Here is a 56,233-nt window from a genome sequence, read left to right as displayed (position 1 = left end):
CCTACGCCACGGCCACGAACGTCGTGAGCACCATGCCCACGACGTTCAATGCGTCGAGCCGGGCCGAGGTCCTGCAGCAGCAGGGATCCTCTGCTCTGACCGGCGTGCCGACGCGGGGCGCCGTTGACTACGACGACTACCGCGGAGGCTTCGGCCTGTGGAGTGGGACGTCCTTCGCGGCGCCTGCCATCGCCGGCCAGATCGCCGCTGCGGTCGGCGCGATGGGTGGCTCTGACGTCCCGAGCCGGGTCAAGAAGGCAGGTGGCGTCGTCGCGGACCTTCTCACCCAGACGACCCACGTCCTCGAGGAGGAGCGATGAATTCCCCCAAGGGCGAGAACACTGGCGCCCGATCCACGGGGCTCGCGGCGGCCGCAGCTCGGGCCTTTGCGCTCCATCGGGCCGGGGACTCCAGTGCGATGGAGGCGCTTGTCGACGACGTGACTCCCTTGTTGTGGCACACGGCCCGATCGCAGGGCGCCGATGCGGCAACCGCCGAGGACGTCGTGCAGACGACCTGGCTGCGGCTCGTCGAGCACAGCGATGCGATCACCGACCCGCAGGCCGTACTCCAGTGGCTGCTCACGACGACCAAGCGGGAAGCCTGGAGTGCAGTGCGTCGCAGCCGCCGAACCGTCCCCCAGGAACCATGGGACGAGCCACCGACCTCCGACCCCACGGGACCGGTGAAGTCGGCGGATCCCGCGATCGCCACCGAGGATGCGCACGCGGCCAGGGCCATGTGGCGCCATGTCGAGAGCCTGCCCGAGCGGTGCCAGCAGTTGCTTCGTCTGGTGGCTTTCGTCGATCGCCCCGACTATTCCGCGGTCAGCGCAGCCCTCGGCATCCCCGTCGGCAGCATCGGTCCGACCCGCGGCCGGTGCCTCGCGAAGCTCCGTGTCGCGCTCCTAGCTGACCCCAGCTGGGAGGTGACGGCATGACCCCCCACGAGAACCAGGAAGACGTCCTGGCAGAGCAAGCCCTCGACGCCGAGGACCTGAGAGCCCTGGGCCTGATCCGAAGCCACTTGAGCCTGGTCGACCCGGTTCCGTTCGGTCTCGGCGAGCGCGTCAAGTTCGCCATGACGGTGGCCAGCCTCGAGGCGGAGATCGCGCATCTCATGAGCGACAGCCTCACCGCCAGCGCCACCCGCGCAACCGAGTACGACCGCGCGACGACGGTGACCTTCGAGAGTACCGGGCTCAGCATCATGGTGACCCTCGAGCCGGTGGACCGCGACAAGGTCCGACTGCGTGGGTGGGTGACTGCCCCCGGGGCCGAAGTGGAACTGCGCGAGCGTTCGCGCAGCCAGGAGGCGATGGCCGACGACGAAGGGCGCTTCGTCTTCGAGCAGGTCGACCACGGCACCGTCCACCTCCTCATCCGTCGGCACGACGAACCCGGCACACGGCCGGTCATCACGCCGGGGATTGAGATCTGAGGGGAGCTCCGACGACACTCGAGTCAGCTCGCGAACTTCACGCCCGGGGCCGGTCGGAGAACACCGCCGGTCACTACCGGAAGGCCGACGCTGCCCTGGCGCGGGCTCTCCGTGCCCTCGAGTCCGTCGGGGAGGACGGTCAGCTCGGGGAGGCCGGGCAAGCCGAGGCCGTCGCCGGCGGGGAGTCGACGAGTGACGAGCGACTGCGTCTCCACGCCCGGATTCTCATCACCCGGGCGATGGCCCGGTTCGGCATCGATGGCCCCGAGGCGGGACTCGCGCTCCTCGATGAGGTGCACCGGATCGTCGACGGCTCCTCCGCTCCTCTGTTGGGTGCCATCGCCCACATCCAGGCCGGGGCGATCAATGTCATGTCGTCGAACTGGTCCGAAGCGCTGGCCGAGCTCGCCCAGGTGGAGCCGCACCTCGATGACCTCACGCCACCGGAGAGGTGCGCGACCCTGATCAATCGCGGCCTGGCCCACCTCTCACTCCAGCAGCTGACGGAGGGCCGAGCCGATCTGGAGGCAGCGCTCACGATCGCCGTGGACCACGACCTGCGGATGGAGGAGTTCAAGGCGCGGCACAACCTCGGGTGCGTGGCGTTCATCGCCGGGGACCTGCCCGCTGCGCTGCGGCTCATGGCCGAGGCCGCCGCTCTCGACGCAGGGGTGGGGCTCGCTCGGGCGCACCTGGATCACGCGAAGGTTCTGTTGGACGCCGGGCTCGTCGATGAGGCAGAGGTGGTGCTCGATCTCGGTCTCGACGCCGCCCACGAGGACCGTCAGCCGCTGGAACGCGGCGACATCCAGATCGATCTGGCCCGAGCCGCGCTGCTCCGAGGCGATCTTGCACAGGCCAGGACCTGGGCTGGCCGGGCGGCACGGACGTTCCGGACCCTGCACGCGACGGGTCGCGCGGACGAGGCGGAGCTCATCGGGGCTGCCATCGACGTCGGTATCGGGAGTCGGCTCGCCCGGGCGGGTGCCGTCGCCGACCGCTGGGACAGCCCGATCGCCACTCAACCCAATGAGCGACTGGCGACTCGGATCCGCGCCGAGGTGGCGCTGGGGCGGCACGACCTCGCGGTGGCCCAACAGGAATTGGATCGGCTCGACACGTCCGCCGTCGTGCCACTGGGCGCGTTCCTCCACGAGCGTCTGCTCGCGGCCCGGATCGCCGCCGCCGACGGTGACCCCGCCCGCTCCAAGGCGCTGATTGCGGGTGCCGCCGAAAGGTTGGCCCGCGACCAAGGCTCGGTCCACAGTCACGAAGTCCGGGCAGGGTTGGCCCTGCACGCAGCGCGGATCCGCGACGCGGACGTGGAGATGGCCACCGACTCGGGGTCCCTGTCCGAACTGTTCGACGCCACCGAGCGCTGGCGGGCGGCATCCCTGCGCGCGGCACCCATCAGCCCCCCGGACGATCCCGAGGTCGGCGCTCTGGTGGGTCGGCTCCGCCAGCTGCGCCGCGACAGTCAGCCCTCAGCAGCGGCAGTGACCGCGGATCGCGACCTGGAGGCAAGCCGACTGCAGGCGGAGATCACCGAGAGACTTCGCCGTACCGTCGGACCAACGGGGCCGCGAGGGCTCCGCGCCGCCACGCTCGACGAAGCCTCCGCGCTTGTGGGGAGCCGCAGGGCCACGGTCATCACGTTCCACGAGGTGCGGGGGACGGTCGTGCGTGTCGTCGTCGGCCCGGACACCACACAGAGCGTGATCGGCCCAGTGGCCGAGGTGGTGGCGGCGAGTTCCCGGGCCATCGCCGATGGGCGAGCTCTCGCCCTCGCCCGACCGACCATGACTCGGTTCCTCGCGCAGGCTCGCGCCTCATCGCTCCGCCGGGTCGACGAGCTTCTGCTGGGCGGCCTCTCTGCGACTGGCACCGTTGTCATCGTGCCCACGGTCGGGTTGGCCTCATTGCCCTGGCGGGCGCTCCCCTCCCTCGCCGGGCACCCTGTCGTCGCGTCACCGTCCGTGACGGCCTGGGCACAACGCAGCACCCCCGAGACTCACTTCCGCGGGGTTGTGGCACTCCCCGGGCCGGGCCTCCCCAGATCGCGCGAGGAGGCGCAGGCGGTCACGAAGGTGTGGGGCCGGCATACCGAATCGGCTTCTGCGACAACCCCATCCGCGTATGCCGTGTCGTCCGATGTGCGTGAGGCGCTGGCTTCCGCGTCGGTCGTCCATCTCGCCGCGCACGGCCATCACGTCGACCAGAGCCCACTCTTCTCGTCGCTCGACATGGCGGACGGACCGGTCTTCGCCCATGAACTCCGAGCGCCCCTGGCCGCCGAACTCGTGATCCTGTCCGCATGCGACGTCGGCAGGAGCCGCGGACGCGTCGGTGACGAACCGCTGGGTCTGGCCGCGGCCCTCCTCAGCCTCGGCGTGCAGTGCGCCGTCGCAGCGACGAACCCCGTCCACGACGACGTCGCAGCCGCGGCGATGATCGCCCTGCACAAACGCCTCGTCGACGGGGTCGATGTCGCAACAGCCCTGCGGGACACCGCAATTGAGGTGGAGGGCGCCGACGCGTTCTGCGCCTACGGCAACACCTGGTCCCGCCCCCAACTCGCCAATTCCTCCCCTCCGGGACGTTGAATCCTTGATGTCCCGGAGGGGAGGAATTGGCGAGTTGGGGACAGGGCGTGTGAGGGATCAGACGATCAGATGAAGAGGGCGGGTTCGCGGAAGAGGGCCTCGTAGGGGTCCTCGCCCGCGTGCTCCGGGTAGCGCACCTTCGCGGGCACGCCCGTTGCGATGGCACCGGACGGAATGTCCTTCACGACAACCGAATTGGCGCCGATCTGCACGTCGTCTCCGACCTCGATGGGCCCGAGGATCCGCGCGCCCGTGCCGATCGTGACCCGGTCGCCGACCGTTGGGTGACGCTTGACCTTGGCCATGGATCGGCCGCCCAACGTGACTCCGTGATAGAGCATCACGTCGTCTCCGACCTCGGCGGTCGCGCCGATGACGACGCCCATCCCGTGGTCGATGAAGAAGCGCTTCCCGATGGTCGCCGCTGGGTGGATCTCCACACCCGTCACAGCTCGGGTCGCCGTGGAGAGCAGGCGCGCCGCAGGCTTGAGATGCGGACGCTGCCACAACTTGTGCGCCACCCGGTAGGACCAAATCGCGTGCAGCCCAGGCGAATTCAGGACGAGGTCCGTGCGCGATGCCGCCGCCGGATCCCGCGCGATGGCGGAGTCGACGTCCTCGCGCACGCTCGCCACCGCTCGCTGGACGCGCGAGCGGAGGCGAGCGAACGGCATACCGGACTCGGGTGAGGTGAGCACGACGAAAGGTGACCTTTGGCTGGAAGGGGTCAGTCGACGAGACCCTCGAAGAGGATCGTCGAGAGGTAGCGCTCGCCGAAGCTCGGGATGACGACGACGATGGTCTTGCCCGCGTTCTCCGGACGGGTCGCGACGACGTTGGCGGCAGCGAGGGCCGCGCCGGACGAGATGCCGACGAGCAGGCCCTCCTGGGTGGCGGCCTTGCGGGCCCACTCCACGGCGGTGCCGGCGTTGATGTCGATGACCTCGTCATAGATCTCGGTGTTGAGGATCTCGGGGACGAAGTTGGCGCCCAGGCCCTGGATCTTGTGCGGACCCGGCTGGCCACCATTGAGGATCGCGGACTCCTCGGGCTCGACGGCGATGATCTGGACCTCGGGCTTGCGCTCCTTGAGGACCTCACCGACGCCGGTGATGGTGCCGCCCGTGCCGATGCCGGAGATGACGATGTCGACCTTGCCGTCGGTGTCGCGCCAGATCTCCTCGGCGGTGGTCTTGCGGTGGATCTCGGGGTTGGCCAGGTTGGCGAACTGCCGCGCGAGGACCGCGCCCTCACGTTCGGCGGCGATCTCCTCGGCCTTGGCGACCGCGCCCTTCATGCCCACCGCGGGGTCGGTGAGGACGAGCTCGGCGCCATAGGCACGCAGCAGCGCGCGGCGCTCCTTCGACATCGACTCAGGCATGGCGAGCACGACCTTGTAGCCGCGGGCCGAACCCACCATCGCCAGAGCAATGCCGGTGTTGCCCGACGTCGCCTCGACGATCGTGCCGCCGGCCGGGAGCTCACCGGACGCCTCGGCGGCGTCGATGATGGCCACGCCGATGCGGTCCTTGACCGAGCTCGCGGGGCTGTAGAACTCCAGCTTCGCCGCGACCGTCGTGCCCTCGGGGGCGTCGATGATCCGGTTGATGCGGACGAGGGGCGTGTTGCCGACGGCCTGGGTGACGTCGTCGAGGATGGGCATGGGATCTCCTGTGTTCACGTGGCGACGGATAGTTGAAGTTATGTCTAATCCAACACTGAGTTATCAAACTCCACAAGGCGTTCGATGATTCCGCGGCGGCTGTCACACTCGCGAGGTGAGCGGACAGTTCCCGGGTGACAGCCACCCACCCGAGGAGAACGCGTTGCCCACCTCACTCGACATCCTGCTCCGGCAGGCCGATCCCGGCCACCCCTCATGAGGCTCCATGCGGGGGCATGATGGAGGCATGCGCGGTCCTGTTGCTGTGGGCGTCGGTGCCCTCCTCGTGCTCGTCGGCCTGCTCTGGTTCCTTCAGGGCATCGGCGTCGTCGGCGGGAGCGCCATGACCGGCTCGACGACGTGGGCCATCATCGGCCCCCTCGTCGCACTGCTCGGAGCGGCGCTCGTGGTCCGCGGCCGGTCGGGCGGGAGCCGGTCCTGAGCCGCCGCTCGGCGTGATCTCCGGCGGCGGGAGCCACCCGTGCCGATCCGTGAGTCCCAACACAAAGGCCGTGAGCGTGCTCTCTGAGCACTATGCGAGCGCTTAGCGCTCAGTAGACTCGCGGGCATGTCCGCGCTCCAGATCGTCGCCTCCGCCATCTGTTTCCCGCTGATGCTGATCGGTTGGGCCCTGCTCTTCCGCCAGATCAGCCGGTTCGTGGCCCTCTACAAGGTCGGCCAGCCCGACCCGCGCCGCACGAACGAGCCGGTGGCGCGCACGTGGACGCTGCTCAAGGAGTTCCTCGGACACACGCGCATGTCGCGGCTGCCGGTCGTCGCGATCGCGCACTGGTTCACGGCGCTGTCGTTCCTCCTGCTCTTCGGGACGCTCGTCAACGCCTTCGGCCAGCTCATCAAGCCGGAGTGGGTGCTGCCGATCATCGGCCACTTCCCGCCGTACGAGTGGATCCTGGAGGTCTTCGCGTGGACCGGCCTCGTCGGCATCGTCATCCTCATGGCGATCCGCCAGGCCAAGCACCCCCGCTCGGCCGAGGGCAAGGACGGACGCCGCTCGCGCTTCTTCGGGTCGACCTGGTGGCAGGCCTACTACGTCGAGTTCACGATCCTCGGCGTCACGCTGTGCATCCTCGCGCTGCGCCTCCTCGAGGCCGCACTGACGAAGATCGAGCACCCGGACGAGTCCATCGGCCTGCACTTCCCGCTCACCGGGTGGCTGTCGGGCATCTTCGGCGGCCTGTCCGTCGACGGCATCAAGACCGCGATCGTCATCGTCGCCACGATCAAGATCATCATCTCGTTCGCGTGGATGATCACCATCTCGCTCACGCCCACGATGGGTGTCGCGTGGCACCGCTTCCTCGCCTTCCCCAACATCTGGTTCAAGCGCGAGTCCTCTGGCCGCACCGCCCTCGGCAACCTCAAGCCGATGACGATGGGTGACGGCACCCCCTTCTCGATGGAAGCCATGGAGGCCGCCTCCGAAGACTCGGAGGATGCCACCGAGTCTGATTCTGAGCCGATCCTCGGTGTCGGCAAGGTCGAGGACTTCACGTGGAAGGGCCTGCTCGACTTCTCCACCTGCACCGAGTGCGGTCGCTGCCAGTCGCAGTGCCCCGCGTGGAACACGGACAAGCCGCTCTCCCCCAAGCTGCTCATGATGACCCTGCGTGACCACGCCAACGCGAAGTCGCCGTGGATCCAGGCCTCCGAGGAGGCCCGGGCCGAGATGCCGTCGGCGCTGACGCAGTTCGCCGACATGCCGCTCATCGGAGCGACGGGTTACGACATCGACAGCCCCCTCTCGGCCTACAACCCGCACGGCCCCGACGCCGTCATCGACGAGGACGTCCTCTGGTCCTGCACGACCTGCGGCGCCTGCGTCGAGCAGTGCCCCGTCGACATCGAGCACGTCGACCACATCGTCGACATGCGCCGCTACCAGACGCTCATCGAGTCGGCGTTCCCCTCCGAGCTCGGCGGCCTCTTCAAGAACCTCGAGTCCAAGGGCAACCCGTGGGGCATGGGTGCGCGCGCCCGCCTCGACTGGGCCAAGGACCTCCCCTTCGACGTCAAGGTCCTCGGCAAGGATCTCGAGTCCGCCGAGGAGGTCGACTACCTCTTCTGGGTCGGCTGCGCCGGCGCCTACGAGGACCGCGCCAAGAAGACCTCCCGCGCCGTGGCCGAACTCCTCGACACCGCGGGTGTGTCGTTCGCCGTCCTCGGCGACGGCGAGACCTGCACCGGCGACTCGGCCCGCCGCGCCGGCAACGAGATCCTCTTCTCGATGCTCGCCCAGCAGAACATCGAGACCATGGGTGAGCTCGGCGTCCAGAAGATCGTCGTCACCTGCGCCCACTGCTTCAACACGATCAAGAACGAGTACCCCGACCTCGGCGGCACGTTCGAGGTCGTCCACCACACGCAGCTCCTCAACCGCCTCGTGCGCGACAAGAAGCTCGTCCCCGTGGCCCGTCCGGCCGACGCCCCCGGCATGTCGTCCGCGAAGAACGCCGCGTCCACGGCGCCGACCGTGACGTACCACGACCCGTGCTACCTCGGTCGCCACAACAACGTCTACGCCCCGCCCCGCGAACTCATCGGCGCCCTCCCCGGCGTCGAGCTGCGCGAGATGGAGCGCTCGAAGGAGAAGTCGTTCTGCTGTGGCGCCGGTGGTGCCCGCATGTGGATGGAGGAGAAGCTCGGCGGTCGCATCAACATGAACCGCACCGAGGAGGCACTCGCCACCGGTGCCGAGCGCATCGCCATCGGCTGCCCGTTCTGCCGCGTCATGATCTCGGACGGCCTCACGGCCAAGCAGTCCGAGGGCGTCGGTGAGGATGTCGAGGTCGTCGACGTCGCCCAGATGCTGCTCGCCGCGGTGCGCCGCGGCCAGGAGGACGGCGCTGCTGACGAGGCTGTCGTGGACGAGTCGGCTGCGGCTTCGGTCGCCTCCGAGGCGTCCTCGTATGCCGGCCAGTCGGCTCCCGCGGCCGCCGCCGGTGCTGCCGTGGTCGCCGAGGCCGTTGCTGACGATGCCGGGCAGCAGGGCTCGTCGGGTACCGGTGAGGGGAGTGCCTTTGCTCCCGCTGGTGACGCAAAGCCGGTAGAGACCGCGTCGGCTGAGGCGGACCCGTGGGACGAGCCCGCCGCCGCTGCTCCGGCTGCAACTCCCGCACCGGCTCCGTCCGCCGAAGCCGACCCGTGGGACGAGCCCGCTGCTCCCGCAGCCGCAGCCCCCGCACCGGCCGCTTCCGCCGAAGCCGACCCGTGGGACGAGCCCGCTGCTCCCGCAGCCGCAGCCCCCGCACCGGCCGCTTCCGCCGAAGCCGACCCGTGGGACGAGCCCGCCACCTCGGCGGCTCAGACCGAGGCACCCGCCGAAGCCGAGCCGAAGCCCGAGGCACCTGTCGCACCGGTCTCCACCGACGACGTCGACCCCTGGGACGAGCCCGCCACCCCGGCCGCCCCCGCCGAGGCCAAGACCGAGGCATCCGCCGCACCGGTCGCCACCGACGACGTTGACCCGTGGGACGAGCCCGCCACCTCGGCGGCTCAGACCGAGGCACCCGCCGAAGCCGAGCCGAAGCCCGAGGCACCTGTCGCACCGGTCTCCACCGACGACGTCGACCCCTGGGACGAGCCCGCCACCCCGGCCGCCCCCGCCGAGGCCAAGACCGAGGCATCCGCCGCACCGGTCGCCACCGACGACGTTGACCCGTGGGACGAGCCCGCCACCTCGGCGGCTCAGACCGAGGCACCCGCCGAAGCCGAGCCGAAGCCCGAGGCACCTGTCGCACCGGTCTCCACCGACGACGTCGACCCGTGGGACGAGCCCGCCACCCCGACGGCTCAGACCAAGGCACCCGCCGAAGCCGAGCCGGAGACCGAGGCAGCCGCCGAGGATGAGGTTGAGGAGCCCGCAGCCGAAACGTCCGCTGCTCCGACGACGTCCGCGGCTCCGGCTGCGCCCGTCCAGGACGACCTCTTCTCGGCCCCGGACCCGTGGGACGAGCCGTCAACGCCGGCCGCCTCCGCACCCGCCGAGACGCCAGCACCCGAGGCCGAGGCCGAGGCCGAGGAGCCGGCGGTCGAGGCTCCGGCAGAGGTGCCCTCAACTGAGGAGCCCGCTGACGAGGCTCCCGCCGAAGAGCCCGCAGCCGAGGCAAGCCAGGCAGAGGAAGACGAGCAGAAGCCCGCACCGGCCACCTCCACCGAGGCACCGGTCGCCAACGCGGACGACCTGCTCAACGCGCCCGACCCGTGGGACTGATCCAGCACCGCGCATGAGTGGCCCCGCCGACACCCGTCGGCGGGGCCACTCTTGTTCTGGCGAGCACGGCGCGCGGCAAACGACCGTCTGCCTGTGCCGACGAGCCACATCACCGCACAGCCGAACGCAGCCCCTCTCCCGATTGCCGCACGCCGTGCCCGCCCCCACCTCCCGGATTCAGCCGCCGGGACCCGAGTTCAGCTGCGCGTGCCGTCCCACGTGGCGAGGCACTCGCACACGAGCCCCTCGGCGTCCGTCGCCTCCATGACCTCGCGCACCATGGCCACCCCCGCCACGCCGGTGGTGGCGAGGTCGGCGACGTCGCCCCTGCGGACGTCGCCGATCGCCACCACCGGGAGTGACGTCGCCGCCACCAGATCGCGGTACCCCGCGAGCCCAACCGGCGGCCGTCCGACGTCCTTGGTCGGGGTCGGCCGAAACGGTCCGGCACCGAGGTAGTCCGGCCGCCCCGCGCCCACCCGACTCTCGGCCTCGCGCGCGAAGTCGAGCGTCCCCGCCGTGAGTCCGACAAGGGCACCCTCCCCGAGCAGCCACCGTGCCTCGTCCACCGGAAAGTCCGCCTGGCCAAGGTGAACGCCATGCACACGCGCCCCACGACGCCGCGCAGCAACGGCGACGTCGACGCGGTCGTTGACCGTGACCAGCGACGACGGCGCGGCGGCCGCGACGGCGTCGGCCACCCGGCATACGAGCTCGAGCAGTTCACCACCGAGCAGCTCCTTGGCACGCACCTGGACGATCCCGGCACCTCCGCGCGCGGCGGCGACCGCGGCCGCGACCGTGCGGTCGCCGCTGCCGGACGTGACGAACTGCAGCCTCCAGTCGGGCGTCACTCGCATCGCAGGTCCACCGCCTCCGCAACCTCGTCGGGCCCGATCTCCGCCAGCGCGTCGAGCAGCTCGATCCGGAACGACCCAGGTCCCGCTGCAGACGTTCGATCGGCCGCACAGGTGAGGAGTGCCGTCGCCGCGACCACCGCACCGAGCACCGATGACGCCCCCACCACGGACGCCGCGGTCAGCGCTCCGAGCAGGCACCCCGTGCCGGACACCCTGGTCAGCAGCGAGCGGCCGTTCGCCACGCGCACGACCTGCACCCCATCGGTCACGACATCGACCGGCCCGGACACCGCGACGACGCACCCGTGGGCCCGGGCCAACGCCTTCGCGGACTCGATCGCAGCGTCCGGTGAGGCGGTGCTGTCCGGGCCGCGGACGGCATACCGAGAGTCTGTCTCCCACAGCGCGAGGATCTCGGAAGCGTTGCCGCGCACAGCAATTGGGCGTCGTGCCACGAGTTCGCGCGCGAGGGGTGTGCGGATCGGCGCCACTCCGATGGCGGTTGGATCGAGAACCCACGGTATGCCGTCCGCCCGAGCCTGTTGAACCGTCGGGACTGCCGCTTCGCGTGCGTCGGTGGAGAGCGAACCGAGGTTGACGAGAAGAGAATTCGCGCCGCGGACAAGTGTGGGTGCCTCGGCGAGGGTCGACGTGAGCATCGGCCTGGCACCCGCCGCGAGCAGCCCATCGGCGACGAGGCCCTGCGTCGCGCTGCCGGTGATCGCGTGGACGAGCGGTGCGCGATCCCGCAGCCGGGAGATGGCCAGGGCCACCTCCCGGCGCAGGTCGGTCGGGTCAGTCATCAGCCGACGGGCGGTGTGCCACAACCTCAACGGGACGGTCGAGGTCGGCCGGCGCGAGGCGCGGACCGAGCGAGCCCCATCCGGCGACAAGGAGTCCGCCGACGGCGAGGACGACGAGGACCGCGCCGTCGTGCCCGAGCACGCCCTCGAGATGGGGCATCCAGAACGGCCACAGGGCAGGGGCGATGATCGACAGCGAGTACGCCGTGCCGTAGCCCGTCGAGCGGACGCCGGCGGGGAAGCGCTCGCAGAGGTAGGCGCCCACGGGTCCGTAGCCACAGACGGTGAGGATCTGGAGCAGGCCGACACCAAGTGCTGGGGCGAGCGCCCCGGTTGTCATGGTGGCGTACCAGAGCGCCGGTCCCGCGGCGGCAGCCATGAGGCCCCACATCACGAAGAAGCGACGCCGGCCGAGCAAGCTCGACAGGTGCCCGGTGCACGCCATGACGACGGCCTGGCAGAGAGCGGCCACTCCCATGACCGTGGCGACGCGGTCCCCCGTGAGCCCGAGGTCCTTGGCGAGGCGGCCGGTGAGGTTGATGACGACCATGTTCGTCATGAGCCACAGGCCGGTCATGAGCCCGAACATCTGCCAGAAGGCGCCCGCGTGTGGTCCGCCGAGCACGGTGCGGAGTTCACGAGCCAGCGAGAACTTCCGGGCCGGTCGAGTGGAACGCGCCGCGACGGTGTCGGGAGCGTCGACGACGTTGGCGGAGTAGTACGCGAGGAGGGCGAGGCTCGCCGTGCCACCGATGACGAACACGATGCGCCACCCCCAGGCTGCGTAGTCGGCCATCCCCAGCGCGGCGATGAGACCGACGGTCGCGAAGGCGATGCTCGCCTGCGCCAGCGGGGCCATCGACATGATCAGTCCTGAGAACAGACCGCGGCGGCGCGGGCGCGACCACTCCATGGCGAGCGGGATCGCCGACGTGTACTCGCCGGCGAGGAAGGCTCCGCCGATGAAGCGGAGCGCGATGATCACCGTGATCGCCCACGCTCCGATGACCGAGTGGGCGGGAACCGCGGCAATGGCGAGACTGCACGCGGCCGTGCCTGCAATGGCGATCTTCGTCGTGCGGGTTCGGCCGATGCGGTCCGCTATCTGCCCGAACACCATCGAGCCCACCGGTCGGCCCAGGAGCGTGGCGACGATGACGAGTGCGCCGGCCGTGACGGCGGCGTGGGGGCCAGCGACCGTCGCGAGCGCCGGGGCGAGCGCGACGACGGGAAGGAAGATGTTGAACTGGTCGACGTAGTTGCCGACGACGCCGGCGCGGACCGCGGCACGGGCTTTGGGTCCGCCCGCGTCGGCACCGCTGGGCGTGGGATCAGGTGTCTGGCTGGGAACGGCGAGGGTCTCGACGATGCTCATCGGACCACCTCGACAACCTCGACCGCGTCGACAGCCTCGTCGCTGACGTAGACCGACGAGCCCAACTCGACGAACTGCCGCGACTTCTCGGCGAACCCCGCCTCGACGACGGCCCTTTGCTCGGCCGCCGAGCCGTAGGCGTCACGGATGTCCTGGCTGATCCGCATCGAGCAGAACTTGGGGCCGCACATCGAGCAGAAGTGCGCGGTCTTCGCCGGCTCTGCGGGCAGGGTCTCGTCGTGGAAGGCCATCGCCGTCTCGGGGTCGAGCGACAGTGCAAACTGGTCGTGCCACCGGAACTCGAACCGGGCCTTGCTCAGGGCGTCGTCGCGCACCCGCGCACCGGGATGCCCCTTCGCGAGGTCGGCGGCGTGGGCGGCGATCTTGTAGGTGATGACGCCGGTCTTGACGTCATCACGGTTGGGCAGCCCGAGGTGTTCCTTGGGCGTGACGTAGCAGAGCATCGCCGTCCCGAACTGCGCGATCGTCGCGGCGCCGATGGCCGACGTGATGTGGTCGTAGCCGGGCGCGATGTCGGTGACGAGCGGCCCGAGCGTGTAGAACGGCGCGCCGTGGCACCAATCCTGCTCGAGCTCGACGTTCTCGCGGACGAGGTGCAGGGGGACGTGCCCGGGGCCTTCGACCATGACCTGCACGTCGTGCTCCCACGCCCGCTGGGTCAGCTCCCCGAGAGTCCGCAGCTCAGCGAGCTGGGCCTCGTCGTTGGCGTCGGCGATCGACCCGGGGCGCAGCCCGTCACCGAGCGAGAACGCGACGTCGTAGCGCGCGAAGATCTCGCACAGCTCGTCGAAGTGCGTGTAGAGGAACGACTCCTCGTGGTGCGCGAGGCACCAGCCAGCCATGATCGACCCGCCGCGCGACACGATGCCGGTGACCCGCTCGGCCGTGAGCGGCACATAGGCCAGCCGCACACCCGCGTGGATCGTCATGTAGTCGACCCCCTGCTCGCACTGCTCGATCACGGTGTCCCGGAACACGTCCCACGTCAGGGCAGCCGCGTCACCGTCGACCTTCTCGAGGGCCTGATAGATCGGCACGGTCCCGATCGGCACGGGGCTGTTGCGCAGGATCCACTCGCGGGTCGTGTGGATGTCGTCGCCGGTCGACAGGTCCATGACGGTGTCAGCGCCCCACCGCGTGGCCCAGGTGAGCTTCTCCACCTCCTCGGCGATGGAGCTCGTCACGGCGGAGTTGCCGATGTTGGCGTTGATCTTGGTGAGGAACGCGCGGCCGATGATCATCGGCTCGGACTCGGGGTGGTTGACGTTGGCGGGGATGATCGCCCTACCGGCGGCGACCTCCTGGCGGACGAGCTCGGCGCTGCATCCCTCGCGCAACGCGACGTAGCGCATCTCCGCCGTGATCTCGCCGCGCCGCGCGTAGTGCAGCTGCGTCACCGTGCGCCCGTCGAGCCCACGCACGGGGTCGCGACGTCCACCGCGCCACGCGCGGCTCGCTTCTCCTCGCCGGACGGCGGATCGGCCGTCGTCGGACAGCGTTCGGGGGCGGCCGGCATACGTCCCGATGTCGCCGCGTGACGCGATCCACTCCGCGCGGGTGGGCGGCAGGCCGACCTCGGGCTCACTTCCCGGGCCGGCGGTGCGATAGACGAGGACGTCGTCGTTCGGCGTCCCGTCAGGGCTGTCGGACAGGCTGATCGCGGTCACCGGGACCTCGATGTCTCCGTCGCTGATGGTCGCGAGTCGGTGTTGCGGATGGACTTCGGGCAGGGCATGGCTGCGCACGGTGGCGTCTCCTCTTCCTTCGCCGGCATGATCCGGACAGGTTCAGACGGTCCGGACGGCAACAGTCCGATCTCAGCCCGTGCCCGGGCTCCCGTGGGGTGTGGCCACCGTAGCGCCACCGCTACCTTGTCGGCATGGCACCCCCCAGCGTGGTCACCGGTCCCGATCCTGTGTATGCCGTGAGTTCCGTTGCGGGACAGGCGAACCCATCGCAGGTGGTTGCGTTGTCGATCGCGGGGAGCGACCCGTCAGGTGGTGCGGGCATCCAGGCGGACCTCAAGACGTTCGCCGCTCTCGGCGCCTTCGGCACGACGGTCATCACCGCTCTCACGGCTCAGGCGACGACGGGCGTGACGGGCGTCCACACCGTCCCGCCTGCCTTCGTCGCGGAGCAGCTCGAGACCCTGCTGGCCGACGTCGCCGTCGACGCAGTGAAGATCGGGATGCTGGCCGGTGCCGACGTCATCGAGGTCGTCGCTGCCGCGCTGCGGGGGTTCGAGTCCTTGCGTGGCATATCCGTCGTGCTCGACCCCGTCATGGTGTCGACGTCCGGCTCACGCCTCCTCGACGAGGCGGCCCTCGAGGCGATGCGCGCGTTGCTGCCGCTGTGCTCTGTCGTCACCCCGAACGTCCCCGAGGCCGCAGCCCTGTTGGGCCGCGCCGAGGCCCGTGACGTCGCCGAACTGCACGGCCAGGCCGAGGCACTGCTCGATGCGGGCGCGCCTCGGGTCCTCCTCAAGGGCGGGCACCTCGAAGGACCGTCCGCCGTCGATGTCTGGGCCGACGCTGCGGGCACGCACGAACTGAGTGCGCCGCGCGTGGCAACGACGAACACCCACGGCACCGGCTGCACCTTGAGCTCGGCCATCGCCGCCCTCCGGCCCCGGCACGAGGAGTGGCTGCCCGCGGTGCAGGCGGCCAAGGACTACCTGACGGGGGCACTCCGTCACGCCGACGATCTCACCATCGGCTCCGGCCCCGGCCCCGTCCACCACGCTTGGCAGTCCCGCTGGCCGACCAGACCGTCCGACGAGGGCGCAGAGCCGAAGTCGACCGATCAGCTTCGCGCACAAGGCCGGGCAGTGAGCCCGACCGCAGACGTTCGCGGATCGTGAATAGTGCCGTGCACGCGTTTGCGACGAAGGAGCAACTGAGCGTGCGCGGCACTATTCACGATCCGCGCCAGCAAGTCAGCCGAGGTTGTTGGCCTTGAGGAACTCGGCGGCGACGTCCTTGGCGTCCTTCTTGTCCGTCACGGTCTGCTTGAGCAGCCCCGAGATGACCTCGGTGGTCAGCGCGGCCGACACGGCGTTGAGGGCGGGCGCCAACTCCTCGGCGCGGTCCTTGGCGACGAGAGGGACGATGTTCTGCGAGCCGAACAGCTTCTGGGTGTCCTCGAGCGAGACGAAGCCGTTTTCCGCGATCGACGGGTCGGTCGTGAAGATGTTGGCTGCGTCGACCTGTCCGTTCTTCAGGGCCTGGACAAGCGCCTGACCCGTGAGCGGACGGAACGACTTGAACGTCACGCCATAGGTCGCCGTCAGACCCGGGATTCCCTGCGGACGCTTCTCGAACTCCGGGGGTGCGCCAAGCGTCATCTCACCGGCGGAGGCCTTGAGGTCGGCGATGGTCTTGAGGGACTTGGAATCGGCAGTCGCCTTGGTCACGACGATCGAGTCGTTGTCCTCGGCAGCGGACTTCTCGAGCATCGCGAAGTTCGCGGGCAGGAGGCCCTCGACGGCCGAGTAGACCTTGTCGGGGTCGGTCTCCTTGAAGTTCTTGTCATAGAAGAACCCGAGGGCTCCGGTGTACTCCGGGATGGCCTGGATCGACCCGTCCTCAAGCGCCTTGAGGTAGATCTCGCGCGAACCGATGCGCGGCTTCGTGGAGGCGTTGATGCCCTTGGCCTTGAGCGCGCCGGCATAGATCTCGGCGAGGAGCTCGGACTCGGGGAAGTCGGCGGAGCCGATGACAACTGCGCCGCCGGACGAGGACGACCCGCTGGCAGCCGGGGTGTCCGAGGAGAGCGGGTCGCCGCCACCGCCACAGGCCGACAGTCCGAGGATCGCTGCAGTGGTGAGTGCCAGGACGGAGGTCATGCGCTTCATGAGGAGATCCTTCGGTTGGTTTCGGGCAGCGGGGAGCCGCCGTCGCTTGATGCAACTTCAGCACTGACCGCCGACATTCCACGTCGACGGGTCAACGAGGCCTTGCCGGTCAGACCCGGCGAGACGACGAGACGTTGGATGAGGGCCAGAACCCCGTCGACGGCGAGCGCCAGCAACGACACGACGAGCGCTCCACCGGCCGTGGAGACGTAGTCGCCGGTCTTGAGTCCGTCGATGAGATAGCGGCCGAGGCCGCCCAGACCGACGTATGCCGCGACCGTCGCCGTCGCGATGACCTGGAGGAACGCCGACCGCAGGCCGGACAGCATGAGCGGCAGCGCATTGGGGATCTCGACCTGACGGACGACTTCGGCCCCGGTCATCCCCATTCCGCGCGCAGCGTCACGGGCGGCGGGATCGACAGCCTCGACACCGGCATACACGCCGGAAAGGATGGGCGGGATGACGAGGACGACGAGGACGACCACGCTGGGAATGAGGAAGGCGAGGTCGGACGTGAATTTCGGGCCGAGCCACAACGCCACTGCGAAGAGCAGGCCGAGCGTCGGCACGGCACGCAGGGAGTTGGCCAGAGTCACGAGCCACCGCGCGCGTCCGGTGTGACCGACCCACAGCCCCAACGGGATGGCGATGACGGCGGCGATCACGACGGCGAGGAGGGAGTACCAGAGGTGCTGCACCAATCGGGCTCCGAGACCGGAGTCCCCCGACCACGTGTCCGCCGAGGTGAGCCACTCGAGGATGCTGCCGATCATGACCGCGCCCCCTGTGCGCGCAGCCACGGTGTCAGCAGCCGCTGCCCGAGCAGGATGAGTCCGTCGAAGATCAGGGCCAGCACGACGCAGGCGACGATGCCGGCGAGGATCTCCTCGGTGATGAAGCGGTCGTATCCGTCGGTGAGCAGGTTGCCGAGCTGGGAGACGCCGATGAGGGAGGCGACCGAGACGATGCTGACGTTGGAGACGGCCGCAACCCGCAGCCCGGCCGCGATGACCGGCACGGCCAGTGGCAGTTCGACCCCGAAGAACCGGCGGAACCCGCGATAGCCCATGGCCCGGGCGGCCTGGAGCACGTCGTCGGGCACGGAGCCCAGCCCGTCGGCGACCGTGCGCACGAGCAGGGCGACGGTGTAGATCGTCATCGCCACGACGACGTTGATCGGGTCGAGCACCTTCGTCCCGATGATGAGCGGCATCATCACGAAGAGCGCGAGGGACGGAATCGTGTAGAGCAGCCCGGACGTCGAGATGAGCACGGGATAGACCCGGGTCCACCGCCGCGCCGCCCAACCCAGAGGCAGGGCGATGAGCAGCCCCAGGATCAGCGGCAGCCCCGCGAGCCACACGTGGCTGCGTGCCAACGTGAAGATCTCGTCCCAGTGGTCGTTGACCCAGGTCATGACCTCAGGAGCCTTCCTCTGCGAGTGCGCTGGCTCGATCCTCGTCGGGACGGTCGGCGGCCTCGATCAGGGACAGCACCTCGTGCGCGCGCACCGTGCCCACGAGCTCACCGGAGTCGTCGACGATGACGCCGCGACGCGATGGCGAGGACAACGCCGCATCGAGAGCCCCGCGCAACGAACCGGATGCCCGCGCGACCGTGCCACCGCGGTGCAGGTGCTCCGTTCGGACCTCCGCGTCGATCCGCGAGGGTTCGACCCAGCCCAGCGGCCGGTGGGCGTCATCGACGACGAGCACCCACGGCACCGACAGGTCAGCGACCGACTCCCCGAGCACCACCGTGCGCTCGTTCGCCAACGGCAGCCGCGGAGTCGGCTGGAACTGCAGCGACCGATAGCCACGGTCGCGCCCCACGAAGTCCGCGACGAAGTCGTCGACCGGGTGCGCCAGCAGATAGGCGGGGTCGGAGATCTGCGCGAGCTTGCCGCCGACGCGCAGCACCGCCACCTGGTCACCCAGCTTGATCGCCTCGTCGATGTCGTGGGTGACGAAGATGATCGTCTTGCCCAATTCACCCTGGAGGTCCAGGAATACGTCCTGAAGTTGCTCTCGCACAACGGGATCCACCGCGCTGAAGGGCTCATCCATGAGCATGACCGGCGGGTCCGCCGCGAGCGCCCGGGCCACTCCGACGCGTTGCTGCTGGCCACCGGACAACTGTGACGGATAGCGATCGGCGAGCTCGGGGGCCAACCCCACGCGGGCCAGCAACTCGCGCGATCGTTCGCGGGTCTCCTTCTTGTCCCACCCGAGGAGTCGCGGCACGGTCCCCACGTTGTCGAGGACGGTGCGGTGCGGGAAGAGCCCCGCGTGCTGGATGACGTAGCCGATCCCGCGCCGCAGCTCGGCCTCGTTCATCGTGGCCGTGTCCTGGCCGTCGAGGCTGATCGTCCCGGTCGTCGGCTCGATCATCCGGTTGATCATCCGCAGCGACGTCGTCTTGCCACATCCGGACGGCCCGACGAACACCGTGATCCGACCGGTCGGCGCGGTGAGACTGAGGTCGTCGACGGCGACCGTCCCTCCGGGATACTGCTTCGTCACGTTGTCGAACCGGATCATGCGCATCCCTCACGTTCGCTGTCGGTCGAGCACCTGCTTTCCCGTATGCCGTGTGGCCCGGGTCCGCAGCCTCCAACGTAACGGGAGCGGACGGCATACGCGCAGATCAGGGGGCCGAGGATTCGGGACGGAACTTTCCGCCCAAAGGCGTCGTCAGATGGACAGAAAGTGAACAAACCGGCCTAGCATGGCGCCTCGTGGCACCCCAACGACGAGGACAGACCCGTGAGTAGCCCCGTGGCGAGCACCGTCGGTGCGGAGGGGCGGCGCGAACGGTGGATCGCGATCGGCTATCTGCTGCCCGCGCTCATCGTGTTCGGGCTCTTCATCTTCTGGCCGCTGGTGAAGTCGATCCTGTTGTCGGTCCAGGGCACGGACATCCTCGGCAACCCGAGCGGCTTCGTGGGGGCGGTGAACTACACGCGGCTCTTCAGTGATCCGGACTTCCTCCAGGTGCTGTGGGTGACGTTCGCGTTCACGGTTCTCACGGTCATCCCGAGCATCGCCATCGCCCTGCTCATTGCGCTGCTGCTCCAGGGGCGGATTCGCGGAGTTCGGTTCTTCCGCACCGCTTTTGCGCTCCCGTTCGCGTTCTCCGTGGCGACGGCGTCGGTGATCTTCGGCGTCCTGTTCAACCCTGCGAGCGGTGTCCTCAACGGCATCCTCAGCCACCTCGGCATCGACAAGGTGCAGTGGCTGACCAACCCCGACCTCGCCCTGTGGTCGGTGTCCGGCGCCACTGTGTGGATGCAAATCGGCTACAACCTGCTCGTCCTGTCGGCGGGGCTCGGCGCACTGCCCGAGGACATCCTCGAGGCCGCGCGGCTCGACGGCGCGAGCGGACTGCGACTCCAGCGCAGCATCGTCATGCCACTGCTCACCCCGCAGCTCTTCTTCCTCGTCGTCGTCGGCACGATCCACTCGCTGCAGAGCTTCGGCCAGATCAAGATCCTCACCGTCGGTGGACCCGAGGACCGGACGACGACCCTCGTCTACTCGATCTACGAGCAGGCGTTCGCCAACAACAACAGCAACTACGGCTACGCGTCGGCGCAGGCGATGGTGCTGCTCGTCATCGTCCTCATCATCACGGCCCTGCAATTCGGAGTGCTCGAGAGGAAGGTGTTCTACCGGTGAAGTCACGCAGGTTCGCCAACCTCGGCAGCTACCTCATCCTCGGGGTGCTGTTCCTCGTCGTCCTCTTCCCCGTCTACTACGGACTCGTCGGCTCCCTCATGGGCGAGCGCGACACCAACAGCTTCCCGCCAGCGCTGTGGCCCAAGAACGGGATTCACCCCGAGAACTACTCCAAGGCGCTCGACATCATTCCGCTGGGCAACCAGTACCTCACGAGCGTCCTCCAGACCCTCGGCATCACGCTCGGCCAGATGGTGACGAGTGCGCTCGCGGCCTACGCGTTCGTCTTCCTCAACCTGCGCTGGCGGGCGTTCTGGTTCGGCGTCTTCCTGTCGACGATGATGATCCCGTTCGAGTCGATCATCATCCCGAACTACCTGCTCATCTCGCAGTGGGGCCTCAAGGACACGATCGCCGGGCTGACGCTGCCGTTCCTTGCGACGGGCTTCGGGACGTTCCTGCTGCGGCAGTCGTTCCTGTCGTTCCCGATGGAGCTGCGGGACGCGGCGCGAGTGGATGGTGCGGGGCACTTCCGCTTCCTCTTCTCGATCCTGCTGCCGTTGTCGCGGCCGAGCCTTGCGGCGCTCGGGATCTGGTCGGCCCTGTCGGCCTGGAACATGTACTTCTGGCCGCTCCTCGCCACCGAGGACCCGAAGCACCAGACGATCCAGATCGGCATCAGCCAACTGCAGAGCTCGGACTCCGACTCCCCCGGCATGGTCCTCGCCGGCGTGATGCTCGCGCTCTTCCCCACGCTTCTGCTCGTCATCTTCGGGCAGCGCTTCATCGTCCGCGGGCTCACCGCGGGCGCCGTCAAGTGAACAAAGGAGTTCTCGTGATCAGCACGACTTCCAGCCCCTCGAGGGGCAGTCGGCTCCGGTATGCCGTGCCAGCCGTTGCGCTGTCGGCAAGCCTCGTGCTCGCCGCCTGTGGCGGTGGCTCCGGATCCGACGGGGACAGCGACGGGGGCGGCACGGGGGCTCCCGCGGCCGACGTCCTCGACAAGGCCAGCGGTGTCACCACGGTGGCGTTCTGGCACGCCATGGACGGCACGAACGCCGAGGCGCTCGACAAGCTCGTCGCGGAGTTCAATGCGGCGAACACCGGCAAGATCGAGGTCAAGTCGACCTATGCCGGCAAGTACGACGACGCCATCACGAAGTACAAGGCGGCGATCCAGAGCAAGTCGACCCCGGACGTCATCCAGATCTATGACATCGGCACCCGCTTCATGATCGACGCGAAGCAGACCATCCCGATGCAGGCGTTCATCGACCGCGACAAGCTCGACGTGTCGGACCTCCAGCCCAACATCACGGGCTACTACAGCATCGACGACAAGCTGAACTCGATGCCGTTCAACACCTCGATGCCGGTTCTGTACTTCAACAAGACCCTCTTCAAGAAGGCCGGCCTCGACCCGGAGAACCCGCCGCAGGACCTCGCTGGCATCCGTGCCGCCGCCGAGAAGCTGTCCAAGAAGGGCGGCGGCCCTGCGGACTACGGTTTCGGTGCCGCAATCTATGGCTGGCTGCTCGAGCAGTTCATCGCCACGGACGGCAAGGAGTACTGCGACCAGGGCAACGGTCGTGACGGCAAGGCGACCAAGGTGCTGTTCGACAGCCCGGAGAGCGTCGAGGTCGTGAAGTGGTGGCAGACCATGGTGAAGGACGGCCTGGCCGCCAACACCGGTCGTGACACCAAGGCCGCCCAGGCCGCGTTCAAGTCGGGGCAGCTCGCGATCACGCTCGAGTCGACCGGTCAGCTCGGCGGCTTCAGCAAGGCTGCCAAGGAGGGCGGCTGGGAGCTCGGTGCGGCGAACTACCCGCACATCAAGGCCGGCACCGAGGGCGGCCCGATCATCGGTGGCGCCTCGCTGTGGATCAACGGCGCCAACCACGAGGACGTGCAGAAGGAAGCCGCCTGGCGGTTCGTGAAGTTCCTCGCGGACAAGAAGAGCCAGGCGCAGTGGCACACCGGCACGGGCTACTTCCCGATCAGCAAGGGCGCGCTCAACGAGCCCGAGGACGTCGCCTACCGCCAGGCCAACCCGCTCTTCGACGTCGCCGTCAAGCAGCTCGAGGGCACGAAGCTGAGCAAGGCCACGCAGGGCTGCCTCCTCGGTGTCATGCCGCAGGCTCGCAAGGCCTCCGAGGACGGGCTGGAGTCCGCCCTCAACGGCACCGACGCGCAGCAGGCCATGACCAAGGCCGCCGAGTCCCTCTCGGGTCAGATCAGCCAGTACAACAGCTCGGTCCAGTAACCCGCGGACCGAACCCGTCAGCCCGCGAGGCTGGCGAAGGGTGACGCCTCCTCGAGATCGAAGGCGATCTCGAGGAGGCGTCGCTCTTCCCCGCGCCGCGCCGACAGCATGATCCCGACCGGGCGACCGTCATCGGTCTGCCCCAGCGGCAAGGAGATCGCCGGAGCACCGGTGGCGTTGGCGAGTGGCGTGAACGCGGCGTAGCGCACCAGCTTCTCGAAGTGCTCCTCGAACGACTGGTCCGCGCCGAGGTAGCCGATCCGGGGCGCGTTGTGCACGAGCACTGGCGACAGGACGAGGTCGACGTCGCCAAAACGCTTCTGCTGCACCGCTCCTGACGCGGCGAGCCGGGCGATGAAGAGCGGTGTCCGGTGGGCCCGGCGGCGGAACCGCTTGGCCAGTCCGAGCGTGAGTGGGTCGAGCTGAGCGGCATCGAAGCCCGAGCCGAACATTCCTCCGCGATTGGACGACACGGCATACGCAAGCAGTGACCAGTAGTCCTCGAAGTCCGCCTTGAAGAACGTCGGGATGGGCGGGACGTAGTCAACAACGCTGTGCCCCAACGATTCCAGCAGGGTGGCGGTCCGTTCGACGGCGGCACGAGCGTCGGCGTCCGAGGGCGGCGCGACGGGCGAGTCGAACATCATCCCGACGCGCAGCGGCCGGGCCGGACCGTCCTCGACGTGACCGATCGGCTGGAGCCTGGTGTTGCGGTAGCTCCGTTCGGCCGCCTCGAAGAAGCGCGCGGTGTCACGGACCGAACGGGTCAGGACGCCGTCGACGACGACCCTGACCGGCATCGTCGCGTTGCCCTCGTCGAGTCGCAGCCGACCCCGCGTCGCCTTGAGCCCGACGAGTCCGCACACGGCTGCCGGGATGCGGATCGAGCCACCGCCGTCGTTGCCGTGCGCGAAGGGCAGCGCGCCGCTCGCGACGAGGGCGGCCGAGCCGCCGGATGAACCACCGCTGCTGTATGCCGTGTCCCACGGGTTGCGGGTCACGTCACCTCCGACGCGTTCGGTCGTCGCGGTCCAGCCGAACTCGGGCATCGTCGTCGAACAGACGGGGATGACGCCGGTGTCGAAGAACTGCTTGGTGAAGGCGCCGTCGAGGTCTCCCGGCACCTTCGGGACGGCACGCGAACCCATGCCGGCCGGCATACCTGCGACGTGGATGTTCTCCTTCGTGGCGGTGGGGACGCCCGCGAAGGCGCCCCGAGTGCGACCCTGCGCGACGCGCGCTGCGCGGGCCCGGGCGCGATCGTGGTCGGTGGAGGCGACGGCATTGAGGTCCGCGTTGACAGCCTCGACGCGAGCGATCGCTGCGTCGACGGCCTCGCTGGCCGAGATCTCACCTCGAGCGATGCGTTCGGCGACTCCGGTCGCGTCGTCGGTGCCCAGCGCATCATCGGTGAACGCGCTGACACGCGTCGTTGCAGCAGTCATGCACCATTCCTACCCGACGGTAGGTGGTGAGAATGGGCCGTGTGACCGACTACCTTGCCCGCGACACGGCGCGAGGTCGCGCCACCCTCACCGCCGTGACGCTCGGGTCGGGCATCGCGATCCTCGACGGATCCGTCGTCAACGTCGCGCTGCGCACGATCGGCACCGAACTCGACGCATCGCTCGAACAACTGCAATGGGTCATCAACGGCTACATGCTGGCGTTGGCGTCGCTCGTCCTCGTCGGCGGCGCGCTCGGCGACCGGTTGGGGCGGCGGCGGGTCTATCTCGTCGGCATGGGCTGGTTCCTCGTCGCCAGCGCGCTGTGCGCCGTGGCCCAGACGCCGGGGCAGCTCGTCGCGATGCGGGTGCTTCAGGGCGTGGGCGCTGCACTGTTGACGCCGGGTGGGCTGGCGATCATCCAGTCGGCGTTCCGACCCGAGGACCGCGCCGGGGCGATCGGCACGTGGGCCGGGATGTCCGGCATCGCTGCAGCGATCGGGCCGTTCGTCGGCGGGTGGCTGGTCGACAACGGCGGCTGGCGCTGGATCTTCGGCATCAACGTGCCCCTGTGCCTCGTCGTCATCGCCATGACGGTGTGGGCGGCCCCCGAGACGCGGGACTCGGAAGCGTCGGGGCGCCGGTTCGACCTGCCGGGGGCCGCGCTCACGGTGGTGGCGTTGGGTGCCCTCACCTATGCACTCACGGGATCCTCGACGATGGGGCGGGGCCTCCTCGTCGGGCTGCTGGTGGCCGCTGCCCTCGCGGCTGTGGGGTTCGTCGTCGTCGAACGCCGTTCTCGCACACCGTTGGTGCAGCTCTCGCTGTTCGGAGATCGGATCTTCTCCGCCGCCAACGCGATGACGCTCGTGGTCTATGGCGCGCTGGGCGTCGTCTTCTTCATCCTCGTCCTGCACCTTCAGGTCTCCGCCGGCTGGTCCGCCCTGTCTGCCGGGCTCACCGGGCTGCCCGTGACGATCGCGCTCATGTTCCTGTCCTCGCGGGCGGCGCAGCTGTCTGCTCGAATCGGGCCTCGCGTCCCCATGTCTCTCGGGCCGGTCGTGTGCGCTGTGGGTGCGCTGATGCTGCTCCCCGCGGGAGCCGGTGCGACGTGGTGGACGGTGCTGCCAGGTCTGGTCGTCTTTGCCCTCGGACTGGCACTGCTCGTCTCACCACTCACGTCGACCGTGTTGGCAGCGGCGCCGGACCGGTTCGCCGGTGTCGCGAGCGGGGTGAACAACGCTGTGGCCCGAGCGGGTTCTCTGCTCGCGGTGGCGGCCCTGCCGGCACTGGTGGGGCTGTCGGGCGACGACTATCAGGACCCTTCAGCGATGACGTCGGGCTTCCGGGCTTCAATGGTCATCTGCGCCGTGCTGCTCACCGTCGGCGGCGTCGTGAGCTGGTTCGGTCTCGCCGGCACCCACGGCACCACCCCCACCCCCGAACACGACTCGCCAATCTCCCGTCCCTGACCCCGAGCACCGCCCCTAACTCCCCAATTGGGTGACTTCGGGACATCAACGCCCCCCGAGTCCCCGTCCCTAACTCCCCAATTGGGTGACTTCGGGACGCGGGAGGAGGGCGGTGGTGACGAAGTCGGCGACCTCGCGGTGCCACGTCGCGGCATGCCTGAGCATGGCGTGGCCCTCCCCTTCGACCGGCCGCCACGTGACATCGGCGCCACGCGCCCGCAGTTCCTCCCCGAGCACTTGCGTCCGACGCGGGTCCGTCGTTCGATCGAGCAGACCGTGCATGAGCAGGACGTCCAACCCCGGTCGGCCGGGACGAGGATCGCCCGGCTCGACCCACGGCGCGAGCGCCGCGATGGCCCGGACGCCCGGTTCACCGGCCAGGTGGGTGACGACGCGACCACCCATGGAGTGGCCGATCAGCGCGAGGGGCAGGCCGGCATACCGGCTGCGAATGCGCTCCAACGCCCAACGGGCGTCGACGAGCGGGGTCTGTTCGTCCCCGTTCCACCCGTGATAGCGGTTCTTGAGGCGGACGACTGCCAGCCGATCGCCGGCGGCTCGCTCGATCGCCCGGGCGAACGGCCACATACGCAGCACCGGCCCTTCCCACCAGGGCATCGGGCCGTAGCCCTTCTCGCCTCCGCCGTGGATGACGAGCGCCACGCCCTCCGGTGAGGCCGGCATCGTGCCACGCAGGTCGTGCGTGACGAGCCGACCCAGGGGGTCCTTCACCCGGCGCCGATCTCGGCGACGAGCCACGCGGCATACGCGGCACTGGCCTCGACGATCGGCACCGCGATGATCTCGGGCGTCTCGTACGGATGGATCTCGCCCACCCGCTCGAGGATCGCGTCGAAGCGGGAGCGGTGCGTCTTGGCGAGCACCAGCTGCTCCTCCGCGGTGGTCACGGCACCGTCCCAGCGGAACGTCGAGGTCACACCGGGCAGCACCTGCGTGCACGCCGCGAGCCGCTCCTCGACCAGCACCGAGGCGATGCGCGGCGCATCAGTCGCCGGAGCCGCGATGCGCACCTCGAGCAGACCGTTGCCGCTGCCGACCCCTGGCATCCCCGCGACGCCGGTCATGCTCACACCTGCGTGCGGTGGAAGTTCTTGAACGAGCGGCTCGCCGTCGGGCCGCGCTGGCCCTGGTAGTGCGAGCCGTACTTCGCCGAGCCATACGGGTTCTCGACCGGGCTCGACACGCGGAAGAAGCAGAGTTGACCGACCTTCATGCCGGGCCAGAGCTTGATCGGCAACGTCGCAACATTCGACAGCTCGAGCGTCACGTGCCCCGAGAAGCCCGGGTCGACGAAGCCGGCAGTCGCGTGGGTCAGGAGCCCGAGACGGCCGAGACTCGACTTGCCCTCGACGCGCGCGGCCACGTCGTCGGGCAGCGTCACCGTCTCGTAGATCGAGCCCAGGACGAACTCGCCGGGGTGGAGCACGAACGGTTCGTCCGGCTCCACCTCGACGAGTCGCGTCAGGTCCGGCTGGTCCTCGGCCGGGTCGATGTAGGGGTACTTGTGGTTGTCGAAGAGCCTGAAGAATCGGTCCAGGCGCACGTCGATGCTGCTCGGTTGGATCATCTCCGGATCCCACGGGTCGAGGATGACCCGTCCGTTGTCGATCTCGGCCTTGATGTCACGGTCGCTCAGCAGCACCCGGCCAATTTAGCCGTGATCGGCGAACCTGTGGGCGTCGGCCGGAATGAGGCGGGTCGCCATCGCGACGACGCCCAGGAGCGCGATCGCGACGAGAAGGACGATGACGTATGCCGGCCGCAACAGTTCCAGCGGCAGCTGCCCCTCCTGCCGTGCGGCCACTTCGAAGAAGAGCGTCCCCAGGGCGGCGGCTCCGACGGCGTTCGCGAGCTGCGTCGTCGTGTTGAACAGACCCGACGCGGAGCCGGCGTGGCGTCCGTCGACCTTGGCCAGACCGAGAGGTGCGATCGACGACACCATGAAGCCGAACCCGAGACCCACGACGCCGAACACAGGGACGAAGGCCCAGAAGGACGCCGTCGTGGTCGCGTCACCGGCGACGATGGCGAGGAATCCGACTCCCGCAGCCATGATCACCGCGCCGATGAGCAGGACCTGGCGACCGATCCTGGGCATGAGCACGGCAGCACCGGAGCCTGCGCCGATCGTGGCCGTGATCGCGAACGGGATGTTGACGAGCCCGGCCTTGAGCACCGACCAGCCGAGAGCGACCTGGAGGAAGAGCGTGGTCGACAGGAAGTAGCCGGCACACACGATGAAGAGAACCGAGCCGACGATCGTGGCGCCGCGGAATCCGCGACCCGAGCGACCGGCATACAGGGACGTCGTGACGAGCGGGTCTCCACCGCGGGACTCATCGCTGCGCTGGGACCGGAGGAAGGCGATCAGGCCGACGATGCCAGCACCCATGAGCGCGAAGGACCACGTCGGCCAGCCGAGTTCGTGACCCATCGTGAGCGGGTACAGGATCGCGAGCAGGCCTGCGGCGAGGGCGAATACGGAGCGCGCGTTGATGCGGACGGGGTGCTCGGAGCGTGATTCGGGGATGAAGCGGATGGCGGCGACCAGCGCGATGACGCCGACCGGGATGTTGACGAGGAAGACAGCGCGCCAGCTGCTGGCCTCCGTGAGCACCGCTCCGAGGATCGGGCCCATGACACTCGCGAGGCCGGCCAGACCGGAGAAGATGCCCATCGCGGTGCCGCGCTCGTGGGGTGCGTACATGACCTGGATGCTCGTCAGGACCTGCGGCACCATCGCTGCCGCGGCGATGCCCTGAAGCGCCCGGAAGGCCACGAGGAGTTCGACGTTGGGCGCCCAGCCGCACGCCGCGGAGGCGATCGTGAAGCCGACGAGGCCGAGGAGGAAGAGGCGCTTGCGGCCGAAGCGGTCGCCGAGTCGGGCGCCAGTGATGAGGGCGATGCCGAACGCGAGCGGGTATGCGGCGACGACCCACTGGAGCATCGACGCGCTCGCGTTGAGCGAGGCCTCGATCGTCGGGAGGGCGACGTTGACGATCGTGACGTCGATCAGCTCCATCATAGAGGCGAGGAGGAGGCTGACGAGGGCAAGAGTGCGGGCGCGGCCGCAAATGGGTGTGCGGTGGGCGCTGGTCGGAGCCTGGACTTCTGGAGCTGTCGTTGTGGTCATGATTCGACGCTAGAAGGCATTCCGGTCACTTTCTGACCGCTGTGTTTGGGAGTCTTGAGTCATGGCAAACACGAGTTCCCGGACGCTGCGGTTGTTGTCGTTGCTCCAGACGCACCGGTTCTGGCCGGGTGGTGAGTTGGCCTCGCGACTCGAGGTGTCGGAGCGGACGCTGCGCCGTGACGTCGAGCGGTTGCGCGAGCTGGGCTATCCGGTGTCGTCGTCACGCGGGGTCGATGGTGGGTATCAGTTGGGCGCCGGCGGGTCGATGCCTCCGCTCGTCGTCGACGAGGACGAGGCGATCGCGATGGTCGTGGCCCTGGGGCAGACGGCGTCGGCGCAGTCAGGTGCTCTGGCGGACTCGACGCTGTCCGCGCTGTCGAAGGTCGTGCAGGTGCTGCCGACCCGGCTCCGGCGTCGGGCCGAGTCGCTGCGCGCTGTCACGGTGGACTCGCCGTTTGCCACGGCACCCGAGGTCGAGGCGTCGGTGCTCGGTGCGATCGCGCAGGCGATCCGGGACTCGGAGCGAATTCGGTTCTCCTACACCGCTCGTGGCGGATCGGGTGCAGGTGCAGAGGTGCGCCGCCACGTCGAACCCCACCAGCTGGTGACTGTTGGGCGGCGTTGGTACCTGCTGGCGTTCGACCTCGAGCGCGCGGACTGGCGATCCTTCCGCCTCGACCGACTGACCGAGCCACTCGGAACGAAGTCCCTCTTCCGGAGACGAGCGATCCCGGGAGGCGACGCCGCGGCATACGTGAAAGCCGGCCTGCAAGGCCGCAACGATGCGCACCGACTCGTCACTGTCGTGCACGCGCCGGTGGCCGACGTCGAGAAGCGGATCGGGCGATGGACGACCGTCGAGGATCTGGGGGATGGGCGCTGCCGTGTGTCAGCGGAGTCGCGTGATGTCGGGTTCCTGCTGCTCGGGATGGGGCTCGTCGAGGCACCGTTCACGATCGAGGACGCGAGCCCGGGTGTGCGCGAGACGATGGCGTCGTGGGCCGAGCGGTTCGACGCGGCGGCGACCGGTGCGGCTGGAGGTGCAGGCTCCGACACGGGCGGGGCGGTGGGTTAAACTCACGTCCGCGCCTCTCTCGTGGGGGCGCTTGCCGGTGTAGCTCAATGGTAGAGCGCCAGCTTCCCAAGCTGGACACGCGGGTTCGATTCCCGTCACCGGCTCCACCACGTTTCCGCAGGTCACAGGCTTAACCCGCCGCGCTAGGGGACGATGCGCAACCTCCTACACGCTTGGCCGTGCAACAGGCGTGCAATAGGGCCTTTGGCGGGGCTGACCGACTACCACTTGCCCATCAAACACTTGCTGATGCGGACAAGCCTGGCACTCCACCGCGATACGCCCGTCGATGGCGCCTCGCAGTACAGCGAGCACGCATGGCGATTGCTCGCGCCGACGACAATGGACGGCGGACCCATGCTCAACGTTGAGTACCTGGCGACTTTCGAGGTGCACAGCGACTTCGTGCGTCGCCGACTCGCGTATGTCGACAACGTTGCCGACGGCGCGACCAGCCTTCTCGAAGGTGACACCCTTAAGCGGAAACTCATTTGCTCCCGTTACACCGAAGGCCTCCCCGCCGTCGCCCCCGAGCGCCTGGCTGACCTTCGAGACGCCATGACGGAGTATGCATCCGCCGTACGCACGTCATCAGCAGGTCGGAGAACTGGCCTACTGCCGAATTGACCTCTGTTAGATCAAGGCGCCGACTGCGTCGGCGCCCGGCCTGCGGTCGGCGCTTGCCGCGCCGTCCTCGGCCTCACTGGCTTCTAGAGTCCTACAAGCTCGCGGGTGAGCATATTTCGTCGATACAGGCGCGCATCTTGCGCTCGAGGCGCTCTGCGAGAACCCAAATCGTTCGCGCATAATTCTCGACATCCTGCGTGGTTGGCTTCCGCTCCCGATCGCCGTGCGCGATCGCGTTTCTGCAACCAACCACATCAGTTAAAAAGTTCTCGATACTGACTGTACTGATCTCTTCTTCATCACCGGGAACGTCCAAGTCGCCAGCGCAGACACTTCGAGGATCACCCATATGGGCGAAAAGATCGTCGATTACGTGCGCCTTTGCATTTGTCACCAGACGACTAAGGCGATCGCTTTTCAGCGTTCCCGCCGGGGGCTTAGCGCGGTCATTCCAAAGGGAAGCCTGCACATCCAACTTTCTGAGCAGAGCCTTGCGCTGTGCCTCGTCCTGCGATGACACTACTTCCTGCAAGGCGGGCAGCGTGTGCAGTTCACGAAGCTTGATAGGCAGAAGCCGTGACTCTATTGCACCAGTGCTTATGGAGTCGACGAATTCTCGCGCCAATCCCTGAAGATACCCTTCAAAGTGACTGACGAGCAAGACCACAGCGGCTCGATTCAGTGCGTTGACCTGACCAGGGGTTGCACTCTCACCTTGCAAGTGAATTAGAAGTCTACACTCATCAATTCCCGCATCAAGTTCCGACAGAGAATCAGTCCGTGCCGGCATGGCCGACCTCATCCCCACTCTCAGAATCAGCAACGATCGCGATCGGCAGAGTTAGTTCCACGTCGACTGCCTCAAGCATCGCGGCCACAGAACGGATGCGCCCGTACATCCGTTGCTTGTCGGCGGTTGCACGCCCGATAGAAGAAGAAAATGCGTCGTCCACGAGCAGAGCGCTAAGGTAAGATGACATTTCCACCTCGCGCAGTTGATCAGGGTCTTTGACAAAAGCCAGCGGAAGCATGATGGCGTCAAACAGGGCCTTGTTGACAGGGTTCTTGGAGCTGGGACTCCGGAAGGGCGTACCGCCAAACGCCTCGTTGGCAAGGTGCAGGATCCCCCTGAACTTCTGGACCTCATCTGGCGTGAGAGCCTTGTTTCGCCGGGTCCGCATGTATGTGTTCAGGAATTGCCTAAGCGGTGGTGCATAGTCTGGCAAACCATCCACCAGCGCGAAAAACCGCAAGGCGATCTCTTCGACAAGCATTCGAGTATTGCGTGAGACCCCCAAGGCGGAACGGATGTCATTGTCCTTCGCCAATTCCTTAAGCGAGTCGTTGAACGCGCCCCGATAAACGGAGTTGCGCAATTCCTGAGCATTAAGGACCGCGGCGCCAGTATTGAGACGTTCGAAAACATCGAACTTGATATCCGGGTCGCTTTCTTCAGTGATAACTATACAGCGAATAGTCCTATTCTGAAGGCGCCTCTGGTCACGGGCGTCGAGCTCCTTGAAATTCTTCCCATTAAGTTCCGACAGAACTGACAAGTTGGACAGACGGCTCTCATTCTCTAGGAATCTCTTGATTGCGGTAAGTCGCTGGAGACCGTCAATTACCTCATAGCCGCCGTCCTCAACTTCTGCGAAGTAGCAGACTGGGATGGGAACGTTGAGGAGGAGTGATTCGATAAGCCGACTGGCCTTCCCCGCATCCCAGACATACTGGCGCTGATACTCGATCGACAGGGCAATACGACCAGATTCGATGTCCGAGCTAAGGCTGTGGACCGGGAAGTCGTATGGCTGTGTGACCAGCTTTCGATCGCTTTTCGAGAGATCGAGCGGCTCGGCCTGCTCCGCCGTCGGATCATCGTCCAACTGGTCGTCCTCAACGTCAGTGATGCCCTCAGTCACTTCGCCCCTCCTAGGTCCAAAATCAACTCTCCTGTTGTGACGTCACGTTACGCGAGGCGACGCCTTTATGCCTGGCGATGAAGGCCCATCCATCCCCTTCTTCGCTTGGAGGGCGAGGTTGCCCCCGTGCCGGACGGCGACCGCCTTAGCGAGGTGGCACTTCTGCTTCCATCGCTACCGATGTCTCCCCTAGGTGATCGCGCACGCGACATCCTCGAGCTCCTGTCGCTGTCTGTGACACCCGGATGCGAGAGCGTAGTGATCGGTCAGAGTGTGAGAACCATTGGCCCACTCGCCGAGCGGTTGAATGGACGGCGGTGCCAGGTTCAGGCGCTCTAGCCGTATGAGGTTGTGGCCGAGGTAACAGCCAAGGGACGCTGCGATCCGCGAGTCATCGCCAGGCCCTCCTCGACGCAAGGGTGCTGCTCGCATGGTGCCAGTGGGCCACTAGCGGACCATGAGTGGCGGTACGTGGGGGTCTGTCAGGGGCAGTGGCGGGCAGCCGATTGTGCTCGGCAAGCGTGTTCGTGCGGGGGTTCGTGAGATTCCCAAGCTGGACACGCGGGTTCGATTCCCGTCACCGGCTCCACAGCCTGATGATTGACCACACGAGTTCCGCGGCAGTGGGATTGAATGCAGTGGGGCGTCGCAGAAGGCGATGCGCATTCAGGAGGGCGGGCGACTGATGCGTCGCAACGACACGTTTGTCGCAGTCGGAGCTGCCGTGGCCATTCTGATTACCGGATGTTCGGGTGGGGCCATCGAGGACGCAGAGGACTCCGTCGCTGCAGTCCGCGGCACTGCCCTGGCCGACGGGTCGACGCTGGACTCCTGCCTGGGCAAGGCCGGCTACGACATCACTGACGCCGAAGCCCTCGCGGCAGATGTCGACGAGCGCTCCTTCGGCAACGGCGACCGTTTCCACGTCGTCACCGTGGGCTCGGCCGATCACGAGATCCGGTTCACGGTCATCCCTGAACGAGGCTTCGTCTTCCCCTACGACGACGCCTCGGCCGCCTTGCTGGCAGCAGCTGGCTGCGCGGTGGACGGCAAGCCTCTCAACGAGAAGACGACCTGACCGGCGGACTATCAGCTCGGCTGGCTAGCGACCGCATCACACGGGCGATGGCCCATCACAGAGGCGAGCTGATCGTTCCGCGGTAGGCGAACAGCCACCCACAGCCCGGTCATCGTCGCCACGAAGCCCCCAGGAGACAGCGGCTCAGCCGCCAGGGACCATCCAGCGCAGGATCTGCACGAGCCCGACGATCGCGCACACCACGACGAACGCGGCGATGATCCACGCGATGAGCTGAGCCGCGTCGAACCCACCTGACGACGAAGAACCCGCCGCCGAACCCGACGCCGCGACGACCGCCGCACCAGACCCAGCCTTCGACGCCGCCGCATCCGACGCATCGCGCGCCTCGAGTGCCTTGGCCCGCAGCGCCTCGACCTTCTTGGAGCGCGGCTCCTGACGAACCGACCGCGGCAACGAACGCCACATCGCACCGAAGTCATCCGCGTGCGCGGCCCGCCAGGCCTCCACCGCCGCCTCGACCTCCGGCCCCTTCACGCCGGCACCGAACCACGCGGCGCCCGCCGCCGGCAGGTCGCCCATCCCGTGGTGCACCTCGCCGAGCAGACGCAACGCCTCGACGTCCCGCTCCTCACGCACGTGGGCGGCCAGGACGTCACGGGCGACCCAGAGTTGCTGGTTGTCGATGGCAGTGGTCGCCTCGGCGACGGGGGTGCTCTCGGGGGACTGCTCAGGCATGAAATCCAGCGAACCACACGTGTGCACCGGTCCCGGGGACCGGCACACACGGCATACACAGGCATTTTCGTTCGTATGCCGTCCGCCCGCCGAGCGTGACCGGCGCCACTAAGCGTGCGCTTAGTCACAAAACCCCCGGACCGCCTTGCCCGGCCCTACTCGCCGGTAGCACCATGGTCGAAGGACCTCTGGGCTTCACCCTGCCCAGCCCCGCAACCTGAGGAGCAACCGGCCATGGGCCACTACAAGAGCAACCTGCGCGACATCGAGTTCAACCTCTTCGAGGTGCTCGGCCGCAACGACGTCCTGGGCCAGGGCCCCTACGCGGACGTCGACTCCGACACCGCGCGCGAAATGCTCAAGGAGATGGCGCGTCTCGCCGAGAACGAGATCGCCGAGTCCTTCCAGGACGCCGACCGCAACCCGCCGAAGTACGACCCGGAGACCCAGGTCGTCACGATGCCGGACTCGTTCAAGAAGTCCTTCGCGGCCTACCGCGAGAGCGGCTTCTGGAACATCGACGTCCCGCGCGAGCTCGACGGCACGGTCTCCCCGCCCAGCCTCAAGTGGGCCATGAACGAGCTCGTCCTCGGCGCCAACCCGGCCCTGGCGATGTTCAACGCCTCCTACTCCTTCGCCCGGCTCCTCCACATCCTCGGCACCGAGGACCAGAAGAAGCTCGCGCGCTGGATCATCGAGAAGGACTGGCACTGCACCATGGTCCTCACCGAGCCCGACGCGGGTTCGGACGTCGGCGCCGGCCGCACCAAGGCGACGCAGAACGAAGACGGCACCTGGGACATCACCGGCGTGAAGCGCTTCATCACGAGCGCCGAGTCCGACATGGTCGACAACGTCGTCCACTTCGTCCTCGCCCGCCCCGAGGGCGCTGGCCCCGGCACCAAGGGCCTGTCGCTCTTCATCCTCACGAAGTACGACGTCGACCTCGAGACCGGTGAGCTCGGTGAGCGCAACGGCGTCTACGTCACCAACGTCGAGAAGAAGATGGGCCTCAAGGTCTCGACGACCTGCGAGCTCACCTTCGGTGGCGAGAAGCCCGCCACGGGAACGCTTTTCGGCGACGTGCACGACGGCATCGCCCAGATGTTCCGCGTCATCGAGAACGCCCGCATGCTTGTCGGCACCAAGGCCATCGCGACCCTCTCGACCGGCTACCTCAACGCGCTCGAGTACGCCAAGGAGCGCGTCCAGGGCGCCGACCTCACGCAGCAGACCGACAAGGCCGCGCCGCGCGTGACGATCACGCACCACCCCGACGTGCGCCGCAGCCTCATGCTGCAGAAGGCCTACGCCGAGGGTCTGCGTTCGCTCGTCCTCTACACCGCCTCGCAGCAGGACGTCGTCGACGCTGCCCAGCTCGAGTCCGGCAAGGAGGAGCTCGAGCAGGGTTCGCCCGCCGAACTCGCGAACCGCGTCAACGACCTGCTCCTCCCGATCGTCAAGGGCCTCGGCTCCGAGCGCGCCTGGGTGCTCCTCGGCACCGAGTCGCTCCAGACGTTCGGTGGCTCGGGCTTCCTCCAGGACTACCCGATCGAGCAGTACGTCCGTGACGCCAAGATCGACACCCTCTACGAGGGCACGACCGCGATCCAGGGCCTCGACTTCTTCTTCCGCAAGATCATCAAGGACAAGGCCCAGGCCCTGACCACGATCGCCATGCAGATCCAGGAGTTCGCCAAGGACCTCGGCGCGCACGAGGGCAAGATCGACCGCGAGCGCGAGCTCCTCGGCGAGGCCCTCGAGAACGTCCAGGGCATCCTCGGCTACATGGTCGGCGAGCTCATGAAGTCCGACCCGCGCCAGGGTGGGGACGTCACCAACCTCTACAAGGTTGGCCAGAACACGACCCGCCTCCTCCTCGGCGCCGGTGACCTCGTCGTCGGCTGGCTGCTCCTGCGCCAGGCCGACATCGCCCTCACCGCCCTCGAGGGTTCGGTGTCGGAGAAGGACAAGGACTTCTACACCGGCAAGGTCGCGGCGGCGCAGTTCTACGCCCGCCAGGTCCTCCCCCGTCTCGCCGCCGAGCGCGCGATGGCCGAGGCCACGGACAACGAGCTCATGGACGTGCCCGAGTCCGCGTTCTGACCTCACCGGCGGGATTGAGTCCCGTCACGAACGATCCGGTATGCCGGCCACGCACCTTGCGCGGCCGGCATACCGGCGTCTGGGGCGAGTGTGTCGAGCAACTGGACCGGGTGTGCTGCAGGACGCGCAGCATGTCGCGCGTCCTGCAGCACGGGCCGGAAGAGGTTCGCCCGGCCCGGCGTCAGTGGTGGCCGGTGCCGACGCCACTCGGGCGCAGGACACGGGGGACGAGGCCGAGGCTGACGACTCCGCCGACGACGGCGATGGCGGCCCCGACCGTGAAGGTCGATGTGAAGTCGCCTGCCGAGGGTCGGGCGGCCACGAGGACAGCACCGGCGACCGACGAGAGGACGGCGACGCCGGCCGCGCCTCCGAGCTCGTGGAACGTGTTGACGACCGCCGACCGAAGACCGGACTCGTGCTCGGTGGCGTCCCCGAGCGAGGCGGTGAACGCCGTGACGAAGAGCATCCCCAACCCAGCCGCGGCAACGCCGAGTCCGGCCACGAGGAAGGCGAGGCGGTCCGAGAGGACGGGGCCGGCATACCCGATGGCCGCGAGGCCGAAGCCCACCGGAGCGACGACGCGAGCGCTGACCCGCTCAAGGACGTGGCCGGCGAGGTGCGCGCCGACGATGGTGCCGATTGCCGTGGGCAGGAAGGCGAGACCCGTTGCGAGGGCACCCAGGCCGTGGGCGTGCTGCATCGCGAAGCTGCCGACGAAGAACGCGCCGACGAGGAGCCCTGTTGCCACGAGCATGAGGAAGGCACCTGCGAGGACCGGTCGGCGGGTGAACATCCGCGCGTCGAGGAGGGGCTCGGAGGTGCGGCGCTCGACGATGACGAAGAGCCCGGCCAGGACGGCCGCCGCGGCGAGAGCCAGTCCGGTGGCGAGCGAGAGCCAGCCGTCAGTGCCGGCGACGGTGAGGCCATAGATGGCCGATGCGGTGGTCGCGGTGATGAGAAGAGCTCCGGGGAGGTCGATGCGCCGGCTGGCGGAGGTCTCGGTCGGGGAGGCCGGGTCGACGGGGCGTGAAGCCGCAGCCGGGATCCTCAGCAGGATGGTCGCGAGCAGGGCGAGGCCGATCGGCACGTTGATGCCGAAGATCCAGCGCCACGAGGTCTGGGCGACGACGACGCCTCCGAGGATGACGCCGAGCGCGGCGCCGGTGCCGGCGAGAGCAGCCCAGACGGACATGGCCCGCGCGCGCAACTGGCCAGGGTGGAAAGCCAGAGCCGCGGCGAGCGCTGCCGGGGAGAGGAAGGCAGCGGCCACGCCCTGGAGCGCGCGGCCGAGGAGGAGCGTCGTGGTGCCGGTGGCGAGCCCGGCGAGGGCCGACGCGGCGATGAAGCCGACGAGACCGACGAGTGCGACCCGACGTGCTCCGAAGCGATCGGCAACGCGTCCGCCGGCGAGCATCAGTCCGCCGAAGCACAGCGTGTAGATCGTCATGACCCACGGCAACACCGCTCGGCCGATACCGAGGTCGGTGCCGATGTGCGGCAGGGCGACGTTCACGACGGTGACGTCAAGGACGAGCATGAGCTGGGCCGTGGCGAAGACGGCGAGGGCGAGACCGGCGAGGGGGCCGGGTCGGTTCACGGTCGGCGCGGCGGCCGGGTTCTCGGGAGGTGGGCCGGGGGCGTGGCCCGGGCGGCTTGGTGGGGTGTGGGCGGTGGTCGACATGGTGCGCTCTCCTAACTCGAACATGCTTGTACGGTTTTTGAGACGGTAACATAACCCGTACACCCCTGTACATGTTCTTTCGGAGGCCCTGCGTGACCGCTCATCGCTCCACGCCGACACCGGCCAAGCCGACGCATTCAAAGCCGTCGCAAGCCAAGCAGCCACGCGCCGACGCCCGCCGGAGCATCGCCGCGATCCTCGACGCCGCGATCGCGTGCCTGCGCGACGATCCGAGCGCGAGCCTCGGCGAGATCGCGAAGGCTGCGGGAGTCGGGCGCGTGACCGTCTACAGTCACTTCAGCAACCGGGCCGAACTCCTCCAGGCCGTCCTCGACGAGACCATGCGCCGCTCGCACGAGTCACTCGAGGACGTCGACCTCTCCGGCGCTCCCACCGAGGCCCTCACATCACTCGTCGGCGCATCCTGGACGATCGTCGACGAGTTCCGGGCCGTGCTCCACGCCGCGCAGCGCGAGCTTCCAGCGGACGCGGTCCATGACGCCCACGGCCAGGTCATGGAGCGGCTGCGGGGTGTCGTCGAGCGCGGTCGGAGCAGCGGCGATTTCCGCACCGACGTCCCCACGGACTGGCTCGTCACGACCGTGGTCACTCTCGTGCACGGCGCTGCCGACGAGGTGCGGGCGGGACGGTTCGGCATGGACGAGGCGGCTGGCTACCTCACCTCGACAGTGCTTTCGGCGTTGGCCCCGCGGAGCCACTGACCCCCGCACCGCTGGGCCGAGCGCTCAGCCCAGCCATCGAGCCTGGCGTGCGCCCAGTCATCAGATCAATCGGACGGGACCTTCGGGGGCCGGAGCGCAGATAACGCAAGGTCGCTTCATGGCCGCCCGCGCGAGCGTGCTGCACAAGGCGCGGCATAGCGCGCGTCCTGCAGCACACCCGGGCGCGGTCAGGTCTGCCAGACGGGCGCGACCTCTCGGTGATAGTTGCGGCCGAACGCCTTGCTGAGGATGAACCTCACCGGCGCCGGGACCGTGCCGTTGAGCGAGGAGCGGACCTCGGCCGACGCGCCGTCCTGGATCCACGCGAAGAGCTCGCCGGCCATGGCCGGGCTGCCCTTGCGGAGCTGGCGTTCGACGGCCTTCCACTCTGGGGTCTGCTCGCGCTCGATGATGATCGGCATGACCTCGCGTTCCTCGTGGTCGAGGTGATTGACGGTCGCGCGGGTCGTCTCGGCCACAGCATCGGCAGCAGCCGTGGCGCGGGCGGTCGTGGGCTCGTCGATGAGGTCGTCGAGGGAGCTGGACACGGCACCCAGACCCGCAGCCATGGCCTGGTGTTCGCTCTCCATGGCATCGAGGAGCGTCGGGTCGACAACGTTGAGCGACCGGACGTACGGCCAGACGAACGCGTCCTCCATCTCGTGGTGATGGTGCAGCTGCCGGTCCACCGTGGCCCACGCTCGACGCAGCTGACGCGCCCGCGCTCCGTCACCCTCGGGGAAGCCCCGCAGAGCGGACTCGAAGCGGGCCAAGTCGCGGCGCACCGCGGCGTGGATGATCTCGTTCATGTTCATCTGGGCCACTCATCGACCGTAGACCTCGCCACCCACAGGCCGGTACCCCTCGAGCGGACCACCACCCGGGCACGGGCAGACGAGGAGGGGCGGAGTGCCTGCTCGCCCCTCCCAGAGCAGGCACTCCGCACCGCGTCCGGCGTTCCCCTGGCCGGATCCGGCGGATCCCCCGATCCGCGCTGGTGCCAACACTTGCAGCCCGCGGCCGGGGTGTCGATGGGGAGGACTCCCCCGCGCGACAGACGCGACGAAGCCCCGGTGGCCGTGTGGTCGCCGGGGCTTCGTCGGTATGCCGGGTGGTCGCCTCAGTAGCGCGAGTCCGGGTCGATGCGGGTCTCCTCGACACGCGTGCCCGTGGCCGGGTCGACCTGCGACGAGCGGGTGGAGGTGTAGCCGGTGGGGCGGGTACGTCCGCGCATGGCGAAGGACAGCAGGATTGCGAGGACGCCGGCGGCGATGAGGATCCAGCCGAGGGCGCCGTCGTCCATGCCGGGGATGTCCACCTGCAGGACGAACTTGAGGATCGCACCGAGGACGATGAGGACGATTCCGAGTCCGATGTACATGGTCACTCCTTGTGGCCGGGGTCCGGGTCAGGGTCGCCCGGATCGCTCATCGACACTATCGTCTGCGAGCCCCTGACCTGCGGATTCACCCTCGACTTCTTGCGCTCTTGGGACGGCGAGCGCCAGCGAGTTGTCCCAAGAGCGCAAGAAGTCGAGGGCGGGATCGGACGGCGAGCGCCAGCGAGTTGTCCCAAGAGCGCAAGAAGTCGAGAGCGGGATCGAAACGGCGAGCGCCAGCGAGTTGTCCCACGAGAGCAAGAAGTGGGTCAGGGGCGGGCGGCAAGGACCGATCCGGGGTTGAGGATGCCCTGCGGGTCGAGTGCATCCTTGACGCGCTGGTTGAGCTCCATGATGTCGGGGCCGAGCATCGCGGGCAGGGCGTCTCGCTTGAGCCGTCCGACGCCGTGCTCACCGGTGATCGTCCCGCCGAGCTCGATCGCCGCCGTGAGGATGTCGTCGAAGGCCGCGCGTGCCCGTTGCGTCGAGTCCGGGTCGGCGGCGTCGTACATGACGATCGGGTGGGTGTTGCCGTCACCGGCGTGGGCGACGCAGACGACGTCGACGCCGCGCTCGACGCCGATCTGCTCGACGCGGGCGACGAGGTCGGGCAGCAGCGGGACCGGCACGCCGACGTCCTCGAGCAGCAGCGACCCCGCCGCCTCCGCCGCTGGGAACGCGAGCCTCCGAGCCTGGACGAACTGTGCACCCTCGGCGGCATCGTGCGTGACGAACACATCGACGGATCCGGCGTCGCGACAGGCCATTTCGATGATCGCCATCTCCTGCTCGCGGGCGCCTTCGGGAGCATCCGACTGGACGATGAGGAGCGCGCGGTCGCGGTCGAGTCCCATAGGCGCGAAGTCCTCGACCTGGTTGACGGTCGGCTTGTCCATGAGCTCGACCATCGATGCGCGAACGACCCGACCCATCGCCACGACTGCATCCGCCGCCGCGCGCACCGAGTCGAACGTCGCGACGAGCGTGGACGGCGCCAGCTGGGCAGGGATGAGCCGCAACGTCGCTCGCGTGACGATGCCGAGCGTCCCCTCGCTGCCGACGAACAGCTTGAGCAGTGAGAGTCCCGCGACGTCCTTGATTCGCTTGCCGCCCAACGTGATCAGCCGACCATCGGCCAGCACGACGTCGAGCCCGAGGACGTAGTCCGTCGTCACGCCGTACTTCACGCAGCACAGACCACCGGCGTTCGTTGCGACGTTGCCGCCGATGGAGCAGATCTCGAAGCTCGACGGGTCCGGCGGGTACCAGAGGCCGTGCTCCGCGGCGGCCTTCTTGACGTCGGCGTTGAACGTGCCCGGCTCGACGACGGCGCACCGCGCGGCCGGGTCGATCTCGATCGCGGTCATGCGTTCGAGGCTGATTACGAGTCCGCCCTCGACCGCTGACGCTCCACCGCTCAGTCCGCTTCCCGCTCCGCGGGGGACGACGGGTATGCCGTGACTCGCCGCCCAGCGCACCGCCACCTGGACGTGGTCGGGAGATTCGGCGCGAACGCACGCACACGGCATACCGGCGTCTGGGTCCTTGGCCCAGTCCTGCCGGTACTTCTCGAGCGCTTCGGGTGTTGTCGCGACCACCCCCGCAGGGAGGGACGAGACGAGTTCGGCGACGGCAACGCTGCGATCGGTCACATCGTCCATCCTAGGAACGTGACCCGAATCCTCAGTGTGCTGCTGCTCGTCGCGTTCGGATGGATGACGTCCGCGTGCACCTCAACGGAGCGTTCCGCACGGTCCGGCGACGCCGATTCCGAGCTGCTCGTCGCGGCACGAGACGGTGACACCGGCGGGGTGGCCCAGGCGCTCGAGGCAGGTGCCGATGTGGAAGCCCGTGACGAGCAGCAGCGCACACCACTGCTGCTCGCCGTGACCGGCGATCACGTCGAGGTCGCCCAGCTGCTCCTGACGCAGGGCGCTTCGCCGGACGCTCTCGACGGCCGGCACGACACCCCGTGGCTCGTCACCGGGGTCACCGGCAGCGTCGCCATGGTCGAGGTGCTGCTCCCCGCGAAGCCGGATCTGACCATCAAGAACCGCTACGGCGGGGTGTCGATCATTCCGGCGAGCGAGCGGGGACACGTCGACTACGTGCGCCGCGTCGTCCGGACCGACATCGACGTCAACCACGTCAACGACCTCGGGTGGACCGCTCTGCTCGAAGCCGTCATCCTCGGCGACGGCGGCGAGCGTCACCAGGAGATCGTGCGGATCCTGCTCGACGCGGGAGCGGACCGGTCCATCGCCGACAAGGACGACGTGACGGCTCTGGAACACGCCCGCATCAAGGGTTTTGACGAGATCGCGGCTCTACTCGACGACTGACCCGGCGGTGGCTTCGCGACTGGTTCGCGCCAAGCGTGCCGTGATGCGGAGGCCTCCTCCCTCGCGCGGGGCGAGGGCGAGCGTGCCGTCGTGCGCCTCGGTGATGGCCTTGGCGATGGCGAGGCCGAGTCCCACACCCCCGTGGTCGGTGCGGGTGCGACCGGCGCCGCGCTGGAAGGGTTCGACGAGGGTCGCGAGCTGCGAGCCGCTGACGACGGGGCCAGTGTTCTCGACGACCAGCTCGCACCGCCGCTGGCCGGCGGCAGTGGACACCCAGACGCGCCCTTCCTCGGCGAGGTTGTGGACGACCGCGTTGTGCACGAGGTTCGTGACGAGCTGCAGCAGGAGCGCGGGCGAGCCATCGGTGGGCGCCGCATCCCCGTCGACCTCGAGGGTGACGCCACGGGACTCGGCGAGCGGGAGGAAGGTCTCGGCAGCGTCCTCGGCGAGCAGCGACAGGTCCACGGGCTCTCGGGTGAACGCGCGACGATCTGCCCGGCTCAGCAGGAGCAGTGCCTCCGTGAGGTCGATGGCGCGAACGTTGACGGCGTGCAGCCGGTCGAGCAGGTCGTCGGACTCGCGTGCCGGGTCGTTGCGGGCCACGTCGAGCAGGGTCTGGGTGATCGCCAGTGGTGTGCGGAGTTCGTGAGAAGCGTTGGCCGCGAAGCGTTTCTGCTCCTCGACGTGCGCCTCCAGTCGATCGAGCATCGTGTCGAACGCGTCGGACAGCTCCCGGAACTCGTCGCGGGGACCCTCCAGGCGGATGCGCTGCGACAGCGACCCGTCCGCCACGAGTCGGGTCGTGCGCGTGATGCGGTTGAGCGGGGCGAGCATCCAGCCGGAGAGCAGCCATCCGCCAACCAGCCCGAAGACGACGATGAAGAACATGGCCCAGGCGGCCTTGGGGACGAACGCGCGCTGCAGGTCGCCGCGGTTCGGGGTCCCCGGCCCGCGCGCGATGATGACGTCCGGGACGTAGCGCAGCAACCAGAGCCACACGACGGCCAGGAGGATCGCGCCGGCCACGATGAGGAAGGCGGCGTAGCTCAGCGTGAGCTTGAGCCGCACGCTCATGCCCTGCGGACGGACCGTCACCGCTGCGTCAGGTGGTGTGGCCATGCCCGCCCTCGGCAGCGATGCGGTAGCCGACGCCCTGGACCGTGGTGATGACCCACGGTTCACCGAGGCGCTTGCGCAGCGCCGATACCGTGATCCGGACGGCGTTGGTGAAGGGGTCGGCGTTCTCGTCCCACGCCCGTTCGAGGAGTTCCTCCGCACTGACGACGCCACCCTCGGCAGCGACCAACACTTCGAGGACGGCGAACTGCTTGCGCGTCAGCGCGACGTAGCGACCATCGCGGAAGACCTCCCGCCGGAACGGGTCGAGCCGCAGCCCGGCGATCTCCCGGACCGGCGGACGGTTGTGGGCGCGACGGCGATCCAGGGCCCTCAGGCGGAGGACGAGCTCGCGCAGCTCGAACGGCTTCGTCAGGTAGTCGTCCGCGCCGAGTTCGAACCCGCTCGCCTTGTCGTCGAGGCGGTCGGCAGCCGTGAGCATGAGGATCGGGGTGCCGGCGCCGGACGACACGATGCTCCGCGCGACCTCGTCACCCGACGGCCCGGGGATGTCGCGATCGAGGACGGCGATGTCGTAGTCGTTGAGGTCGAGCAGCTCGAGGGCCGTGTCGCCGTCGCCGGCAATGTCGGCAGCGATGGCCTCGAGACGCAAGCCATCGCGGATGGCCTCGGCCAGCAGGGGCTCGTCCTCGACGATCAACACGCGCATGTCACTGTCGATGCTACGAGCCGGGAGGTATCGCGGACGTATGCAAAACGGCATACGGGCTCGCAACGGGCTCCTCCCTTGACTGGATCACATGATCCAGTCACCGACGCCGCCGCCGCGGCTCCGCTACCCACTCCTCACCCTGCTCACGTCGGCCGTCCTCGCGTCCGCCACCCTCGTGGCCCTCACGATCTGGTGGCCGCTGCACGGTAACGACGGGGCTGCCGCCCAGACCCACACCTCGCCTCCCATCACGGTCGACAGCAGGCCGCCGACCGTGGCCAACCCCGTCAAGCGGGCAACGCGCCTCCAGGCGCCACCGGCGAAACCCGGCTCGTCACAGGGGAATTCGTCCACGGCCTCGGGCGTCCTCGGTGACGATCCCTCCGTGACGAACCTCGACCCGGATCTCCTCGCCGCCCTGCGCGCCGCCGCCGAGGACGCGGAGGCCGACGGTGTGCGCATCGTCATCAACAGCGGCTGGCGCAGCCCGGAGTACCAGGCGAAGCTGCTCCGCGAGGCCGTGGCGAAGTACGGCTCCGAGGAGGAGGCCGCCCGCTGGGTCGCGCCACCCGAGAAGTCCGAGCACGTCTCCGGCGACGCCGTCGACGTCGGGCCCACCAAGGCGACCCAATGGCTCGCCGAGCACGGGCCGGCATACGGGCTCTGTCAGATCTATCGCAACGAACCGTGGCACTACGAACTCCGGCCGCAGGCAACGAGCCAGGGATGCCCGGACATGTACGCCAACCCGACCGCCGACCCGAGAATGCGTTAGCGGGCTGTCGGAGCCGACCGGCAGGATGGTGCCCATGGCGACGACCGTGTTCTTGCATGCCCACCCTGACGACGAGGCCTCCGGCACCAGCGGCACGATGACCCGCCTCTCCCGCGAGGGCCACCGCGTCGTCGTGGTCTATGGCACCGGCGGCGAGCACGGCACGGCACCCGACGACCTGCCCGAGGGCATGACGCTCGCCGACTTCCGGCGCGGCGAGGCCGAGGCGTCGGCGCGCGTGACGGGGACGGAGCGCATCGAGTGGCTCGGCTACACCGACTCGGGCATGGAGGGGTGGGAGCAGAACGAGCACGAGAACTCGTTCCACGCCGCCGACCTCGACGAGGCGGCCGGGCGACTGGTCGAGATCCTTGACGAGGAGGATGCCGACGTCCTCGTCACCTATGACTGGCACGGCGGCTATGGCCACCCCGACCACGTCAAGGTCCACCAGGTCGCCTATCGCGCGGCCGACCTCGCGGCCCAGCGACCGCGCATGCTCGAGACGACGATGAATCGCGACGAGATGCGCCGCGGCTACCAGGAGGCCGTCGCGGCGGGGCAGGCCGATCAGGCGTTCGACCCCGACGAGCCGATCAACGGCGGTGAGCCCCTCGGCACGCCCGAGGCCCAGCTCCACTGGCGCGTCGACGTCTCCGCCGACATCGCGTCCAAACGGGCTTCACTGGCCTGCCACGCCAGCCAGACCAGCGACGTCGGGATGATGCTCCAGATGCCGGAGGACATCTTCCTCGTATGGTTCGGCACCGAGTACTACAGCGAGCCGGGCCGACCTGACGGGATGGTCGAGGGCTGGCCCTTCGCCGACCTCGACGCCGGCTGAACCACTCGGCCTTCCCTGACTCGTCAGAGCCATTGTCGGCCTGACGTGGATTGCCGATGACTGGTCACTGCGCCTTCATCGAAGTTCCGGGTCAACCGGTCGGGCCGCTCCTGGTCGCCATCGCGACTTCCAGGAGTGGGAGGTGGTTATCGAGGATGTCCACGATGAGATCGGGATTGACTCGGAAGTATTCATGCACGACGACATTGCGTAGCCCAGCGATTGACGCCCAGGGTATTTCGTCGTGTGAGGCCTTGAAGTCGTCAGCGAGCGATTTCACCGCCTCACCGATGACCGCAAGGTTTCTGAGCACCGCGTCATACGCCATCGCGCCCATCTCGGGCGAGTCAAGGAAAGGGCGATAGCGCCTGCATCGTTCAATCGCAGCTTGGATGTCCGCAAAGCGCTGCTCTTGCGCGCGGCTCACACAGCCACCGCATCCGCGAGCGCCGTCACTGACACTTCTTCGCGCAGCAGCGAAGCGGTGACGACGTCGACGCGAGTGTGCAGCAGGCTGGACAGCTCCTCCGAGAGCCCGGCAACCCGCAGGAGGTCGTTGCCCCCATCCGGCGTCAACTCGACCAGAAGATCCACGTCGCTGTGCTCACCAGCGTCCCCCCTCGCGACGGAGCCGAAAAGCCGTGGGTTCGTCGCACCGTAGCGATCAAGCAGGTCACCAACCAGCTCCGCGTGCGCCACCAAGGCACCGCGGAGTCGCACGGAGGCGCTGCTCGGCTCGCTCATGCCTCAAGCGTAGCGACAGTCAGCTCAGAGACGGCGGTCGCTGAGGACGGGGAAGCTCGCTCGCGTGCGCTCGACGAGGCCCGGGTCGAGGTCGACCACGAGCACCTCCTCGTCCGCGCCGGCCTCGGCGAGCACCTCGCCCGTCGGCGCGATGACCTGGCTGTGCCCGCCCATATCGGTGCGGGCATGCGTCCCCGCGGTGTTGCACTGCACGACGAACACCTGGTCCTCGACCGCCCGCGCCCGCCCCAACAGGGTCCAGTGGGCCACCCGGGCAGCGGGCCACGCTGCCGGCACGACGAAGATCTCCGCACCTGCGTCGACCTGCTGGCGATAGAGCTCGGGGAAGCGGAGGTCGTAGCACGTGGACAGGCCCACGGTCACGGATTCGTCTGTGCCAGAGGGGATTTCGGCCGTGACGACTTCGGCGCCAGCCTCGAGGAGCTTGGGCTCACCGGAGCCGAATCCGAACCGGTGAATCTTCCGGTATGCCGTCCGCCCACCTTCCGCGGTCACGAGGACGGACGTGTTGGCCAGGGTGCGCGCATCGGGCCCGGTCTCGGCGAGGCGCTCGATGAACGAGCCGGCATGGAGGGTCACTCCGGTCTCGGCGGCGAGCGCCGTCATGGCCGTGACCCAGGGGCCGTCGATCGGTTCGGCCAGGTCGTCCCAGCGCCGGTAGTCGAACCCCGTCGGGCCCCAGAGTTCGGGGAGGACGACGAGGTCGGGCTCGTGCTCGTCGACGGTGGCGCGGACGAGGGTGGCAACCCGCTCGACGCGCTCCGGCATCGTCTCGGCGTCGTCGTAGCCGAGCTGGACCAGGGCGATGCGCATCAGTCCACCTCCTTGGCCTCGTCGCCGAGTCGCTGGAGCCGCGCGTTGTAGGCGCGCAGTGCCGCGTCTTCGTCGCGGTCGGCCTGCCGGTCGAGTCGCACCGTCTCCTGACGGTCGCGACGGAACCATTGTCGCGCCACGAGGATGGCGAGGATCATCGTCGGGGCCTCTCCGAAGCCCCAGGCGATCTCACCGGCCTTCTCCTGGTCCGCCAAGAGCTGCGGACCCCACGGCAGATTGATCTGCTCGAAGAAACCGGGTGCGAGGACGAACTTCGTCCCGGTCAGGGCGACCCCGAAGAACGCGTGGAACGAAATCGTCGCGAAGAGGATGAGCAGCAGCATCGCGGGAGACCACTTCGGCGGACCGGGGTCGATGCCGATGAGCACCCACGTGAACAGGTATCCGGTGAGGAGGAAGTGCGCCAGCATCAGGAGGTGCCCGCTGTGCGTCGTCAGGGCGAGCTCGAACAACGGCGACCAATAGAAGGCGGCGAGGCTGCCGAAGAAGAGCACCGCGGCAACGACCGGGTTGGCCAGCACCTGCATCGCCCGCGAGTGGACGACCTGGAGGATGAGCTCGCGCGGACCCCACGTGCGGTCCTTGCGCGCGGTGAGCGCCCGCAGCGCGAGCGTCAATGGTGCCGCCGGGACGAGGAGCAGCGGCACGATCATCGCCACGACCATGTGCATGACCATGTGCACCGAGAAGAGCACCCGCCCCCAGATGTCGGGCGCTCCGCTCGTCGCCCAGACGAAGCCGACCCAACCCAGGGTCCACAGGATCGTGCGGTGGACCGGCCACGCGTCGCCGCGACGGTCGAGACGGACGACTCCCGCGGCATACAGGCCCACCGCGACGACCGCGATGGTGACCATGAGCCAGTTCGGCCGCCAGGCCGTGAACCAGTCCGCCGCGGCCATCGGTCCGGGGTCGGGGAAGCCGGTCAGCGACAGCACGGTGCTCGGGTCCAACTCCTCCTCCGGGACGGGCGGAGGCGTGCGGCCGAGGACGGCACCGAGACCGAAGGCCGCGGCCATGAGACCCAGTTCGACAAGGACGAGGCGGGCGAAGCCGCTGTCCGAGGTCTCGATCGAGGCGATGACGCGGCGTCGCTGCTGCCAGCCGATGAGGCCGAGCGCCACGAGGATCGCGGTCTTGGCGACGAGCATCGCGCCGTAGGCCGAGTTGATCCCCGAGAACGAACCCAGCCGGATGACGGCCTGCTGGAGACCGGTGAGGGCGACCGCGGCATACGCCCATCCGGCGAGCACCGAATAGCGGGACACGGTCGCGCCGAGGTCGCGCCCGATGCGGGGGCGCATGAGCGCGATGGCGAGCAATCCGCCGACCCACACGGTGACGCCGAGGAGGTGCACGCCGAGCGAGTTGACGGCCGACTCGTGACTGGCGCTACCGGCGGAGTGGCCGGTGAGCGCGACGACGACGATGCCGCCGAGCGCCAGCGCTGCCAGCCACGCGAAGCCGGTCCGCGTCCGGGCGATGAGCGCGCCCGTCGCGACAACAAGAGCCACACCGGTCGAGATCGACAGCACGCGCGTCACCTCGAGGGACCACACGAAGGTCAGGAACTGACGCCCCAACTCCGGGTCACCCAGGCGCAGTCCGGCCAGCGAGGCAAAAGTGAGGAAGACGCCGAGCCCCGCGCTGACGAACCACACGACTCCCGTGACCGCCGCGAGCCGTGACGCCTGGATCCGTCGCTCCGTGGTGCGCCGCTCCGGAACGAGGAACGCCGCCAACCCCAGCAACCCGAGCGTCACCGCCGAGGAGAGGTCACTGACAACGCGCACGAGCGGGAGAGACCAGCGGACTGCGGGCCCCGGATCGTCGAGGACGAGTGGTGCCAGGACACCGGCGAGGGACGCCGCCACGAGCGCGACGACCAGTCCGACGACGGACACGATGGCCACCGGACCCAACGGGGTGCGGTCGGTCGGCGCGCCAACAGGGGTGGAACTCATGTCAGACAGCGTAGGTACCGCCTCGTTAGGCTGCGGCCATGCCCCTCGTCGCAGACGCCCCCACGAACCTCGCCGGCCTCACGGAGGCCTACGCACACACCGTGCGGGCACTCCTCGACCTCGGCGGTTCCCTGCGCCCGGGTGATGCCGAGCGCGACACCGACTGCCCCGGCTGGACCGTCCACGACCAGTTCGCCCACGTCGTCAGTCTCGAGGCGTGGGTCCAGGGTGAGCCGCTTCCGGACCTCGACGTCAGCCATCACGAACACGTGCGCAATCCGTTCGCGGCCGTCGTCGAGAAGTACCTCGAGTCCCGTCGAGGACGTTCCGTGGAGGAACTGCTCGAGGAGCTGACCGACCTCTCCACGGCACGCATCGCACACCTCGAGGACCCGACGACCTCGCCGGACGACCCCGCACCCGGCCCGTTCGGCCCGACGAACCTCGTCGGATCGATGCAGAGCCGCGTCTTCGACCTGTGGGTCCACGAGCAGGACATCCGCGGCGCCCTCGGCCGTCCCGGCAATCTCGACAGCGCCGGCGCCGCCCACACCGTCCGCACCCTCTTCGCCGCCTTCCCCCGGATCGTTGCGCGCACTGCCGCTGTTCCGGCCGGGCAGGGCGTCATCCTCGACCTCACCGGACCGATCGTCGGCCGCACCGGGGTGCGGGTCGAGGAACGCGAAGGCAAGGCACACGGCATACCCCTCTTCTCCGGCGGCACCGACGACCACGGCGACGTCGAGACCACGACGATCACGCTGTCGACGGAAGCCGCGACGCGGCGTGCGGCCGGGCGGGTCGCGACGGAGGACACGCACTACGCGGTCGTCGGCGACGAGGCCATCGCCCGCCGGGTGCTCGACGCACTGGTGATTGCCCCCTGATCGGGGCGGACGACAGGATTTCTCGTATGCCGCATCGCATGGACCCGGAGGACCCTCGCCTCGCGTTCGGGGACGACCTCATCCGCGCGATGAAGCTGCTGGGGACGGTCCGGCAGCGGGCGCCTCGGGCGCATCCGGAGGTCGACCCGATCGGCTACCCGCTGATGTTCAACCTGCGCGACGAACCGCGCCGGGTCTCCGACATCGCCGCCGCCGTCCACCTCGACGTGTCGACGGTCAGCCGCCACGTCAGCCAGCTCGTCGCCAAGGGGTTCGTCGAGCGGCTCCCCGACCCGACCGATGGACGGGCGCACGTCCTTGCGCTCACCGAGGCCGGGCGCGAACTGCTCGTCGCCATCCGGGCGCGGCGCAACACCTGGCTCGGCGAGGTGACCGCCGACTGGGCCGATGCGGATCTCGCGACGTTCCAGCGCCTGCTGCACCGCTTCGCCGACGACCTCGAGGCCCATCCGCTCCTCACACCGCGCGACCCGGCCTGAACGCAGCGGCCTCCGGTGCCCGGCCAGGCGGCTCGGGAGCCGGGTGCTACGTCCCGAGCCTCATTGAGAAGGCTCGGGAGGACTGACCCGGCTCGGGAGCCGCTCCGGTGCGCGGGCCGCGCGCCCGACCTGCCGGCCCGACGCCGCCGCGATGAGCGCGGCGAGGAATGCGGCCCCCACCGGGAGGGCGTACGTCGCGTGCGCGCCCCACGAGTCGACGAGTATGCCGGACAGTGCCGTTGCGCTCGCGAGCCCGACGAGGAGGCCGGTGATCACCACGGCCATGCCCTCGGTGATGAGGGCCCTGGGGACGAGCTGCTGGACCAGTGTGAGGGCCGTGATGAGGGTGGGCGCGGTCGCTGACCCGGCGATGAACATCATGGCCGCGATCCCCCACAGGTCATGGATGAAGAGGACCGGCAGTTCGAGGACGCACATCGCGAGTGCGCACCACACGAAGCGGCGGGCCAGCGATCCGGTGAACTTCCTCGTGCCGAAGTAGAGCGCCGAGAGCCCGGACCCGAGCGCGAACGCCCCGAGAATGATCGAACTCATCTGGGTCCGCCCGGCCTCGTCGGCGACCGCGACCGACACGACCTCGTTGCCGCCGAAGACGGCACCGACCATGAACCCGGCCGCCGCCACGGCCGCGACGCCCGGGCGGGTGATGGCCAGTCCCGCGGGCCGGTCGTCGTGTGGGACGACCGGCGGTTCGGAGCGGGCCTGCAGGAGGAAGGCCACGGCCCCGGCGGTGAACGTGATGTAGGCGAGCAGCAGCCCTGCCTCGGGGAAGAGCATCGTCGCCGCCGTCACCGCGATCACGGGCCCGAGGACGAACGTGCCCTCCTCGACGACCTGCTCGAGCGACATCGCCGCATGCAGGGCGTCGGGCTCGTCGCGCAGGAGCCAGGCCCATCGTGCCCGGGACATCGGCCCCATCTCGGGAAGGAAGGCCGACACGGCATACCCGACGAAAAGGGTCCACGCGGGTGCGCCGACAAAGGACAGCACCACGGTCACGAGCCCCGCACCGAAGGTGCCGAGAATGAACGGGAGCGAGGCGCGGCGCTGGCCGTACTTGTCGACGAGGCGGCCGATGAGCGGGCCTGCGACGGCGAGGACGACGATGCCCCCGGCGCTCACCGCTCCCGCCAACCCGTAGGAGTCGCGGCGGGTCGCGATCATGATGATGATCGCGACGCCGAACATCGCTCCGCCCACTCGGGAGAGCGCGCCCGCCGCGAGGAAGCGCCATGCGCCCGGGATGTCGAACAGTGGGCGATACGTCGAGAGCACGACGCAACTCTGTCACGGCCGGCTGGTTGCTCTCGATCGCGTTTCGGCGCGCGCCTTTCAGGTCGAGATAGACCGACACGCGGTGCCGCTCGAGGCGGCACCGCGTGTCGGTCTATCTCGACTTGTCGGGAGGGAACGAACGCCCGGGATCAGCCCCAGACGAGGGCGCGCGCCGGGTCCTCGAGAACCGCGGCGACGTCGGCCAGGTAGCGCGACCCGAGCTCACCGTCGACCAACCGGTGGTCGAAGCTGAGGGCCAGGGTCGTCACCGAGCGCGGAACGATCGTCTCGGCGCCGGACGCGTCGGTGACGACCCACGGACGACGGGTGATCGTGCCGAACGCGAGGATCGCCGACTCGCCGGGGTTGAGGATCGGCGTGCCCGCATCGATGCCGAAGACACCGATGTTCGTGATGGTGATCGTTCCGCCGGACATCTCGGCCGGCTGGGTGCGACCCTCGCGGGCCGTCGCGGTCAGCGCACCGATCGCTTCGGCGAGACCGCGCAGGTCGAGCCGGTCGGCGTCCTTGATGTTCGGGACGACGAGCCCGCGCGGGGTGGCCGCGGCGATACCGAGGTTGACGTAGTTCTTGAGGACGATCTCCTGCGCCGCCTCGTCCCACGCCGCGTTGATCTCGGGGTTGCGGCGCGCCGCGATCACCATCGCCTTGGCGAGGATGAGGAGCGGAGTGACCTTGACGTCCTTGAACTCGCGGTCCTTCTTGAGCTTCGCGACGAGGTCCATCGTGGCGGTCACGTCGACGGTGACCCACTCGGTGACGTGCGGCGCCGTGAAGGCACTGCCGACCATCGCCTGCGCCGTCATCTTGCGGACGCCCTTGATGGGGACGCGCACCTCGCGCTCGCCTCCACCCAAACCGTTGGCGTATGCCGTCGAGCCCGCGCCGCTCCCGGCCGCCGGGGCCGCGGTGGCCGCGTTCGAGGACCCGGCCACACCGGCCGGTGAGGAGGCAGCGGCGGGCGAGCCTGCGGCATACCCCTCGACGTCGGAACGGGTGACGATGCCACCGGGACCGGACCCGGCAACGGAACCGAGGTCGATGCCGAGGTCCTTGGCGAGCTTGCGCACCGGGGGCTTGGCGAGCGCCTTGCCGCCACCCGTCGTCGCGGGGACAGGAGTCGCGACCGGCTCGGGCTCCGGCGCTGCGACGGGCGCAGGTGCAGGAGCCGCGGCAGGCGAGGCCGCCGCCTTGCGCGGACGCCGCGAACTGCCGCCCGCCTTGGGGCCATAGCCGACGAGCGTCTTGACCGGCTCCTCCTCGACCTCAGCGGGAGCCGAGTCCGACGTCGAAGCCGACGTCACCGTGGCAGCGGATTCCGCTGCAGGAGAAGCGGATTCGCCACCCTGGCCGTCGTCGATGCCGATGATCGGAGTGCCGACCGCGACCTCGTCGCCGACGTTGACGAGCAGTGCCGTCACGGTGCCGGCCCACGGGATGGGCAGCTCGACGAGCGACTTGGCGGTCTCGATCTCGACGACGATGTCGTTGACCTTGACGGTGTCGCCGACGGCGACCTTCCACTCGACGATCTCGGCCTCGAGCAGACCCTCACCGGGGTCGGGGAGGTTGAAGTGCTTCACAGCCATGCTGTCGTTCTCCTCAGTCCGTGTTCGTCGCGGTGATCAGTGGGCGAACGCGCGGTCGACACCGTCGAGCACGCGGTCGAGGTCGGGGAGGTAGTGCTCCTCCAACTTCGACGCCGGGTAGGGCGTGTTCCAGCCCGCGACCCGGATGACCGGAGCCTCGAGCGAATAGAAGCAGCGCTCCGTGACCATGGCCGCGATCTCGGAGCCGACCGACACGAACGACGGAGCCTCCTGGGCGACGACGAGCCGGCCGGTCTTCTCGACCGAGCGGGTGATGGCGTCGATGTCGATGGGGCTGACCGAACGGAGGTCGATGACCTCGAGCGAGCGTCCCTCCTCGGCGGCCACCGCAGCGGCGTCGAGGCAGACCTTGACCATCGGACCCCAGCAGGCGAGCGTCAGGTCGGTGCCCTCGCGGACGACGTGCGCCGAGAAGAGATCGCGCGGCGCGGCGGGTGCGTCGAAGTCGACCTCACCCTTCTCGTGGTAGCGCCGCTTGGGCTCGTAGAAGATCACCGGGTCGTCGCACTCGATGGCCTGCTGGATCATCCAGTAGGCGTCCTCCGGGTTGGAGCAGAAGACGACCTTGAGGCCGAGTGTGTGCGCGAAGTACGCCTCGTTGGACTCCGAGTGGTGCTCGACCGCGCCGATGCCGCCACCCATGGGGATGCGGACGACGACGGGCACCTTGATGGCGCCGCGCGAGCGCGAGTGGAGCTTGGACAGCTGCGACACGATCTGGTCGAACGCCGGGTAGACGAAGCCGTCGAACTGGATCTCGACGACGGGCCGGTAGCCGCGCAGCGCGAGCCCGATGCCCGTGCCCATGATCCCGGACTCGGCGAGCGGGGTGTCGATGACCCGGTCGTCGCCGAAGTCCTTCTGGAGGTGCTCGGTGATGCGGAAGACGCCGCCGAGCTGGCCGATGTCCTCGCCCTGGAGGATCACCTTGGGGTTGTCCTCCATGGCCTTGCGCAGGCCGGCGTTGAGCGCCTTGGCAATCGTGGTCTTCTGGGTTGCCATCGTCACTCACGCACCTTCCGTGGTCGTCTCGAACGAATCGAGGTATGCCGTGAACGTCGCCTTGTCGTCCTCCACCTGGCGGTGCGGCTCGACGTAGACCTGGTCGAAGATGTCGTTGACGTCCGGGTCGGGCATGGACACGGTCGAGGACCGGACCTTCTCGCCGAGCTCGTCGGACTCGCGCTCGACCGACTCGAAGAAGTCGGCGTCGGCGATGCCCTCACTCATGAGCCAGCGCTTGTAGCGGGCGATCGGGTCGCGCAGCTTCCACACCTCGACCTCCGCGGAGACGCGGTACTTCGTCGGGTCGTCCGAGGTCGTGTGGGCGGCCATGCGGTAGGTGAACGCCTCGATGAGGGAGGGGCCCTCACCGGAACGGGCGCGGTCGAGCATCGCGGTCGTCACGGCATACACACCGAGGATGTCGTTGCCGTCGACGCGGATGCCCGGGAAGCCGAAGCCGTCGGCGCGCTTGTAGATGGGGGCGCGGGTCTGGCGCGCGTTGGGCTCGGAGATGGCCCACTGGTTGTTCTGGCAGAAGAAGACGACCGGGCTGTTGTAGACGCCGGCGAAGACGAACGACTCGTTGTTGTCGCCCTGCGCCGTCGCGCCGTCACCCATGCAGGCGATGACGGCGGCGTCGCGGTCGGGGTCACCCGTGCCGACGGCTCCGTCGCGCTGGATGCCCATGGCGTAGCCGGTGCCGAGGAGGCTCTGGTTGCCGATGACGATCGTGTAGGGGTGGAAGCCGTGGTCGGCGGGGTCCCAGGCGCCCTTGTCGACGCCGCGGTACATCGCGATGAGGCGCATCGGGTCGACACCGCGCGCCCACGCGATGCCGTGCTCGCGGTAGCCGGGGAAGGCGTGGTCCTGCGTGCGCATCGCGCGACCGGCGCCGATCTGGGCGGCCTCCTGGCCGAGGAGCGAGGCCCACAGGCCGAGCTCGCCCTGACGCTGGAGGGCCGTGGCCTCCTGGTCGACGCGGCGGATGAGGACGAGGTCGCGGTAGAGGCCGCGCAGGTCGTCGTGGCTGAGCGCGTCGACGATCTCGTCGTACTCCGGGTGCGCGACCCGTTCACCCTCCGGGGTGAGGAGTTGGACCATGTCGGGGCCACCATCGGCGGCCGCTCGCGGGGGCACTGCTGCGGGATCCACCGACACGTGGTGGTCCATTCCGCCCAGCGGCGGGGTTGCAGCGACATCGGTGTCGCTCACGGGCACTCCTGTTCCCTGGGGCGCCACTCGTGACGACGCCCGGCTCGGGCCGCCGGCTCCTCACGCTGGTGCGCGCGCGGCCCGGACGGCGGTGTCTGGGGACCTCCTCCGGGGTGTGAAGGGGGTCACCAAGCCTGCTGGGGCAAACGTACCGCGAGGGTGCCGAGACCTCCCAAACGTGCGGGTCATGGAACCCTTCTCGGGGCCGTCGCGTCCTAGGTTCATGACCATGCGA

54 protein-coding genes, 1 tRNA gene and 1 riboswitch (2 of these 56 cut by a window edge) are annotated in these 56,233 nt (G+C 68.7%); of the genes, 22 read left to right on the top strand and 33 right to left on the bottom strand.

What is annotated here, in order from left to right; genetic code table 11:
• The 3 genes in view from N803_RS11705 to N803_RS11695 are tightly spaced (each overlapping or abutting the next) and all read left to right on the top strand, a layout consistent with a single transcriptional unit that may run on beyond the window.
• Positions 1-320 carry the 3' portion of a S8/S53 family peptidase gene (locus N803_RS11705; RefSeq protein WP_052112206.1) on the top strand. The gene continues 1,321 nt to the left of window position 1, outside the view, so 320 of the gene's 1,641 nt are visible here — the last part of the coding sequence; its start codon lies beyond the left edge, outside the window; the stop codon is at positions 318-320.
• Positions 317-940 (top strand): RNA polymerase sigma factor, encoded by a 624-nt coding sequence (locus N803_RS11700; protein WP_035905438.1) that lies wholly within the window; start codon positions 317-319, stop codon positions 938-940. Before N803_RS11705 ends, N803_RS11700 begins: the two co-directional genes overlap by 4 nt.
• Positions 937-1,440: a hypothetical protein gene (locus tag N803_RS11695; RefSeq protein ID WP_035905437.1), complete on the top strand. Its 504-nt coding sequence runs from the start codon at positions 937-939 to the stop codon at positions 1,438-1,440. The genes N803_RS11700 and N803_RS11695 overlap by 4 nt, the downstream gene beginning before the upstream one ends.
• 23 nt (positions 1,441-1,463) lie before the next feature.
• Here N803_RS11695 and N803_RS11690 read toward each other — a convergent pair whose 3' ends face one another.
• On the bottom strand, positions 1,464-1,655 hold the full coding sequence (locus N803_RS11690) for a hypothetical protein (protein WP_035905435.1): 192 nt from the start codon (positions 1,653-1,655) through the stop codon (positions 1,464-1,466).
• A 24-nt stretch (positions 1,656-1,679) separates the two neighbouring features.
• Here N803_RS11690 and N803_RS11685 point away from each other — a divergent pair, with 24 nt between their 5' ends.
• Positions 1,680-4,043, top strand: a complete 2,364-nt coding sequence (locus tag N803_RS11685) for a CHAT domain-containing protein (RefSeq protein ID WP_035905433.1) — start codon at positions 1,680-1,682, stop codon at positions 4,041-4,043.
• A 65-nt stretch (positions 4,044-4,108) separates the two neighbouring features.
• Here the strand turns inward: N803_RS11685 and cysE are convergent, their stop codons facing one another.
• The gene (gene cysE / locus N803_RS11680; protein WP_035905663.1) at positions 4,109-4,717 is read right to left on the bottom strand and encodes a serine O-acetyltransferase; all 609 of its coding nucleotides are present in this window, start codon (positions 4,715-4,717) and stop codon (positions 4,109-4,111) included.
• Between the two features lie 53 nt (positions 4,718-4,770).
• The gene (gene cysK, locus N803_RS11675; protein WP_035905432.1) at positions 4,771-5,706 is read right to left on the bottom strand and encodes a cysteine synthase A; all 936 of its coding nucleotides are present in this window, start codon (positions 5,704-5,706) and stop codon (positions 4,771-4,773) included.
• Between the two features lie 247 nt (positions 5,707-5,953).
• On the opposite strand from cysK, the gene N803_RS11670 reads away from it, so the two are divergent.
• Together N803_RS11670 and N803_RS11665 are read left to right on the top strand one after the other, a co-directional pair.
• Positions 5,954-6,148, top strand: a complete 195-nt coding sequence (locus N803_RS11670; protein WP_035905430.1) for a hypothetical protein — start codon at positions 5,954-5,956, stop codon at positions 6,146-6,148.
• A 126-nt stretch (positions 6,149-6,274) separates the two neighbouring features.
• Positions 6,275-9,937 carry a heterodisulfide reductase-related iron-sulfur binding cluster gene (locus tag N803_RS11665; RefSeq protein ID WP_035905428.1) on the top strand — a complete coding sequence of 1,221 codons (3,663 nt, stop codon included), beginning with the start codon at positions 6,275-6,277 and terminating at the stop codon, positions 9,935-9,937.
• Between the two features lie 197 nt (positions 9,938-10,134).
• On the opposite strand, the gene N803_RS11660 is transcribed toward N803_RS11665, so the two are convergent.
• From N803_RS11660 to thiC, 4 genes are all read right to left on the bottom strand, one after another.
• Positions 10,135-10,797: a thiamine phosphate synthase gene (locus tag N803_RS11660; RefSeq protein ID WP_084764434.1), complete on the bottom strand. Its 663-nt coding sequence runs from the start codon at positions 10,795-10,797 to the stop codon at positions 10,135-10,137.
• Entirely contained in the window at positions 10,788-11,600 is an 813-nt protein-coding gene (gene thiM / locus N803_RS11655; protein ID WP_035905425.1) for a hydroxyethylthiazole kinase, read from the bottom strand. Before thiM ends, N803_RS11660 begins: the two co-directional genes overlap by 10 nt.
• A complete protein-coding gene (locus tag N803_RS11650) occupies positions 11,593-12,975 on the bottom strand; it encodes an MFS transporter (RefSeq protein WP_035905423.1) in 1,383 nt (460 codons plus the stop codon). Before N803_RS11650 ends, thiM begins: the two co-directional genes overlap by 8 nt.
• On the bottom strand, positions 12,972-14,741 hold the full coding sequence (thiC, locus tag N803_RS11645; RefSeq protein WP_035905422.1) for a phosphomethylpyrimidine synthase ThiC: 1,770 nt from the start codon (positions 14,739-14,741) through the stop codon (positions 12,972-12,974). The genes N803_RS11650 and thiC overlap by 4 nt, the downstream gene beginning before the upstream one ends.
• Positions 14,739-14,846: riboswitch (TPP riboswitch) on the bottom strand. Its footprint overlaps the gene before it by 3 nt.
• A gap of 29 nt (positions 14,847-14,875) precedes the next feature.
• Here thiC and thiD point away from each other — a divergent pair.
• On the top strand, positions 14,876-15,856 hold the full coding sequence (gene thiD, locus N803_RS11640) for a bifunctional hydroxymethylpyrimidine kinase/phosphomethylpyrimidine kinase (RefSeq protein WP_084764431.1): 981 nt from the start codon (positions 14,876-14,878) through the stop codon (positions 15,854-15,856).
• A 75-nt stretch (positions 15,857-15,931) separates the two neighbouring features.
• On the opposite strand, the gene N803_RS11635 is transcribed toward thiD, so the two are convergent.
• From N803_RS11635 to N803_RS11620, 4 genes are read right to left on the bottom strand one after another with little or no spacing between them, the layout of a single operon-like run.
• Positions 15,932-16,849, bottom strand: coding sequence for an ABC transporter substrate-binding protein (locus N803_RS11635; protein ID WP_035905421.1), 918 nt, complete (start codon positions 16,847-16,849; stop codon positions 15,932-15,934).
• Positions 16,846-17,625, bottom strand: a complete 780-nt coding sequence (locus N803_RS11630; protein WP_035905658.1) for an ABC transporter permease — start codon at positions 17,623-17,625, stop codon at positions 16,846-16,848. The genes N803_RS11635 and N803_RS11630 overlap by 4 nt, the downstream gene beginning before the upstream one ends.
• Positions 17,622-18,269 (bottom strand): ABC transporter permease, encoded by a 648-nt coding sequence (locus tag N803_RS11625; protein ID WP_035905418.1) that lies wholly within the window; start codon positions 18,267-18,269, stop codon positions 17,622-17,624. The genes N803_RS11630 and N803_RS11625 overlap by 4 nt, the downstream gene beginning before the upstream one ends.
• Before the next feature lie 4 nt (positions 18,270-18,273).
• On the bottom strand, positions 18,274-19,392 hold the full coding sequence (locus N803_RS11620; protein WP_035905655.1) for an ABC transporter ATP-binding protein: 1,119 nt from the start codon (positions 19,390-19,392) through the stop codon (positions 18,274-18,276).
• Positions 19,393-19,617: 225 nt separating this feature from the next.
• Between N803_RS11620 and N803_RS11615 the strand changes: the two genes are divergently transcribed.
• From N803_RS11615 to N803_RS11605, 3 genes are read left to right on the top strand one after another with little or no spacing between them, the layout of a single operon-like run.
• Complete coding sequence (locus N803_RS11615; RefSeq protein ID WP_035905416.1) at positions 19,618-20,529, top strand: carbohydrate ABC transporter permease; 912 nt, start codon at positions 19,618-19,620, stop codon at positions 20,527-20,529.
• The gene (locus N803_RS11610) at positions 20,526-21,350 is read left to right on the top strand and encodes a carbohydrate ABC transporter permease (protein ID WP_035905415.1); all 825 of its coding nucleotides are present in this window, start codon (positions 20,526-20,528) and stop codon (positions 21,348-21,350) included. The genes N803_RS11615 and N803_RS11610 overlap by 4 nt, the downstream gene beginning before the upstream one ends.
• Before the next feature lie 14 nt (positions 21,351-21,364).
• Positions 21,365-22,792, top strand: coding sequence for an ABC transporter substrate-binding protein (locus tag N803_RS11605; RefSeq protein ID WP_245617218.1), 1,428 nt, complete (start codon positions 21,365-21,367; stop codon positions 22,790-22,792).
• 17 nt (positions 22,793-22,809) lie between these two features.
• Here N803_RS11605 and N803_RS11600 read toward each other — a convergent pair whose 3' ends face one another.
• The gene (locus N803_RS11600) at positions 22,810-24,237 is read right to left on the bottom strand and encodes an amidase (protein WP_035905413.1); all 1,428 of its coding nucleotides are present in this window, start codon (positions 24,235-24,237) and stop codon (positions 22,810-22,812) included.
• A 32-nt stretch (positions 24,238-24,269) separates the two neighbouring features.
• On the opposite strand from N803_RS11600, the gene N803_RS11595 reads away from it, so the two are divergent.
• The gene (locus tag N803_RS11595) at positions 24,270-25,709 is read left to right on the top strand and encodes an MFS transporter (protein WP_052112205.1); all 1,440 of its coding nucleotides are present in this window, start codon (positions 24,270-24,272) and stop codon (positions 25,707-25,709) included.
• Positions 25,710-25,778: 69 nt separating this feature from the next.
• On the opposite strand, the gene N803_RS11590 is transcribed toward N803_RS11595, so the two are convergent.
• From N803_RS11590 to N803_RS11575, 4 genes are read right to left on the bottom strand one after another with little or no spacing between them, the layout of a single operon-like run.
• A complete protein-coding gene (locus tag N803_RS11590) occupies positions 25,779-26,441 on the bottom strand; it encodes an alpha/beta hydrolase (protein ID WP_052112204.1) in 663 nt (220 codons plus the stop codon).
• Positions 26,438-26,794 (bottom strand): divalent-cation tolerance protein CutA, encoded by a 357-nt coding sequence (gene cutA / locus N803_RS11585; protein WP_211253509.1) that lies wholly within the window; start codon positions 26,792-26,794, stop codon positions 26,438-26,440. The genes N803_RS11590 and cutA overlap by 4 nt, the downstream gene beginning before the upstream one ends.
• Before the next feature lie 2 nt (positions 26,795-26,796).
• Positions 26,797-27,372: a dCTP deaminase gene (dcd, locus tag N803_RS11580; RefSeq protein WP_035905412.1), complete on the bottom strand. Its 576-nt coding sequence runs from the start codon at positions 27,370-27,372 to the stop codon at positions 26,797-26,799.
• A 9-nt stretch (positions 27,373-27,381) separates the two neighbouring features.
• Positions 27,382-28,863 carry an MFS transporter gene (locus N803_RS11575; protein ID WP_084764429.1) on the bottom strand — a complete coding sequence of 494 codons (1,482 nt, stop codon included), beginning with the start codon at positions 28,861-28,863 and terminating at the stop codon, positions 27,382-27,384.
• A 61-nt stretch (positions 28,864-28,924) separates the two neighbouring features.
• Here N803_RS11575 and N803_RS11570 point away from each other — a divergent pair, with 61 nt between their 5' ends.
• Both N803_RS11570 and N803_RS11565 read left to right on the top strand, forming a co-directional pair.
• A complete protein-coding gene (locus N803_RS11570) occupies positions 28,925-29,938 on the top strand; it encodes a helix-turn-helix transcriptional regulator (protein WP_052112203.1) in 1,014 nt (337 codons plus the stop codon).
• A 33-nt stretch (positions 29,939-29,971) separates the two neighbouring features.
• A tRNA-Gly gene (locus tag N803_RS11565) sits at positions 29,972-30,045 on the top strand.
• A 611-nt stretch (positions 30,046-30,656) separates the two neighbouring features.
• On the opposite strand, the gene N803_RS18350 is transcribed toward N803_RS11565, so the two are convergent.
• On the bottom strand, positions 30,657-31,355 hold the full coding sequence (locus tag N803_RS18350) for an MAE_28990/MAE_18760 family HEPN-like nuclease (RefSeq protein ID WP_156969760.1): 699 nt from the start codon (positions 31,353-31,355) through the stop codon (positions 30,657-30,659).
• Positions 31,339-32,487, bottom strand: coding sequence for a DUF262 domain-containing protein (locus N803_RS11555; protein ID WP_052112202.1), 1,149 nt, complete (start codon positions 32,485-32,487; stop codon positions 31,339-31,341). Before N803_RS11555 ends, N803_RS18350 begins: the two co-directional genes overlap by 17 nt.
• 724 nt (positions 32,488-33,211) lie before the next feature.
• Between N803_RS11555 and N803_RS11550 the strand changes: the two genes are divergently transcribed.
• Positions 33,212-33,565: a hypothetical protein gene (locus N803_RS11550; protein WP_156969759.1), complete on the top strand. Its 354-nt coding sequence runs from the start codon at positions 33,212-33,214 to the stop codon at positions 33,563-33,565.
• A 144-nt stretch (positions 33,566-33,709) separates the two neighbouring features.
• On the opposite strand, the gene N803_RS11545 is transcribed toward N803_RS11550, so the two are convergent.
• Positions 33,710-34,264, bottom strand: a complete 555-nt coding sequence (locus N803_RS11545; protein ID WP_035905408.1) for a hypothetical protein — start codon at positions 34,262-34,264, stop codon at positions 33,710-33,712.
• A 234-nt stretch (positions 34,265-34,498) separates the two neighbouring features.
• On the opposite strand from N803_RS11545, the gene N803_RS11540 reads away from it, so the two are divergent.
• Positions 34,499-36,370: an acyl-CoA dehydrogenase gene (locus tag N803_RS11540; RefSeq protein WP_035905405.1), complete on the top strand. Its 1,872-nt coding sequence runs from the start codon at positions 34,499-34,501 to the stop codon at positions 36,368-36,370.
• A 181-nt stretch (positions 36,371-36,551) separates the two neighbouring features.
• Here the strand turns inward: N803_RS11540 and N803_RS11535 are convergent, their stop codons facing one another.
• Complete coding sequence (locus N803_RS11535) at positions 36,552-38,054, bottom strand: MFS transporter (protein ID WP_084764426.1); 1,503 nt, start codon at positions 38,052-38,054, stop codon at positions 36,552-36,554.
• Between the two features lie 92 nt (positions 38,055-38,146).
• On the opposite strand from N803_RS11535, the gene N803_RS11530 reads away from it, so the two are divergent.
• Positions 38,147-38,776 (top strand): TetR/AcrR family transcriptional regulator, encoded by a 630-nt coding sequence (locus tag N803_RS11530; RefSeq protein WP_211253508.1) that lies wholly within the window; start codon positions 38,147-38,149, stop codon positions 38,774-38,776.
• Between the two features lie 188 nt (positions 38,777-38,964).
• Here N803_RS11530 and N803_RS11525 read toward each other — a convergent pair whose 3' ends face one another.
• The 3 genes from N803_RS11525 to N803_RS11515 form a co-directional block, all read right to left on the bottom strand.
• Complete coding sequence (locus tag N803_RS11525; protein WP_035905404.1) at positions 38,965-39,591, bottom strand: hemerythrin domain-containing protein; 627 nt, start codon at positions 39,589-39,591, stop codon at positions 38,965-38,967.
• A gap of 305 nt (positions 39,592-39,896) precedes the next feature.
• On the bottom strand, positions 39,897-40,157 hold the full coding sequence (locus tag N803_RS11520) for a DUF6458 family protein (protein ID WP_035905402.1): 261 nt from the start codon (positions 40,155-40,157) through the stop codon (positions 39,897-39,899).
• A 266-nt stretch (positions 40,158-40,423) separates the two neighbouring features.
• Positions 40,424-41,815, bottom strand: coding sequence for an FAD-binding oxidoreductase (locus N803_RS11515; RefSeq protein ID WP_035905401.1), 1,392 nt, complete (start codon positions 41,813-41,815; stop codon positions 40,424-40,426).
• Between the two features lie 9 nt (positions 41,816-41,824).
• On the opposite strand from N803_RS11515, the gene N803_RS11510 reads away from it, so the two are divergent.
• Positions 41,825-42,496, top strand: coding sequence for an ankyrin repeat domain-containing protein (locus tag N803_RS11510; protein WP_245617216.1), 672 nt, complete (start codon positions 41,825-41,827; stop codon positions 42,494-42,496).
• Here the strand turns inward: N803_RS11510 and N803_RS11505 are convergent.
• A complete protein-coding gene (locus tag N803_RS11505; protein ID WP_052112222.1) occupies positions 42,482-43,570 on the bottom strand; it encodes a sensor histidine kinase in 1,089 nt (362 codons plus the stop codon). The genes N803_RS11510 and N803_RS11505 overlap by 15 nt on opposite strands.
• A 28-nt stretch (positions 43,571-43,598) precedes the next feature.
• A complete protein-coding gene (locus N803_RS11500; protein WP_035905392.1) occupies positions 43,599-44,282 on the bottom strand; it encodes a response regulator transcription factor in 684 nt (227 codons plus the stop codon).
• Positions 44,283-44,373: 91 nt separating this feature from the next.
• Between N803_RS11500 and N803_RS17995 the strand changes: the two genes are divergently transcribed.
• Both N803_RS17995 and N803_RS11490 read left to right on the top strand, forming a co-directional pair.
• A complete protein-coding gene (locus N803_RS17995) occupies positions 44,374-45,060 on the top strand; it encodes a M15 family metallopeptidase (RefSeq protein WP_035905390.1) in 687 nt (228 codons plus the stop codon).
• Positions 45,061-45,094: 34 nt separating this feature from the next.
• Entirely contained in the window at positions 45,095-45,904 is an 810-nt protein-coding gene (locus tag N803_RS11490; RefSeq protein ID WP_035905388.1) for a PIG-L family deacetylase, read from the top strand.
• 91 nt (positions 45,905-45,995) lie between these two features.
• Here N803_RS11490 and N803_RS11485 read toward each other — a convergent pair whose 3' ends face one another.
• From N803_RS11485 to N803_RS11470, 4 genes are read right to left on the bottom strand one after another with little or no spacing between them, the layout of a single operon-like run.
• The gene (locus N803_RS11485; RefSeq protein ID WP_035905386.1) at positions 45,996-46,331 is read right to left on the bottom strand and encodes a HepT-like ribonuclease domain-containing protein; all 336 of its coding nucleotides are present in this window, start codon (positions 46,329-46,331) and stop codon (positions 45,996-45,998) included.
• Positions 46,328-46,648: a nucleotidyltransferase family protein gene (locus tag N803_RS11480; protein ID WP_035905384.1), complete on the bottom strand. Its 321-nt coding sequence runs from the start codon at positions 46,646-46,648 to the stop codon at positions 46,328-46,330. The genes N803_RS11485 and N803_RS11480 overlap by 4 nt, the downstream gene beginning before the upstream one ends.
• 24 nt (positions 46,649-46,672) lie before the next feature.
• Positions 46,673-47,482 (bottom strand): carbon-nitrogen family hydrolase, encoded by an 810-nt coding sequence (locus N803_RS11475; protein ID WP_035905381.1) that lies wholly within the window; start codon positions 47,480-47,482, stop codon positions 46,673-46,675.
• The gene (locus N803_RS11470; RefSeq protein WP_245617214.1) at positions 47,482-49,467 is read right to left on the bottom strand and encodes a bifunctional copper resistance protein CopD/cytochrome c oxidase assembly protein; all 1,986 of its coding nucleotides are present in this window, start codon (positions 49,465-49,467) and stop codon (positions 47,482-47,484) included. Before N803_RS11470 ends, N803_RS11475 begins: the two co-directional genes overlap by 1 nt.
• A gap of 38 nt (positions 49,468-49,505) precedes the next feature.
• Between N803_RS11470 and N803_RS11465 the strand changes: the two genes are divergently transcribed.
• Both N803_RS11465 and N803_RS11460 read left to right on the top strand, forming a co-directional pair.
• Positions 49,506-50,354: a maleylpyruvate isomerase family mycothiol-dependent enzyme gene (locus N803_RS11465; protein WP_035905380.1), complete on the top strand. Its 849-nt coding sequence runs from the start codon at positions 49,506-49,508 to the stop codon at positions 50,352-50,354.
• Positions 50,355-50,380: 26 nt separating this feature from the next.
• On the top strand, positions 50,381-50,854 hold the full coding sequence (locus N803_RS11460; protein ID WP_035905379.1) for a MarR family winged helix-turn-helix transcriptional regulator: 474 nt from the start codon (positions 50,381-50,383) through the stop codon (positions 50,852-50,854).
• Positions 50,855-50,914: 60 nt separating this feature from the next.
• Here the strand turns inward: N803_RS11460 and N803_RS11455 are convergent, their stop codons facing one another.
• From N803_RS11455 to pdhA, 4 genes are all read right to left on the bottom strand, one after another.
• Positions 50,915-52,150, bottom strand: a complete 1,236-nt coding sequence (locus tag N803_RS11455) for an MFS transporter (RefSeq protein ID WP_035905378.1) — start codon at positions 52,148-52,150, stop codon at positions 50,915-50,917.
• A 149-nt stretch (positions 52,151-52,299) separates the two neighbouring features.
• Complete coding sequence (locus tag N803_RS11450) at positions 52,300-53,760, bottom strand: dihydrolipoamide acetyltransferase family protein (RefSeq protein WP_035905376.1); 1,461 nt, start codon at positions 53,758-53,760, stop codon at positions 52,300-52,302.
• Positions 53,761-53,796: 36 nt separating this feature from the next.
• Positions 53,797-54,783 carry an alpha-ketoacid dehydrogenase subunit beta gene (locus N803_RS11445; RefSeq protein ID WP_035905623.1) on the bottom strand — a complete coding sequence of 329 codons (987 nt, stop codon included), beginning with the start codon at positions 54,781-54,783 and terminating at the stop codon, positions 53,797-53,799.
• Positions 54,784-54,789: 6 nt separating this feature from the next.
• Positions 54,790-55,998, bottom strand: coding sequence for a pyruvate dehydrogenase (acetyl-transferring) E1 component subunit alpha (gene pdhA, locus N803_RS11440; RefSeq protein ID WP_425402410.1), 1,209 nt, complete (start codon positions 55,996-55,998; stop codon positions 54,790-54,792).
• A gap of 229 nt (positions 55,999-56,227) precedes the next feature.
• On the opposite strand from pdhA, the gene N803_RS11435 reads away from it, so the two are divergent.
• On the top strand, positions 56,228-56,233 hold the start of the coding sequence (locus N803_RS11435) for a hypothetical protein (protein ID WP_156969757.1). The gene runs 675 nt beyond the window's last position; 6 of the gene's 681 nt are visible here — the first part of the coding sequence; it begins with the start codon at positions 56,228-56,230; its stop codon lies off the right edge, out of view.

It is taken from the genome of Knoellia subterranea KCTC 19937, assembly GCF_000768685.1.
GTDB classification, from domain to species: Bacteria; Actinomycetota; Actinomycetes; order Actinomycetales; family Dermatophilaceae; genus Knoellia; species Knoellia subterranea.
The sequence above is the reverse complement of the archived record's forward strand: the minus strand, read 5'-3'. Positions and strand labels throughout refer to the sequence as shown.

What these genes read in the sequence shown, in the direction of transcription:
- N803_RS11700 (WP_035905438.1), top strand. Translation starts at nt 317, where the DNA reads ATGAATTCCCCCAAGGGCGAGAACACTGGCGCCCGATCCACGGGGCTC.
- N803_RS11695 (WP_035905437.1), top strand. Translation starts at nt 937, where the DNA reads ATGACCCCCCACGAGAACCAGGAAGACGTCCTGGCAGAGCAAGCCCTC.
- N803_RS11685 (WP_035905433.1), top strand. Translation starts at nt 1,680, where the DNA reads ATGGCCCGGTTCGGCATCGATGGCCCCGAGGCGGGACTCGCGCTCCTC.
- cysE (WP_035905663.1), bottom strand. Translation starts at nt 4,717, where the DNA reads ATGCCGTTCGCTCGCCTCCGCTCGCGCGTCCAGCGAGCGGTGGCGAGC.
- cysK (WP_035905432.1), bottom strand. Translation starts at nt 5,706, where the DNA reads ATGCCCATCCTCGACGACGTCACCCAGGCCGTCGGCAACACGCCCCTC.
- N803_RS11670 (WP_035905430.1), top strand. Translation starts at nt 5,954, where the DNA reads ATGCGCGGTCCTGTTGCTGTGGGCGTCGGTGCCCTCCTCGTGCTCGTC.
- N803_RS11665 (WP_035905428.1), top strand. Translation starts at nt 6,275, where the DNA reads ATGTCCGCGCTCCAGATCGTCGCCTCCGCCATCTGTTTCCCGCTGATG.
- N803_RS11660 (WP_084764434.1), bottom strand. Translation starts at nt 10,797, where the DNA reads ATGCGAGTGACGCCCGACTGGAGGCTGCAGTTCGTCACGTCCGGCAGC.
- thiM (WP_035905425.1), bottom strand. Translation starts at nt 11,600, where the DNA reads ATGACTGACCCGACCGACCTGCGCCGGGAGGTGGCCCTGGCCATCTCC.
- N803_RS11650 (WP_035905423.1), bottom strand. Translation starts at nt 12,975, where the DNA reads ATGAGCATCGTCGAGACCCTCGCCGTTCCCAGCCAGACACCTGATCCC.
- thiD (WP_084764431.1), top strand. Translation starts at nt 14,876, where the DNA reads ATGGCACCCCCCAGCGTGGTCACCGGTCCCGATCCTGTGTATGCCGTG.
- N803_RS11635 (WP_035905421.1), bottom strand. Translation starts at nt 16,849, where the DNA reads ATGAAGCGCATGACCTCCGTCCTGGCACTCACCACTGCAGCGATCCTC.
- N803_RS11630 (WP_035905658.1), bottom strand. Translation starts at nt 17,625, where the DNA reads ATGATCGGCAGCATCCTCGAGTGGCTCACCTCGGCGGACACGTGGTCG.
- N803_RS11625 (WP_035905418.1), bottom strand. Translation starts at nt 18,269, where the DNA reads ATGACCTGGGTCAACGACCACTGGGACGAGATCTTCACGTTGGCACGC.
- N803_RS11620 (WP_035905655.1), bottom strand. Translation starts at nt 19,392, where the DNA reads ATGATCCGGTTCGACAACGTGACGAAGCAGTATCCCGGAGGGACGGTC.
- N803_RS11600 (WP_035905413.1), bottom strand. Translation starts at nt 24,237, where the DNA reads ATGACTGCTGCAACGACGCGTGTCAGCGCGTTCACCGATGATGCGCTG.
- N803_RS11595 (WP_052112205.1), top strand. Translation starts at nt 24,270, where the DNA reads ATGGGCCGTGTGACCGACTACCTTGCCCGCGACACGGCGCGAGGTCGC.
- cutA (WP_211253509.1), bottom strand. Translation starts at nt 26,794, where the DNA reads ATGACCGGCGTCGCGGGGATGCCAGGGGTCGGCAGCGGCAACGGTCTG.
- N803_RS11575 (WP_084764429.1), bottom strand. Translation starts at nt 28,863, where the DNA reads ATGACCACAACGACAGCTCCAGAAGTCCAGGCTCCGACCAGCGCCCAC.
- N803_RS11570 (WP_052112203.1), top strand. Translation starts at nt 28,925, where the DNA reads ATGGCAAACACGAGTTCCCGGACGCTGCGGTTGTTGTCGTTGCTCCAG.
- N803_RS18350 (WP_156969760.1), bottom strand. Translation starts at nt 31,355, where the DNA reads ATGCCGGCACGGACTGATTCTCTGTCGGAACTTGATGCGGGAATTGAT.
- N803_RS11545 (WP_035905408.1), bottom strand. Translation starts at nt 34,264, where the DNA reads ATGCCTGAGCAGTCCCCCGAGAGCACCCCCGTCGCCGAGGCGACCACT.
- N803_RS11540 (WP_035905405.1), top strand. Translation starts at nt 34,499, where the DNA reads ATGGGCCACTACAAGAGCAACCTGCGCGACATCGAGTTCAACCTCTTC.
- N803_RS11535 (WP_084764426.1), bottom strand. Translation starts at nt 38,054, where the DNA reads ATGTCGACCACCGCCCACACCCCACCAAGCCGCCCGGGCCACGCCCCC.
- N803_RS11525 (WP_035905404.1), bottom strand. Translation starts at nt 39,591, where the DNA reads ATGAACATGAACGAGATCATCCACGCCGCGGTGCGCCGCGACTTGGCC.
- N803_RS11520 (WP_035905402.1), bottom strand. Translation starts at nt 40,157, where the DNA reads ATGTACATCGGACTCGGAATCGTCCTCATCGTCCTCGGTGCGATCCTC.
- N803_RS11515 (WP_035905401.1), bottom strand. Translation starts at nt 41,815, where the DNA reads ATGGACGATGTGACCGATCGCAGCGTTGCCGTCGCCGAACTCGTCTCG.
- N803_RS11505 (WP_052112222.1), bottom strand. Translation starts at nt 43,570, where the DNA reads ATGAGCGTGCGGCTCAAGCTCACGCTGAGCTACGCCGCCTTCCTCATC.
- N803_RS11500 (WP_035905392.1), bottom strand. Translation starts at nt 44,282, where the DNA reads ATGCGCGTGTTGATCGTCGAGGACGAGCCCCTGCTGGCCGAGGCCATC.
- N803_RS17995 (WP_035905390.1), top strand. Translation starts at nt 44,374, where the DNA reads ATGATCCAGTCACCGACGCCGCCGCCGCGGCTCCGCTACCCACTCCTC.
- N803_RS11490 (WP_035905388.1), top strand. Translation starts at nt 45,095, where the DNA reads ATGGCGACGACCGTGTTCTTGCATGCCCACCCTGACGACGAGGCCTCC.
- N803_RS11480 (WP_035905384.1), bottom strand. Translation starts at nt 46,648, where the DNA reads ATGAGCGAGCCGAGCAGCGCCTCCGTGCGACTCCGCGGTGCCTTGGTG.
- N803_RS11475 (WP_035905381.1), bottom strand. Translation starts at nt 47,482, where the DNA reads ATGCGCATCGCCCTGGTCCAGCTCGGCTACGACGACGCCGAGACGATG.
- N803_RS11470 (WP_245617214.1), bottom strand. Translation starts at nt 49,467, where the DNA reads ATGAGTTCCACCCCTGTTGGCGCGCCGACCGACCGCACCCCGTTGGGT.
- N803_RS11465 (WP_035905380.1), top strand. Translation starts at nt 49,506, where the DNA reads ATGCCCCTCGTCGCAGACGCCCCCACGAACCTCGCCGGCCTCACGGAG.
- N803_RS11460 (WP_035905379.1), top strand. Translation starts at nt 50,381, where the DNA reads ATGCCGCATCGCATGGACCCGGAGGACCCTCGCCTCGCGTTCGGGGAC.
- N803_RS11450 (WP_035905376.1), bottom strand. Translation starts at nt 53,760, where the DNA reads ATGGCTGTGAAGCACTTCAACCTCCCCGACCCCGGTGAGGGTCTGCTC.
- N803_RS11445 (WP_035905623.1), bottom strand. Translation starts at nt 54,783, where the DNA reads ATGGCAACCCAGAAGACCACGATTGCCAAGGCGCTCAACGCCGGCCTG.